This window comes from Empedobacter sp. UBA3475, assembly GCF_002378465.1.
GTDB classification, from domain to species: domain Bacteria; phylum Bacteroidota; class Bacteroidia; order Flavobacteriales; family Weeksellaceae; genus Empedobacter; species Empedobacter falsenii_B.
Genome location: NZ_DFRA01000030.1, coordinates 57672 through 115342 on the forward strand (window position 1 = coordinate 57672; position 57671 = coordinate 115342).

51 protein-coding genes and 1 tRNA gene (2 of these 52 cut by a window edge) are annotated in these 57671 nt (G+C 32.3%); 30 read left to right on the forward strand and 22 right to left on the reverse strand.

What is annotated here, in order from left to right; all coding sequences use genetic code 11:
• A protein-coding gene (locus tag B3I31_RS06515) for a mevalonate kinase family protein (protein WP_038334712.1) crosses the window boundary here: on the reverse strand, positions 1 to 23 show its beginning. The gene continues 895 nt to the left of window position 1, outside the view; 23 of the gene's 918 nt are visible here — the first part of the coding sequence; it begins with the start codon at positions 21 to 23; its stop codon lies off the left edge, out of view.
• Positions 24 to 266: 243 nt separating this feature from the next.
• Here B3I31_RS06515 and B3I31_RS06520 point away from each other — a divergent pair, with 243 nt between their 5' ends.
• From B3I31_RS06520 to rfbD, 8 genes are all read left to right on the forward strand, one after another.
• Positions 267 to 923 (forward strand): HPP family protein, encoded by a 657-nt coding sequence (locus tag B3I31_RS06520; protein ID WP_291059433.1) that lies wholly within the window; start codon positions 267 to 269, stop codon positions 921 to 923.
• Positions 923 to 1807, forward strand: a complete 885-nt coding sequence (locus B3I31_RS06525) for an NAD kinase (RefSeq protein ID WP_291059431.1) — start codon at positions 923 to 925, stop codon at positions 1805 to 1807. The genes B3I31_RS06520 and B3I31_RS06525 overlap by 1 nt, the downstream gene beginning before the upstream one ends.
• A 118-nt stretch (positions 1808 to 1925) precedes the next feature.
• Positions 1926 to 2699, forward strand: coding sequence for a DUF6089 family protein (locus B3I31_RS06530; protein WP_180905649.1), 774 nt, complete (start codon positions 1926 to 1928; stop codon positions 2697 to 2699).
• An 11-nt stretch (positions 2700 to 2710) separates the two neighbouring features.
• Complete coding sequence (locus tag B3I31_RS06535) at positions 2711 to 3454, forward strand: isoprenyl transferase (protein WP_221854130.1); 744 nt, start codon at positions 2711 to 2713, stop codon at positions 3452 to 3454.
• A 20-nt stretch (positions 3455 to 3474) separates the two neighbouring features.
• Positions 3475 to 5997, forward strand: a complete 2523-nt coding sequence (gene bamA / locus B3I31_RS06540; protein WP_286495464.1) for an outer membrane protein assembly factor BamA — start codon at positions 3475 to 3477, stop codon at positions 5995 to 5997.
• 61 nt (positions 5998 to 6058) lie between these two features.
• A complete protein-coding gene (locus tag B3I31_RS06545; RefSeq protein ID WP_286495463.1) occupies positions 6059 to 6646 on the forward strand; it encodes an OmpH family outer membrane protein in 588 nt (195 codons plus the stop codon).
• A 26-nt stretch (positions 6647 to 6672) separates the two neighbouring features.
• Entirely contained in the window at positions 6673 to 7188 is a 516-nt protein-coding gene (locus B3I31_RS06550; protein WP_114998374.1) for an OmpH family outer membrane protein, read from the forward strand.
• Positions 7189 to 7242: 54 nt separating this feature from the next.
• The gene (rfbD, locus tag B3I31_RS06555) at positions 7243 to 8097 is read left to right on the forward strand and encodes a dTDP-4-dehydrorhamnose reductase (RefSeq protein WP_038334743.1); all 855 of its coding nucleotides are present in this window, start codon (positions 7243 to 7245) and stop codon (positions 8095 to 8097) included.
• Between the two features lie 68 nt (positions 8098 to 8165).
• Here rfbD and serS read toward each other — a convergent pair whose 3' ends face one another.
• Complete coding sequence (serS, locus tag B3I31_RS06560) at positions 8166 to 9434, reverse strand: serine--tRNA ligase (RefSeq protein WP_038334750.1); 1269 nt, start codon at positions 9432 to 9434, stop codon at positions 8166 to 8168.
• Between the two features lie 331 nt (positions 9435 to 9765).
• Here serS and B3I31_RS06565 point away from each other — a divergent pair, with 331 nt between their 5' ends.
• Positions 9766 to 10020 (forward strand): hypothetical protein, encoded by a 255-nt coding sequence (locus tag B3I31_RS06565; RefSeq protein WP_038334756.1) that lies wholly within the window; start codon positions 9766 to 9768, stop codon positions 10018 to 10020.
• Between the two features lie 55 nt (positions 10021 to 10075).
• On the opposite strand, the gene B3I31_RS06570 is transcribed toward B3I31_RS06565, so the two are convergent.
• The 3 genes from B3I31_RS06570 to B3I31_RS06580 are packed head-to-tail and all read right to left on the reverse strand — an operon-like array spanning position 10076 to position 12894.
• On the reverse strand, positions 10076 to 11200 hold the full coding sequence (locus B3I31_RS06570) for an ATP-binding protein (RefSeq protein WP_221854121.1): 1125 nt from the start codon (positions 11198 to 11200) through the stop codon (positions 10076 to 10078).
• A gap of 18 nt (positions 11201 to 11218) precedes the next feature.
• Positions 11219 to 11896 carry a copper homeostasis protein CutC gene (locus B3I31_RS06575; RefSeq protein WP_221854122.1) on the reverse strand — a complete coding sequence of 226 codons (678 nt, stop codon included), beginning with the start codon at positions 11894 to 11896 and terminating at the stop codon, positions 11219 to 11221.
• Positions 11893 to 12894, reverse strand: a complete 1002-nt coding sequence (locus tag B3I31_RS06580; protein ID WP_114998363.1) for an isoaspartyl peptidase/L-asparaginase family protein — start codon at positions 12892 to 12894, stop codon at positions 11893 to 11895. Before B3I31_RS06580 ends, B3I31_RS06575 begins: the two co-directional genes overlap by 4 nt.
• Before the next feature lie 89 nt (positions 12895 to 12983).
• Between B3I31_RS06580 and B3I31_RS06585 the strand changes: the two genes are divergently transcribed.
• From B3I31_RS06585 to B3I31_RS06595, 3 genes are all read left to right on the forward strand, one after another.
• Positions 12984 to 15716 carry a GH92 family glycosyl hydrolase gene (locus B3I31_RS06585; RefSeq protein WP_286495456.1) on the forward strand — a complete coding sequence of 911 codons (2733 nt, stop codon included), beginning with the start codon at positions 12984 to 12986 and terminating at the stop codon, positions 15714 to 15716.
• Positions 15717 to 15798: 82 nt separating this feature from the next.
• Positions 15799 to 16215: a Fur family transcriptional regulator gene (locus tag B3I31_RS06590; RefSeq protein WP_286495454.1), complete on the forward strand. Its 417-nt coding sequence runs from the start codon at positions 15799 to 15801 to the stop codon at positions 16213 to 16215.
• Positions 16216 to 16273: 58 nt separating this feature from the next.
• Positions 16274 to 18208, forward strand: a complete 1935-nt coding sequence (locus B3I31_RS06595) for a heavy metal translocating P-type ATPase (RefSeq protein WP_286495453.1) — start codon at positions 16274 to 16276, stop codon at positions 18206 to 18208.
• A gap of 28 nt (positions 18209 to 18236) precedes the next feature.
• Here B3I31_RS06595 and B3I31_RS06600 read toward each other — a convergent pair whose 3' ends face one another.
• Positions 18237 to 18992: a tyrosine-protein phosphatase gene (locus B3I31_RS06600; RefSeq protein WP_280050893.1), complete on the reverse strand. Its 756-nt coding sequence runs from the start codon at positions 18990 to 18992 to the stop codon at positions 18237 to 18239.
• 176 nt (positions 18993 to 19168) lie between these two features.
• Here B3I31_RS06600 and B3I31_RS06605 point away from each other — a divergent pair, with 176 nt between their 5' ends.
• Together B3I31_RS06605 and B3I31_RS06610 are read left to right on the forward strand one after the other, a co-directional pair.
• Positions 19169 to 20011, forward strand: a complete 843-nt coding sequence (locus B3I31_RS06605) for a siderophore-interacting protein (RefSeq protein WP_125349936.1) — start codon at positions 19169 to 19171, stop codon at positions 20009 to 20011.
• Positions 20012 to 20095: 84 nt separating this feature from the next.
• The gene (locus B3I31_RS06610) at positions 20096 to 20818 is read left to right on the forward strand and encodes a GLPGLI family protein (protein ID WP_125349935.1); all 723 of its coding nucleotides are present in this window, start codon (positions 20096 to 20098) and stop codon (positions 20816 to 20818) included.
• 59 nt (positions 20819 to 20877) lie between these two features.
• Here the strand turns inward: B3I31_RS06610 and meaB are convergent, their stop codons facing one another.
• The 5 genes from meaB to B3I31_RS06635 all read right to left on the reverse strand — a co-directional run bounded on the left by meaB (position 20878) and on the right by B3I31_RS06635 (position 25281).
• The gene (gene meaB / locus B3I31_RS06615) at positions 20878 to 21855 is read right to left on the reverse strand and encodes a methylmalonyl Co-A mutase-associated GTPase MeaB (RefSeq protein ID WP_125349934.1); all 978 of its coding nucleotides are present in this window, start codon (positions 21853 to 21855) and stop codon (positions 20878 to 20880) included.
• Between the two features lie 169 nt (positions 21856 to 22024).
• Positions 22025 to 22639, reverse strand: coding sequence for a helix-turn-helix domain-containing protein (locus B3I31_RS06620; RefSeq protein ID WP_114998328.1), 615 nt, complete (start codon positions 22637 to 22639; stop codon positions 22025 to 22027).
• Between the two features lie 134 nt (positions 22640 to 22773).
• Entirely contained in the window at positions 22774 to 22938 is a 165-nt protein-coding gene (locus B3I31_RS06625; protein ID WP_114998326.1) for a FeoB-associated Cys-rich membrane protein, read from the reverse strand.
• Positions 22939 to 22942: 4 nt separating this feature from the next.
• Complete coding sequence (gene feoB / locus B3I31_RS06630; protein ID WP_286495452.1) at positions 22943 to 25042, reverse strand: ferrous iron transport protein B; 2100 nt, start codon at positions 25040 to 25042, stop codon at positions 22943 to 22945.
• Complete coding sequence (locus B3I31_RS06635; protein ID WP_114998322.1) at positions 25042 to 25281, reverse strand: FeoA family protein; 240 nt, start codon at positions 25279 to 25281, stop codon at positions 25042 to 25044. Before B3I31_RS06635 ends, feoB begins: the two co-directional genes overlap by 1 nt.
• Before the next feature lie 177 nt (positions 25282 to 25458).
• Here B3I31_RS06635 and rplU point away from each other — a divergent pair, with 177 nt between their 5' ends.
• Together rplU and rpmA are read left to right on the forward strand one after the other, a co-directional pair.
• Positions 25459 to 25764: a 50S ribosomal protein L21 gene (rplU, locus tag B3I31_RS06640; RefSeq protein ID WP_019975660.1), complete on the forward strand. Its 306-nt coding sequence runs from the start codon at positions 25459 to 25461 to the stop codon at positions 25762 to 25764.
• Between the two features lie 43 nt (positions 25765 to 25807).
• Positions 25808 to 26065: a 50S ribosomal protein L27 gene (gene rpmA, locus B3I31_RS06645; RefSeq protein WP_038334883.1), complete on the forward strand. Its 258-nt coding sequence runs from the start codon at positions 25808 to 25810 to the stop codon at positions 26063 to 26065.
• A 193-nt stretch (positions 26066 to 26258) separates the two neighbouring features.
• On the opposite strand, the gene B3I31_RS06650 is transcribed toward rpmA, so the two are convergent.
• The 3 genes from B3I31_RS06650 to B3I31_RS06660 all read right to left on the reverse strand — a co-directional run bounded on the left by B3I31_RS06650 (position 26259) and on the right by B3I31_RS06660 (position 28494).
• Positions 26259 to 26729 carry a hypothetical protein gene (locus B3I31_RS06650; RefSeq protein ID WP_291059422.1) on the reverse strand — a complete coding sequence of 157 codons (471 nt, stop codon included), beginning with the start codon at positions 26727 to 26729 and terminating at the stop codon, positions 26259 to 26261.
• Between the two features lie 198 nt (positions 26730 to 26927).
• Positions 26928 to 27983 (reverse strand): thiamine-phosphate kinase, encoded by a 1056-nt coding sequence (gene thiL / locus B3I31_RS06655; RefSeq protein WP_125349928.1) that lies wholly within the window; start codon positions 27981 to 27983, stop codon positions 26928 to 26930.
• A 4-nt stretch (positions 27984 to 27987) separates the two neighbouring features.
• Entirely contained in the window at positions 27988 to 28494 is a 507-nt protein-coding gene (locus tag B3I31_RS06660) for an acyl-CoA thioesterase (RefSeq protein ID WP_114998316.1), read from the reverse strand.
• A 165-nt stretch (positions 28495 to 28659) separates the two neighbouring features.
• On the opposite strand from B3I31_RS06660, the gene B3I31_RS06665 reads away from it, so the two are divergent.
• The 5 genes from B3I31_RS06665 to B3I31_RS06685 all read left to right on the forward strand — a co-directional run bounded on the left by B3I31_RS06665 (position 28660) and on the right by B3I31_RS06685 (position 34662).
• The gene (locus B3I31_RS06665; protein ID WP_114998314.1) at positions 28660 to 29487 is read left to right on the forward strand and encodes a universal stress protein; all 828 of its coding nucleotides are present in this window, start codon (positions 28660 to 28662) and stop codon (positions 29485 to 29487) included.
• 107 nt (positions 29488 to 29594) lie between these two features.
• Complete coding sequence (locus B3I31_RS06670; RefSeq protein WP_291046264.1) at positions 29595 to 30431, forward strand: universal stress protein; 837 nt, start codon at positions 29595 to 29597, stop codon at positions 30429 to 30431.
• A gap of 69 nt (positions 30432 to 30500) precedes the next feature.
• Positions 30501 to 31712 carry an NAD(P)/FAD-dependent oxidoreductase gene (locus tag B3I31_RS06675; protein WP_286495449.1) on the forward strand — a complete coding sequence of 404 codons (1212 nt, stop codon included), beginning with the start codon at positions 30501 to 30503 and terminating at the stop codon, positions 31710 to 31712.
• A 138-nt stretch (positions 31713 to 31850) separates the two neighbouring features.
• Entirely contained in the window at positions 31851 to 33083 is a 1233-nt protein-coding gene (locus B3I31_RS06680) for an OmpP1/FadL family transporter (protein ID WP_221854422.1), read from the forward strand.
• 7 nt (positions 33084 to 33090) lie between these two features.
• Complete coding sequence (locus B3I31_RS06685) at positions 33091 to 34662, forward strand: G-D-S-L family lipolytic protein (RefSeq protein WP_286495448.1); 1572 nt, start codon at positions 33091 to 33093, stop codon at positions 34660 to 34662.
• 70 nt (positions 34663 to 34732) lie between these two features.
• Here B3I31_RS06685 and fbp read toward each other — a convergent pair whose 3' ends face one another.
• A complete protein-coding gene (fbp, locus tag B3I31_RS06690; protein ID WP_114998305.1) occupies positions 34733 to 35749 on the reverse strand; it encodes a class 1 fructose-bisphosphatase in 1017 nt (338 codons plus the stop codon).
• A gap of 193 nt (positions 35750 to 35942) precedes the next feature.
• Between fbp and B3I31_RS06695 the strand changes: the two genes are divergently transcribed.
• Both B3I31_RS06695 and B3I31_RS06700 read left to right on the forward strand, forming a co-directional pair.
• On the forward strand, positions 35943 to 37184 hold the full coding sequence (locus B3I31_RS06695; protein WP_219034269.1) for an aspartate kinase: 1242 nt from the start codon (positions 35943 to 35945) through the stop codon (positions 37182 to 37184).
• A complete protein-coding gene (locus B3I31_RS06700) occupies positions 37185 to 39050 on the forward strand; it encodes a GNAT family N-acyltransferase (protein ID WP_219034268.1) in 1866 nt (621 codons plus the stop codon). It begins immediately after the preceding gene.
• A 76-nt stretch (positions 39051 to 39126) separates the two neighbouring features.
• Here B3I31_RS06700 and B3I31_RS06705 read toward each other — a convergent pair whose 3' ends face one another.
• Entirely contained in the window at positions 39127 to 39345 is a 219-nt protein-coding gene (locus tag B3I31_RS06705) for a hypothetical protein (protein ID WP_219034267.1), read from the reverse strand.
• A gap of 225 nt (positions 39346 to 39570) precedes the next feature.
• The gene (argH, locus tag B3I31_RS06710; protein ID WP_219034266.1) at positions 39571 to 40872 is read right to left on the reverse strand and encodes an argininosuccinate lyase; all 1302 of its coding nucleotides are present in this window, start codon (positions 40870 to 40872) and stop codon (positions 39571 to 39573) included.
• Between the two features lie 718 nt (positions 40873 to 41590).
• Between argH and B3I31_RS06715 the strand changes: the two genes are divergently transcribed.
• Positions 41591 to 44353: a bifunctional aconitate hydratase 2/2-methylisocitrate dehydratase gene (locus B3I31_RS06715; protein WP_286495447.1), complete on the forward strand. Its 2763-nt coding sequence runs from the start codon at positions 41591 to 41593 to the stop codon at positions 44351 to 44353.
• 204 nt (positions 44354 to 44557) lie between these two features.
• Positions 44558 to 46822 carry an aconitate hydratase gene (locus B3I31_RS06720; protein WP_125349916.1) on the forward strand — a complete coding sequence of 755 codons (2265 nt, stop codon included), beginning with the start codon at positions 44558 to 44560 and terminating at the stop codon, positions 46820 to 46822.
• A 140-nt stretch (positions 46823 to 46962) separates the two neighbouring features.
• Here the strand turns inward: B3I31_RS06720 and B3I31_RS06725 are convergent.
• Positions 46963 to 47035: transfer RNA gene (locus tag B3I31_RS06725), tRNA-Phe, on the reverse strand.
• 247 nt (positions 47036 to 47282) lie between these two features.
• Here B3I31_RS06725 and B3I31_RS06730 point away from each other — a divergent pair.
• From B3I31_RS06730 to B3I31_RS06740, 3 genes are all read left to right on the forward strand, one after another.
• Complete coding sequence (locus tag B3I31_RS06730; RefSeq protein WP_286495446.1) at positions 47283 to 48566, forward strand: OmpP1/FadL family transporter; 1284 nt, start codon at positions 47283 to 47285, stop codon at positions 48564 to 48566.
• A gap of 2 nt (positions 48567 to 48568) precedes the next feature.
• A complete protein-coding gene (gene lptC / locus B3I31_RS06735; protein ID WP_291059417.1) occupies positions 48569 to 49168 on the forward strand; it encodes an LPS export ABC transporter periplasmic protein LptC in 600 nt (199 codons plus the stop codon).
• Between the two features lie 114 nt (positions 49169 to 49282).
• Positions 49283 to 51442 carry a SurA N-terminal domain-containing protein gene (locus tag B3I31_RS06740; RefSeq protein WP_286495444.1) on the forward strand — a complete coding sequence of 720 codons (2160 nt, stop codon included), beginning with the start codon at positions 49283 to 49285 and terminating at the stop codon, positions 51440 to 51442.
• 77 nt (positions 51443 to 51519) lie between these two features.
• On the opposite strand, the gene B3I31_RS06745 is transcribed toward B3I31_RS06740, so the two are convergent.
• Genes B3I31_RS06745 through B3I31_RS06755 form a run of 3 tightly spaced genes read right to left on the reverse strand, consistent with a single transcriptional unit; the run spans position 51520 to position 53465 of the window.
• Complete coding sequence (locus B3I31_RS06745; RefSeq protein ID WP_286495443.1) at positions 51520 to 51807, reverse strand: hypothetical protein; 288 nt, start codon at positions 51805 to 51807, stop codon at positions 51520 to 51522.
• Positions 51808 to 51825: 18 nt separating this feature from the next.
• A complete protein-coding gene (purE, locus tag B3I31_RS06750) occupies positions 51826 to 52329 on the reverse strand; it encodes a 5-(carboxyamino)imidazole ribonucleotide mutase (RefSeq protein ID WP_286495442.1) in 504 nt (167 codons plus the stop codon).
• 5 nt (positions 52330 to 52334) lie between these two features.
• Complete coding sequence (locus tag B3I31_RS06755; protein ID WP_286495441.1) at positions 52335 to 53465, reverse strand: 5-(carboxyamino)imidazole ribonucleotide synthase; 1131 nt, start codon at positions 53463 to 53465, stop codon at positions 52335 to 52337.
• 152 nt (positions 53466 to 53617) lie between these two features.
• On the opposite strand from B3I31_RS06755, the gene B3I31_RS06760 reads away from it, so the two are divergent.
• Both B3I31_RS06760 and B3I31_RS06765 read left to right on the forward strand, forming a co-directional pair.
• Positions 53618 to 54469, forward strand: a complete 852-nt coding sequence (locus tag B3I31_RS06760; RefSeq protein WP_291071110.1) for an endonuclease/exonuclease/phosphatase family protein — start codon at positions 53618 to 53620, stop codon at positions 54467 to 54469.
• A gap of 206 nt (positions 54470 to 54675) precedes the next feature.
• On the forward strand, positions 54676 to 56814 hold the full coding sequence (locus B3I31_RS06765; RefSeq protein ID WP_291060412.1) for a TonB-dependent receptor: 2139 nt from the start codon (positions 54676 to 54678) through the stop codon (positions 56812 to 56814).
• A gap of 34 nt (positions 56815 to 56848) precedes the next feature.
• On the opposite strand, the gene B3I31_RS06770 is transcribed toward B3I31_RS06765, so the two are convergent.
• On the reverse strand, positions 56849 to 57671 hold the 3' portion of the coding sequence (locus tag B3I31_RS06770; RefSeq protein ID WP_291060410.1) for an alpha/beta fold hydrolase. It continues 23 nt past the right edge of the window; the window shows 823 of its 846 coding nt (coding positions 24-846); its start codon lies beyond the right edge, outside the window — the gene reads right to left on this strand; its stop codon occupies positions 56849 to 56851.

A 57671-nucleotide genomic window follows, 5' to 3' on the forward strand; every position in this document is an offset into this window, starting at 1 on the left:
GCATAAAATAATGGGTTCTTCATTCAATGCTAAAATTGGTACTGCAAACCTACAAAATTTAAGCCATTCTTTTTTGAATTTGAGGAAGAGTTTTGCTTTAAAAAATTGTAAATCACATTATTTTTTGATTATTAGTAGATTTTGGAATATATTTTGACTAAATAATTTAGAATAAATTGGTTAAATTTCAATTAATAATCAATGATTTTAACCGAATTAGCATTAAAAATAGAGAATTAATGTATTAAAATATATAAATTTGTGCCATGTATATCACCGAATATCTATCGAATGAGATAAAACCAGGGAAAGTTAATTCTTCTCCAAGTCAGCTTTTGGAAGTTGTGCAAGAGAATAAATTGACGCATTTACCTTTGTTTAAAGGGTTAGATTTTGTTGGAAATATCTCGGAAGAAGATTTGATTGAATTATCAATTGATGATGAAAAAGTAGATTATACTTTGTATTTGGAGAGTTTTTATCTTTCTGAATCGAGTACGCTTTTAGATGCAATTCAGATGATGTACACGAATCAGGCGAATATCTTACCGATTATTAACGAACAATCTCGCTATGTGGGTTTTATTACGGAAATGGATATTATTAACACATTTGCAAATTTCCCTTTTGTTGCTGCGCAAGGCGTTTCGATGCTAGTTTCGATTGCGGAAAAAGATTTATCGATGACGGCGATTTCTAATATTATCGAAGTGAATAACGGAAAAATATTGGGAATGATGATTGTTGGAAATAAGGAGGATAGCGTTTATGTTTTGCTGAAATTTAGTTCATCGAACTTATTGGCAATTGGCGAAACATTTGAGCGTTATGGATATCAAGTGATTCAAAAATTTTATAACGACGAAAAACAAGAACTTCTGCAAAGTCGTTATGCACAATTGTTAAAATACATGAATACCTAATGATAAAAGTTGCACTTTTTGGACAAAAAACAAGTACGTCTTTAACGGATATTATTCCACCATTTATTAATTATTTAGTTCAGAACGAAATTGCTTTTTGTGTTGAGCAAAATTTTCTTCAAATCTTAAAAGAAACAACTGATTTTGAACCTGAGAATATAGAAACCTATACTTCACATGATGATTTAGATAAATCGGTCAAATTCTTATTCAGTTTTGGTGGAGATGGAACAATCTTATCGGCAACTACAATTGTTAAGGATTCTAATATTCCAATTATTGGCGTAAACACTGGACGTTTAGGCTTTTTAGCAACAATTAATAAAAGTGTATTGTTGGAGCAAATGGATAGTTTTTTCAATGATGATTATAACATTATTCCACGAACTTTATTAACAGTGAAAAGAAGTGATGGTGTAGAAATTGAAAATAATTTTGCGATAAACGAAGTAACTGTAGTTCGCCGCGAAACGACGAGTATGATTACGGTTGATGCCTATTTGAACAATGAATTTCTAAATTCTTTTTGGTCTGATGGATTGATTATTTCTACGCCAACAGGTTCTACAGGATATTCGTTGAGTTGTGGAGGACCAATTGTTCATCCGTCCAATCAAAATTTTGTGATTACACCTGTTGCGCCACATAATCTAAATGTACGTCCATTAATTGTGTCAGAAAACGAAAAAATTGACTTAAAAATACGTAGTAGAGCTAATGAATACTTCCTTTCGTTGGATTCTCGTAACTTTCCTTTAACAACTGACGTCGAATTGACGATACAAAAAGCTGACTTCAAAATCTTAATCGTTGAAGCTATTGACGCGACTTATTTCACAACTTTGAGAGAAAAAATGCTTTGGGGTTCAGATAAAAGGAATTAAAATTTACAATAAATCTTCTTAATTTTTGTTAAATCAGTTACGTTGAATTGACTTTTGTTTATATTTGTTCGAATTTAAAAGAAGATAAAAAGCAAAAGCCGAAAAAATAACACAACTTATGAGGAGAGTATTTTTGTTTGTTTTTATACTATGTTTTTCGCAATTAACTTTTGCGCAAAGACATGAACTCGGAATTTTTGCTGGTGGAGCAAATGTGATTGGAGATATTGGTAAAGCCAATTACATCAATCCGTTTCCTACGAAAACAGAGCCAGGTGGGAAAATTTATTTACCAATTTCCATAGGAGGATTGTATCGTTTTAATATAAATCCGCAAATGGGTTTTAGAGCAAATATCTCTTATTCAAAAGTTGGAGCAAGTGACCACCGCTCGAAAGAGTATTACAAATTAGAAAGAAATAAAAATTTTCGAAATAATATTGTAGAAGGATCATTGATGTTTGAGTATAATTTCTTTAATATCAATGATGATCAAGAAAAAGCGCAATCGCCTTATATTTTTGTAGGAGTTGGAGCTTTTTCGGCAAAAGGAAAAGAATATGATTACGATGGGACAAACAACGTAATTATCGAAAAAACAAAATATAATACCGATTTAACGATTCCTTTTGGGGTTGGATATAAAGTAAGATTCAATTACAATTGGATTTTATCTTTTGAGACAGGTGTTCGTTATACAAGTGTTGATTATATAGATTACAACAAAGGAAAATTTACTCAAAATTTTACTGATGCTGTAGCTGATGGAGTTATACCTTCGGATGAATATAGTAAAAGAGTATACGGAAACACATCAAACAAAGATTGGTACGTATTATCAGGAATTACCTTAACGTACAGTTTTGGTCGACCTGCTTGTTATTGTGATTAAAAAGAATGGAAATTAGTTTAGTAGAACAAATAGATAAAAATAATATACCTAATCACGTTGCAATCATTATGGATGGTAACGGAAGATGGGCTAAGAAGAACGGTAAAGAAAGAACTTTTGGACACAAAAGTGCTTTGGGAGCTGTACGATCTTCAATCGAAACTTGTCGAAAATTAGGTATAAAACATCTTACACTTTACGCATTTTCTACTGAAAATTGGAACCGTCCAAAATTAGAAGTCAATGTTTTAATGACTTTATTAAGTTCTGCAATTAAGGACGAAATAAATGAATTACACAAAAATGGAGTTCGCTTGAATGTGATTGGAGATTTATCAAAATTACCAAAAAAAGCATTCAAAGATTTGACTCAAGCAATAGAAAAAACGAAAGACAACACAGCTTGTGTTTTGACATTAGCATTAAGTTATGGTTCGAAAGAAGAACTATTACACGCGATGAAATCTATTGCGCAAAAATATAAAGACGGAGAAATATCCGACAATGATTTTAATGAAGAATTAGTTCATCAAAACTTATATACACACGATTTACCTATGGTAGATCTTATGATTAGAACAAGTGGCGAAACCAGAATTAGTAATTTCTTGTTGTGGCAAATTGCTTACGCAGAATTATATTTTACAGAGGTTTTGTGGCCTGATTTTAACGAGGAAGAATTTTATAAAGCAATTTTAAATTACCAAAATCGAGAACGTAGATTTGGTAAGATAAGCGAGCAACTAACGAACTAATCGAACTGAAATAGAGGATTATGAAGAAAATTTTTTGGACAATGTGTATGCTTGGAGCTTACATGGCACAAGCGCAAGTCGTAGATTCTACGAAAACCATTGATTCAACACAACAAGATAATTTTGTCTTAGATTATAACAATGCACGAACTTTCAAATTGAAAGATATCGTTGTAACAGGTGACTCTAAATATTCTAAGAATCAAATTATCCGTTATGCAGGTTTTGCTATCGGTGAAGAGATAGAATTACCAGGTACGAAGGTAAATAATGCTGTAAAAAAATTATGGAGATCTAATATTTTCTCTGACATCGACTTGTATGTAGATAAAATAGAAGGTAACGAAGTTACATTAGAACTTGCCTTGGTTTCAGTTCCTAGTTTAGGAGAAATTAAGATTAATGGTGTGAAAAAATCGCAACGCGAAGATTTAATCAAACAAAATAAATTAAATCCAGGTGTTAAGATTACACAAAGTTTAATCAATACGACAAATAATAAAATCAAAGATTATTATACTGGAAAAGGTTATCCTAACACAACAATTAATGTAGAACGTCAGCCAATTGTTGGTAAAGAAGACGAAGAAAACATTACATTAAATGTAAATCGTGGAGAGCGTGTAAAGATTAAGAAAATCATTTTCGAAGGAAATGAAAACTTAACTGCTGCTCGTTTACGTAAAAAAGGGATGAAAAATACCAAACAGAAATCTATCAATATCTTCAAGTCATCTAAAATGATTCCTGAAAAATTCCAGGAAGATTTAAAAACATTGGTTGAAGAATACAAATCTGTTGGTTTTAGAGATGCTAAAGTTGAGTCATACAATATCGAAAAAGTTGATGATAAAAACTTATTGGTTAAGATTAAAGTTAACGAAGGAAAACCATATTTCTTAGGAGATGTAACGTTTTCTGGAAACTCAATTTATACTTCTGAACAGTTACAGCGAATTTTTGGTTACAAAACAGGAGATCGTTATGACGCAGTAGGTATCAACAAAAAGATTTCTGGATCAGAAAAAGACGATGATATTTCTACGTTATATATGGATAGAGGGTATTTGTTTGCTCGTGCTATTCCTGTAGAAAAAAGTGTAAAAAATGATACAATCGATCTTGAAATTAAAGTTTTCGAAGGTACACAAGCTACACTTAATAAAGTAACGATTAACGGTAATACAGAAGCACACGATCATATTTTATACCGTGAGTTAAGAACTAAACCAGGAGATTTATTCTCTAAATCGGACATTAAGCGTACGATGATGGAGTTAGCTTCTTTGGGATACTTAGAACCAACGCAAATAGTTCCAGATATTCAACCAAATCAAGATAATAATACAGTTGATGTGGAGTGGAAAGTTGCGCCAAAATCATCTTCTCAAGTAGAATTACAAGGAGGATATGGTGCAGGGACTTTCATTGGTACATTAGGATTAACTTTCGGGAATTTCTCATTAAAGAATTTTTTCAATAAAAAAGCTTGGAAACCAATTCCAATGGGAGATGGACAACAATTATCATTAAGAGCACAAGCTGGTAACGGATATAAAAATTATAGTTTATCATTTGTTGAACCTTGGATTGGAGGAAAACGCCCTACAGCTTTATCAACGTCTTTTTATTATTCGCAATATGATTACCGTGATAATTATGGAGAAAAAGCGAAATTGGATATCTTAGGAGCTTCAGTTGGGTTAACTAAGTTATTAACTTGGCCAGATGATTATTTCCGTTTATCAAACTCAATTTCTTATCAGTTATATAACTTCGATAATTATGCGATGTCTGTTGGTAATATGCAATATGAAAATGGTTCGTCAAACAACTTAAACTACACATTAGGTTTAACACGTAATTCTGCTGGACCAGACCCTATTTTCCCACAATCAGGATCAGAAATTAGTTTATCGTTTACGACAACATTTCCTTATTCAGCTTTTAATAACAAAGACTATACAAACATGTCTGATGTAGAAAAATTCAAATGGTTAGAATATTATAAATTCAAAGCTAAAGCATATTTCTACAAAGAATTAACTGGTAAATTAGTTTTAAAAGCCGGTGGAGAGTTTGGAGTTTTAGGAACATATAACCGTAAAATTGGAACAATTCCTTTCGAACGTTTTTACTTAGGAGGAACAGGTCTTACACAAAATCGTTTCGATGGACGTGAGATTATTTCATTAAGAGGTTACGAAGATGCAACAAATTCTGGTGGACAAACAGGAGATATTACGCCAGAAGGAGGTGGTACGATTTATAATAAATATTCATTAGAATTGCGTTATCCAATCACAATGAGCCAAACAGCTAAAATTTATGCATTAACTTTTGCGGAAGGAGGTAACGTTTGGAACAATACAAGTGAATTTAAACCGTTTGAATTAAAACGTTCTGCAGGGGCAGGTGTTCGTATTTACATGCCAGCATTTGGTTTATTAGGATTCGATTTCGGATATGGATTTGATAAAGGATTTGGACAAACAGAACGCTCAGGATGGCAAACTCACTTTATTATTGGACAACAATTCTAATAAATTGAATAAATTTGCTTAGAACATTTTGGCATAATTTTAGAATTAACACACCACAAATATGAAAAAATGGATTAGTTTTATAGCGTTGTTCTTTGGATTAGCAAGTTTCTCTTTTGCGCAAAGATTTTGTTATGTAGACAGTCAGTATATTTTAGAAAATTTACCAGAATATACATCGTCTCAAAACAAATTAAAATCTCAAACAGAGTCTTGGCAAAAAGAAATTGAGCAAAAACAAGAAAATTTAGCTAAATTACAAGCCGAATTCGAAGCCGAAAAGATTTTATTAACGGCAGAACAGGTGAAAGAGCAAGAGAAAAAGCTAGCTGATGAAGTAGCGGCTGTAAGAATTTTGCAAGATAAACGTTATGGACCAAATGGTGATTTAGTTAATCTGAGAAGATCAATGGTAAAGCCTTTACAAGATCAAATTTATAATGCGACAAAAGAAGTTGCAGATAAAAGAGGATATGGTTTTGTATTTGATAAAGGAAGTGATTTAATCATGATTTATACAGATCCAAAGTTTGACATAAGTAGAGAAGTATTAATGACTTTAAGACCAGAGTTGAAACCAAATAATTCAAAAACATCAACTTCTGGAAATAATAAAACTAGTAATAGTAGCAATAAAACAAGAAAATAAATTTTAAAAAACAAATTAGACTAGAAATGAAACAAATTAGATTGATAGCAGTATTTACAATGATGGTTTTCGGAAGCGTTTTATCTTTCGCTCAAGAAATTGCACATATTGATACGCAAGCAGTAATTGAATCAATGCCAGCTTACAAAAAAGCAGAGGCTGATTTACAAGCATTAGGTAAAAAACACGAAGATGCTATCGCAAAATTACAAGCAGACTATAAAACTTTTATGGAAACTGCTCAAAAAGATTTAGCTGGTAAATCTCAAGAAGAGGCTCAAAAATTAATTGCAGCGAACAAATACCAAGAGAAAGAGCAAGAAATGCAAAAGAAATACGAAACGTATGCAAAAGCTGCTCAAGATGAAATGCAAGCAAAAGAGAAAGCTTTAATGGATCCAATCGAGAAAAGAGTAATGGATGCAATTAATGCTGCTGCTGCAAAAAAAGGAGTTAAATATGTTTTACCTGCAGGTGTTTTAGTTTACAAAGCTGGAGGATACGACTTATTAAATGACGTTAAAAAAGAATTAGGATTATAATTTTAAGATATTAATAATACCTTCAAGCCACTATTTTAGTGGCTTTTTTTATATATGAAAAGAATTTTAGTTACCGGAGCGAATGGTCAGTTAGGTCAATCGATTTTAGAGCAATCAAAAAACTACAAGGAAATTGAATGTTTTTTTGTCACTCGAAATGAATTAGATATTACGAATGAAGAATTAATTAATCATTATTTCGAAGATAAATCATTCGATTTTGTTGTCAATTGTGCAGCTTATACAGCGGTTGATAAAGCTGAAGATGATCAAGAGAATGCTTATTTAGTAAACGCAAAAGCAACAGAATTTTTAGCAAAAATCACGAATCAAAAAGGAATTCCTTTTATTCACGTTTCGACAGATTATGTATTTGATGGAACTGAAGCTCAACCTCGTCTAGAAACAGATCAAACAAATCCTATAGGGGTGTATGGTCAAACAAAATTAGATGGCGAAAATTTAGCATTAGAAAACAATTCTAAAACGATTATTTTACGCACAGCTTGGGTTTATTCTCGATTTGGAAATAATTTCGTTAAAACGATGCTTAGGTTGTTTAATGACAAAGATTCGATCTCTGTTGTAGCAGATCAAATTGGTTCGCCAACAAATGCAATTGATTTGGCTGATGTAATCTTAACGATTATTTTGAAAGATGATTTAACCTATGGAATTTTTAATTATTCGAATGAAGGAAAATGTTCTTGGTTTGAATTTGCGCAAAAAATTAAAGAATTGTCTAATTCAACAATCGAAATTAATCCTGTTCCAACTTCAGCTTATCCGACAAAAGCGAAACGTCCTGCGTATAGTTTATTGGATAAATCGAAAATAAAAGAAGTTTATCAATTTGATATTCCGACTTGGGAAGATAGTTTGAAAAAAGAATTGAAACACCTGATTTAGTTTCAATTTTAATAACATAAAAAAGCTCGAGAAATTCTCGAGCTTTTATTTATCTGACAGATTATTGATTAATCTAAAATCTCAAAACGAGTATAAGGTTGCAACGCTTTCGGAATTTTTACTGTTCCATCAGCTTGTTGGTGATTCTCTAAAATTGAGGCTAAAATACGTGGTAAAGCCAAAGCAGAACCATTTAAACTATGTGCTAATTGAGTTCCGTTTTCATCTTTGTAACGTAATTTCAAACGATTCGCTTGGAAAGTCTCAAAATTAGATACAGATGAAACTTCTAACCATTTTTCTTGCGCTTCAGAGAAAACTTCAAAATCGTATGTAATTGCAGATGTAAATCCTGTATCACCACCACAAAGTCTTAAAATACGGTATGGTAATTCTAAATCTTCTAAAATTCCTTTTACGTGCTCAATCATTCCGTCTAAAGCAGCGTAAGAATTTTCTGGTTTTTCGATACGTACAATCTCAACTTTCTCAAATTGGTGTAAACGATTTAATCCTCTAACATCTTTTCCATAAGAACCCGCTTCACGACGGAAACATGGTGAATATGCAGTCAACGTAATTGGTAAATCTTCTGCTTTTACAATTGTATCACGGTAAATATTCGTCACAGGAACTTCCGCAGTAGGAATCAAGTACAAATCATCTTCTCCAATATAATACATTTGTCCTTCTTTGTCTGGTAACTGTCCAGTTCCATAACCAGAAGCCTCATTCACAACGAAGGGAGGAACAATTTCTGTATAGCCAGCATCAGAATTTTTATCTAAGAAAAATTGTGTTAAAGCACGTTGCAAACGAGCACCTTTTCCTTTGTAAACAGGGAAACCAGCTCCGGTAATTTTAACACCTAATTCAAAATCAATGATGTTAAATTTCTTAGCAACTTCCCAGTGTGGCAAATTGTTTGGTTTTGCAGTTGCATCTCCGTGTTCAAAAACGATTTCATTATCATCAGCATCTTTTCCTGCTTTTACGATTTCGTTCGGAATATTCGGGATTTGATACAAAATATCTTTAACGGATGTTTCGTAAGACGATAATAAATCTTGTAACTCTTTTGATTGAGTTTTTAAATCAACCGTTTTGTTTTTTAATTCATTAGCCTCTTCCGATCTTCCATCTTTAAACAAATTACCAATTTCTTTTGCTAATTTGTTGGATTCAGCTAATACATTATCTAATTCAAATTGTGTTTTACGACGAAGTTCATCCACATTTAAAACTTCATCAACAAGATCTAATTGTTTGAAGTTACGTTTTTTAAGTCCTTCAATTACACGATCTTTGTTTTCTTGAATGTAAGAAACTACTAGCATACTTTTATTAAATTTATACAAATGTATAAATAATTAATTTTTTAGAATAAAGATTAAATGATTTAGGATCAAAAATTAATCAAAATCAATTAATTTTTAAATTTAACTGTCTTCATTAGATAAATAATTGACACAATGTTTTTTACAAAAAATATTCAAAAATTGTAAAACTATTTATAATTGATTAAAAATCAATAGTTTAAATTTTATTTATTGAGAATTGATTAATACAATTATATTACATTGATTTTACATGCTGTTGTTTACGTTTCGAAATACATTTGTCAAAGAAAATTAATCGAAAATTATTAATAATTAAAACAATAAAACAATGAAAAAATTTTTCGCAGTAGTTGCAGTAGCAGCTTTATCTTTAGGAGCAGTATCTTGTGGTGAGAAAAAAGCAGAAGAAGCAGTAGAAAATACAACTGACTCTTTAGCAACTCAAACTGACTCTTTAGCAGCTCAAACTGATTCTTTAGCAGCTAAAACTGATTCTTTAGTAGAAAAAACTGATTCTTTAGCAACTAAAGTTGAAGGTGCAGCTAAGGAAGTAGCTCCAGCTACTGAAGCTCCAGCAAAATAATTTGAAATAACATTCAGATCATATAAAGAAACCACTTATTAGATAAGTGGTTTTTTTATGCTGTTTTTCGATGTAAATAGCGAGTTAACTTGATAGATAAATCTAAAAGTATAATTTTAGAATTACCATTTCGCTCGATATGATACGACGCTTCATTAATTTCATTTAAAATATCTTCGATATTAGCTCCATGTATAAAAGGCGCAAAACCTTGCCATTTAAAACCTTCTGCATTAATTTGTAAAAAAACTAAATCATCAGATTGATACGTTTTTAACAAAGCTTGACGAAAAATCTCTGAACAATAATTCAAAAAATCTTTTTGTTCACTTCTCGACCAACTTGCAATTTGATTCGACCAATCAATCAAATCTTTTAAAACGGTTGGCGTTTTGGCTGCCATAAAGGCTTTTCGAACCCAAGTCACAAAATACTTATCGAATAAATGTTCGTCATCATTCAATTGATGCAACGCTTCTCGTACATTTCCTTGCGATAAAAAAGCGATATGTTGCGCTTTTTCTGGATTAATATTTTTCTTCTCAATTAGATAATTCTTTATATCCGATTGCGATAAACGAGGAATTTTAACCAATTGACAACGAGAAGTAATAGTTTGTAGAATCAAATCTTCACGTTCTGTTACCAATAAAAAAAGTGTTTTTTGAGGCGGTTCTTCAATTATTTTCAACAATTTATTTGCAGCTGCAGTAGTCATTTCCTCAGCTTGCCAAATAATCATGATTTTATAGCCTCCTTCGTAACTATTTAGCGCTAATGTTTTGACGATTTCATCCGCTTCATCAACAGGAATAACGCCTTGTTTTTTCTCAATACCAAGATGAGACATCCAATCCGTTAAATTTCCATAGACATTTTCGTCTACAAAAGTTCGCCAATCGTTTAATAAATACTTAGCAAGTGGCTTTTTTACACTTTCTGTTGCTGAATAAGGAAAAGAAAAATGTAAATCGGGATGTTGTAATTTATCAACTTTCAGATTGCATTGTTCGTTATTCAAACCACACAAAACTTCACGTGCATAAGCAATTGCCAAAGCCAAAGTTCCCGAACCTTCTGGACCAGAAAAAAGCTGAGCATGACTTATACGACCATCTTTTATAGATTGTTGAAGCTTGTTTTTAATCTCCTGTTGTCCAATTATATTTTCCCAAAGCATAGTCCAAAGTTACTATTTTTATTTTTCAGAATTTATCATACTTTTTAATCGATTGATTTCTTCTAAATTAGCAATTCCAGAATCATCAATCATCGCTGATGAATGAAAGTAAGTAGCGTTTGTATATGAATCAATTTCTTCAATATTTGTTGAGCGCAAACCACCTCCAGGCATAATTGTGATTTGATTTTCTGCTTTTTTAACAAGGTTTTTTAATTCACGTTTTCCATCATAAACATTACTATCTAAACCAGAAGTTAAAATAGTTTTGAATCCTAAATCAATCACGATTTGAAGTGAATTTTCGGCATCAGAAGTTCTGTCAAAAGCGCGATGAAAAGTACAAGGAAAAGGTTTTGCAAGTTCAATTAATTCATGATTTCGTTCAAAATCGATTTCGTTATCTTCATTCAAAATTCCAAAAACAAAACCATCAATTCTAAAATTTTTAATCATGATGATTTCAGATTTCATTTGTTCAAATTCTTCATCAGAATAACAAAAGTCTCCATCACGAGGGCGAATCATCACCATAATTTCTTTATCTGTTTCTTTTCTTAATGTTTTGATATCTTCAAAACTAGGTGTAATTCCGCCTGTTGAAACATCAGCACATAACTCGATTCTATCTGCATTTGATTTTGCTGCAACTAAAGCTGATTCTAAATTAAAGCAAGCAATTTCTATTTTTTTCATTTTGTAATAGATTTTCCGTCAATTAAACGATTTCCAGTTTCATCATAAACCGCAAAGTTAAAGCCAGGATGAATACAATATGAACCATATTCGCCTTGTTTGTTAATTGCAATAAAACCAACTTGAATCGCCGATAAATCTTTTTTACGCGATTTTGTTAATTTAATGATTCGATGAACAGCCTCCTTACATGCATTTTCTGGCGAATAACCTTGACGCATCAACTCCACAACCAAATGACTTCCCGCAATACGAATCACTTCTTCACCATGACCAGTAGCGGTTGCTGCACCAATTTCGTTATCAACATATAAACCTGCGCCGATAATTGGTGAATCACCAACACGTCCGTGCATTTTGTACGCCATTCCGCTCGTAGTACAAGCTCCAGAAAGATTTCCATAGGAATCTAAGGCAATCATTCCAATTGTATCATGATTTTCGATATTGATAGGCATCTGATAATTAGTATCTTTCAACCATTCTTTCCACTCTTTTTCGGAAACATCAGTTAATAAATTCTCTTTTTTGAAGCCTTTTTCCAACGCAAATTGAAGTGCACCATTTCCAACTAACATCACGTGTGGTGTATCTTCCATTACCTTTCGCGCAACAGAAATTGGATGTTTGATATACTCTAAACTAGCAACAGAACCAATATTTGCTTGATCGTCCATAATACATGCATCTAAAGTTACTTTTCCATCGCGATCAGGACGTCCACCATAACCAACACTTCGTTCATTTGGATCAGCTTCGACCAATTTTACGCCTTGCTCTACAGCATCTAAAGCTGTTCCATTATTACCTAAAACTTTCCAAGCTTCGGCATTAGCTTCAATTCCAAAACGCCAAGTAGAAAGAACAATTGGTTTATTGATTTTTGTTGAAGTAGTTGATCTTTTAGATGTAGTTTGCGCATTAAGATCAAGTTTTGTTGTACCTAAAAGTAAGCCTAAAGCTCCAAGATTTTTTATGAAATTTCTTCTATTACTCATGTGTTAATCGATTTCTAAATTGTGTTAAAACAAATATAATCCATATTATTGTATAACAGAATTTCTGTCAATCAAAACACTAAAAACTAATGAGATCAACTTTACTATCATTTATTCTGATGATGTTTTCATCATTAATTTTTGCTCAGAAAAATAATTATGCACAATATGTTAATCCGTTTATTGGAACAGGTGGACATGGACATACATTTCCTGGAGCGACTTTACCATTCGGAATGGTTCAACTTTCTCCAGATACTCGAATTGATGGAAGTTGGGATGGTTGTGGTGGTTATCATTATTCTGATGATTTTATTTATGGTTTTTCACATACACATCTAAATGGAACAGGAGTTTCTGATTATGGTGACATTATGTTGATGCCAACGCTTAATCAGAAAGGATTTAATCAGACTGATTATGGTTCTAAATTTTCGCATAAAAATGAAAAAGCAACAGCAGGATATTATCAAGTTTTGTTAGATAAATATAATGTCAATGTTCGATTAACGGCAACAACTCACGTTGGTTTGCATGAATATACTTTTAATAAAGCTGGTGACGCAAATATCATTTTAGATCTTAATCATCGTGATAAATTAGTTGACGGAGAAGTGAAAATTGTAGACGCTAAAACACTTTATGTTTACAGAAATTCGGAAGAATGGGCGAAGAATCAAAAGATTTTTGCCAAGATAGAATTTAATGTTCCATTGAAATTAACTGCTTCAAAAGACGGAAATATAATATCTAAAACATTTAAAGGAAATGAAATTGCCTTGGCTTTTGGTAAAAAAGTAAAGAAAGGTGAGAAGATTATGGTAAAAGTGACCTTATCTACAACTGGATATAATGGAACGGATGTTAATAGCAAAGAATTAACAACTTTTGATTTTTCTAAAACGAAAGCCGCTGCTGAAAAGGCTTGGGACAAAGAATTATCGAAGATTGAAGTGAAATCTTCAGATAAGAATAAACTAACTATTTTTTATACAGCGATGTATCACACGATGATGCAACCAAATATTTCGCAAGATTTGAATGGAAATTATCGTGGAATGGACGATCAAATTCATTTGGCAAATAATTTCGATTATTATTCGGTTTTTTCACTTTGGGATACTTTTCGTGCTGCGCATCCTTTGTATACCTTGATTGAGAAGAGAAGAACGATTGATTTTATTAACACATTTATCAAGCATTACGAACAAGGTGGACGTTTACCTGTTTGGGAATTAGCGAGTAACGAAACCGATTGTATGATTGGTTATCACTCGGTTTCTGTGATTGCTGATGCAATGGTAAAAGGTTTCAAAGGCTTTGATTATGAGAAAGCTTATGAAGCAGCAAAACATTCGGCAATGTTAGATCATTTGGGATTGAAAGCTTACAAACAAAACGGATTTATTTCGATTGACGATGAACACGAATCAGTTTCTAAAACATTAGAATATGCGTACGATGATTGGTGTATTGCGCAAATGGCATTGATTTTAAATAAACACGACGATTATAATTACTTTATCGAACGTTCTCAATATTGGAAAAATTTATTCAATCATGAGACAAAATTTATTCAGCCAAAGAAAAATGGAGGTTGGCTAAAACCTTTTGATCCGCGTGAAGTAAACAATAATTACACAGAGGCGAATGGTTGTCAATACACGTTTTTTGCACCGCAAGATATTAATGGAATGATTGATTTTTATGGTGGAAAAGATGGTTTTGATGCAAAATTAGATGAATTATTTAATGCACCATCAGAAACAACAGGTCGGGAGCAAGTGGATGTTACGGGACTTATCGGGCAATATGCGCAAGGAAATGAGCCGAGTCATCACGTGGCTTTTTTGTACAATTACATTGATAAGCCAAAAAAAACAAAAGAATTGGTTCATAAAATTTTGAATGAACATTACAAAAACTCGCCAGATGGATTGATTGGAAATGAAGATTGTGGGCAGATGAGCGCGTGGTACGTTTTGGCTTCGATGGGAATTTATAGCGTTACGCCAGGTTCGGGAATGTGGACGACTGTTGAGCCGTATTTTGATGAAATCACGATTAATCTAGAAGATGGAACGAAGCGTATAATCACGAAAAATAATTACAAAGAAAATCAATTTTTAGGATTTGAATTTTTGAAAGATAGAGAGATTAAACCTATTTCTGAAAGTGAAAAAATTGTAACAATTCCAGTTTTGGTTGCTGAAGACAGATCATTTCAAAATAAAATGAATGTTGAAGTAAAATCTTCTGAACCAAATGCGAAAATCTATGTTTCTGTGAATGGTAAAAAAGCAGAAATCTATAAAAAACCAATTTCAATCAAAGAAACAACTACAATTTCTTCTTTTGTGGAAGTGAATGGAAAGAAAAGTAAAACAATTTCTGGAACATTTACTAAGAAACCAAATGATTATACAATTCAGTTGAATTCTACCTACACACCGCAATATCATGCAGGTGGATATGATCAAAATTTTGATGCAATTGTTGACATGAAAAAAACGAAATCCGTTTCTTCGGTTGTCATGAATTTCTTGCAAGATTCTCGTTCTTGGATTGTCTTACCTACAAAATTAGAAGTCTATACATCGAAAGATAATCAGAATTTTAAATTGGTTGGAATGTTAGAAAAACAAGTTGATGCATTTGATAATAATGTGTTTTCTGATTCATGGAAAGTTCAGTTCAAAGCAGAAAAAGCACGTTATATCAATGTAAAAGCGACAAATTATGGTGCTTTCCCGAAAGGTCATTTAGCAGAACCTTTTCAAGGAAAATCCTATATTTTTGTTGATGAGATTATGATTAAATAAGATAATTTTTAAACTTATATAAAGAGGTAAATCAATACGATTTGCCTCTTTTTTCGTAACTTTATATTCGAAATTAAAGAAAATGCAAACAGAAATTTTAAACAAAACATTACAAAATCGTTCTATTAATCCGACTGCGATGAGATTGTTGGTCTTGGATAAATTGATGAATGCAGAAGTTGCGCTGAGCTTGGCTGATTTAGAAATTGAAATGGATCAGGCAGATCGAGTAACAATTTATAGAACCTTAAAAACTTTCGAAGAAAATAAATTAATTCATTCAATCGAGGACGGAACGGGCTCTATAAAATATGCGCTTTGCGAGTCGAGTTGCAAATGTACGCCCGAATTTACACATGCTCATTTTCATTGTAATAATTGTAATCAAACGTTTTGTTTGCGAAATATTCATGTGCCAGAAATCAATCTACCCAAAAATTTCAAGGCGGAACAATCTTCATTTATTCTGAAAGGAATTTGCGATCAATGTAAATCCTAAACTTTGCAACCAGATTGCAGCAATAACTTTATAATTTTGAAATATAAATTTTTGAATTATGTCTAAAGCTTGTTGTAGTACGTCAAATGACAAACATAAAGATACTCATGATCATAATCACGAAGGTCATGACCACGAACACAATAATAGTAAAATTTTATTAGGTGCCAGTTTAGCTATTTTCTTTGCCGGAATTTTTGTTCAATATGTTTTAAAACCAACTTGGTTTGTTGATAATCAAACTATTCGTTTGATATGGTTTGGCATTTCTTATATTTTAGTAGCATTTCCTGTTTGGGGAGAAGCGTTTAAATTAGCAAAAAAAATAGATTTCTTCAATGAATTTTCGTTGATGGGAATTGCGACTTTAGGTGCTTTCATTATTGGCGAATATCCAGAAGGTGTAGCGGTAATGTTGTTTTATACAATTGGCGAAATGTTTCAGGAAGCGGCGGTTAATAAGGCAAAAGGAAATATTAAAGCCTTATTAGATGTTCGTCCAGATACAGCGCATGTTTTACGAAATGGTAATTTCGAAACAATAAAACCACAAGATGTGGCAATTGGAGAAACAATTCAGGTAAAAGTTGGGGAAAAAGTTCCGTTAGATGGAATTATGATTTCAGATAAAGGAAGTTTTAATACTGCGGCTTTGACAGGAGAAAGTAAACCTTCAACGTATAAAACTGGAGAAACTGCTTTGGCAGGAATGTTAAATCTTGAAAATGTAATCGAAATTCAAACGACTAAAAAATTTGAAGATAGTTCGATTGCAAAAATTTTACAAATGGTTCAAGATGCAGCTTCTCGCAAAGCTCCAACTGAATTATTTATCCGAAAATTTGCAAAAATATATACGCCAATTGTTTTCTTTTTAGCGGCTGCTTTGGTGATTATTCCTTATTTCTTTGTTGATAATTACGATTTTAATGATTGGTTATACAGAGGTTTAGTTTTCTTGGTTGTTTCTTGTCCTTGTGCATTAGTAATTTCGGTTCCATTGGGTTATTTCGGAGGAATTGGGGCAGCTTCACGCAACGGAATTTTAGTAAAAGGTTCTAACTTTTTAGATTTAATGGCGAAAGTAAACACAGTTGTGATGGATAAAACAGGAACAATGACGGAAGGGGTTTTCGAAGTTCAAAAAATTGAAACTAATCTTCCTGAAAACGATTTTTTAAATCTTGTTTCGGCTTTAGAAAAGCAATCTACGCATCCAATTGCGAAAGCGATTGTGGCAAGTCATCCTTCAGAATTGAAAGCGATAGAAGTGGAAGAAATTTCTGGAAAAGGTTTGAAAGGAAAAGTTGATGGAAAAATAGTTTTAGCTGGAAATACTAAATTATTAGATCATTTCTCGATTCAATATCCACAAGAAATTCATGATATTGTAGAAAGTATTGTGGTGGTTGCAGTTGATGAAAAATATGCAGGATATATTACAATTGCTGATAAAATCAAGGAAGATGCGCAACAAGCAATTCAGAAAATGAAAGCTTTAGGTGTTTCGAAAACGATTATGTTGAGTGGAGATAAAAATACCATTACGCAAAAAGTTGCAAAAGAAGTTGGTGTTGATGAAGCTTTTGGTGGATTGTTACCAGAAGGAAAAGTAGAGAAAGTTGAAGCATTGAAAAAAGATCAAAATCAAGTGGTGGCTTTCGTAGGTGATGGAATCAATGATGCGCCTGTTCTAGCGCTTTCTGATGTCGGAATTGCGATGGGTGGACTTGGAAGCGATGCTGCGATAGAAACTGCAGATGTTGTAATCCAAACCGATCAACCTTCTAAAATTGCAACGGCGATAAAAATTGGTCGTGAAACAAAAAAGATTGTGATTCAGAATATCATTTTAGCAATGGGCGTTAAAATTATCGTGCTTTTCCTTGGAGCAGAAGGAATTGCCAATATGTGGGAAGCTGTTTTTGCAGATGTAGGTGTTGCTTTATTAGCAATTTTGAATGCTGTTCGAATTCAACGAATGAAATTTTAGATAAAAAATAAAGCGATCAATTGATCGCTTATTTTTTTATGTATAAATCTTTCATCAAATCTAAATCAACCTTTAAAATATCAGTTAAATAATTTTCGACTGAACCAAAATTCTTATTAATCGCTTCATAAGAGCTTTCCAAATATTCAGGTAAAACATCAATTAGATATTTATAATTCGGATCGATCTTTAAGATGTGTGCATATTTTTGTTCCAAAAAGATATTAGAAGCCAAGTAATCATCCATAATTGTATCTAAATCGACTTTCAAAGCAGATAAAATCATTGCTGTTGCAAATCCAGTTCGATCTTTTCCTGCAGTACAATGAAATAAAATTGGCGTTCTATTTTTATGTTGAATAATATCAAAAAAGCTTTTGTATTGCGTTTGACATGTTTTATCTAAAACAAAATCCTCGTAGATTTTACACATAAATTCTTTCGGATTTGAAATTCCAGCTTTGAATTGTTTCACTAAATTTTCGAAATGTCCAGAAGAAATATCCAAATGAACTTCGTGATTACAACTATTTGGAATGCGATCTTGATTTTTTAAACGTTCGTAAGTCGTGCGTAAATCAATAATTGTTCGAATTGGAAAATCGTTTAAAATCTCCAAATCATCATCTGTCAAATTTGCTAAATCATCAGATCGAATTAACAATCCTTTTCTAATGACTTCATTTTTTGTGTTAATTATTCCACCTAAATCTCTGCAATTAAATCCGCCTTCAAGTGGAAGAGTTCTTTGTCCGAGCGAGATTTCGCATAAAGTATTTTCCATTTTCTGTTCGTTTTTTAGGTTATTTTTAATATGTAAAAGTTAAGGTTAATTATTTAGTTATCATATTAAAATCGTATTAAAAAAAGTATAACTTTTTACTTTAACATTTTATTATTCTTATTCAATCTAAATTTACTTTATATTCGTATAGAATTAGAATAAATCTAAATAATCTGATGGGAGATAAAGTGAAAATTGCGAAGGAGAAGTTCATCTTAAAAAAGAAAGAATTTGTGACACCACATCTTATTCGCGTTCATTTGGAAAATGATGATGTATCTTTTTTTAAGGATACAACGTTGGGCGGAACATGTAAATTACTTTTTCCACCGCTTGGGATCCGTGATATTCACTATGCTGAGTATGATGAAGAGAATCAAAAATGGATTTCGCCATCAGAAAAATTTAAACCAGTTTCTCGTACCTATACGTTGCGCGATATTGATGCAAAAAACAATGTGATTGTGATTGATATTGCAAATCATGGATTGAATGGTCCAGGATCGCGTTGGGCAAATGAGGCGAAAGTTGGAGATATGATTGGAGTTTCGATGAAGTCGAAAAAAAAAGATTTGGCTCCAAAAACAGATTTCATTTTCTTGGCTGCAGATTTAACAGGCTTGCCTGTAATTTCAGCAATTATAGAGTCGCTTCCTGCTAAAACAAACGGAATTGTTTGTGTGGAAGTCCCAACAGAAGATGATATTCACCAAATTGAAACGAAAGCAAATTTAGAATTTAAATGGATTGTGAATCAAAATGTAGGAAGCGGAATAGCTTTATATAGTTTGACAAAAAATCAGAAATTTCCGAAACGCAAAGACGGAAAACGATTTGCTTATGTTGCGGGGGAATCTAAATCTGTAAAGGAAATAAAATCATTTTTTAAAGATGATTTAGAATGGAAAAAAGACGAATTTTATTGTACATCGCATTGGAAAGCAGGAAAAGCAGAGAAAAATGCATTAGAAAATTGTCACGATAAAATAGAACAAGAATTGTTGGTAAGAGTTTTCTAAAAACAAGAGGGATATTTAATCAAAAAGCTTTATCAGAAATGGTGAAGCTTTTTTTGTTATCTTTAAATTTCTAATTGCATTAAAATGAAGTATATCTTATTGTTGTTGTTTTCAGTTTCAGTTTTTGGTCAAGAAAAATTTAAAGTAGAATATGAAAGACGGAATTTTATTAATTTGAATGATCCGAATCCAGAATCGAAAAGATTAAGAGAGGAAATGTTTTCGAAACCAAAATATATTGCTCTTTCTGTCGATGCAAATCAATGTCTTTCACAAGAAATAGAACGAATTGATAATTCGCAAGGACCAAAATATTCGATGAAAGTTTTAGGTGGTTTTAAAGATTTGGAAAGCTTTTATGATTTCGATACGAATTCAAAAATAATCATGAGAGAAATGGATTCCAAATTGTATAATATCTCTGATTCCATTGCAACTTATAAATGGAGTATTACGCGAGAATCCAAAAAAATAAAAGGTTATGATGTACGAAAAGCAGTAGCTGTTGACGCTAATTTCAACATAGAAGCGTGGTATGTTCCTTCGATAAAATCAAAATGTGGACCAGATGAATACAATGGTTTGCCAGGATTATTATTAGAACTGAAGAAAACTTCTTTGAAAGATGAAAATCAGTATACAACTTATAAGTTAGAATCAATTTCGATTGACGATAAGCTGAAACTACAAAAACCAACGAAAGGAAAAGTAATTTCGACACCAGAATTTGATAAAATTGAGAAAGAATATTATCAAAAAATACAAGAAAATATCAACAAAAAAACAGGAGTTGATAAAGATGATTAACAAAAAAACGGCTCAATTTTGAGCCGTTTTTTTGTTATTTTGATTCAATAATCGTAAACTTACTTATTAAGAAATTCATCAATTTCAGTGTGGTTATTCAACCAATCTTTTGCCATTTCGAATGCAGATAAATTTTTGCTTAATTCTAGTGGGTGTTCCTTAAGTAATTTTAAAAATTGTTGATTAATCAAATCAATTGTGTAGCGTTCCGCTTGATTAAGCTGTTGTTTTTCTCGGTTTGATGCGTAATAATTATTTTCATTAATAAAATTGAAATAATCATTGACCAATTCCCAAAGTTCAGGAATTCCTTTTCCGATTAATCCAGAACCGATAATTGATTTTCTTTTCCATTGAGAAGATTTGGTTGGTAAAAATTGCAATGAACGAACAATATCCAATTTTGCATCTTTCACTAATTTTTCTTGAAACGAATCTGATTTATTGACAAAAATTAAATCAGCCATTTCCATAATTCCTCGTTTTATTCCTTGTAAATCATCTCCAGAACCCGGAAGTTGAAGAAATAAGAAGAGATCTGAAATTTCATTTACTAAGGTTTCAGATTGTCCAACACCGACAGTTTCAATCAAAATATTTTCAAACCCTGCTGCTTCGCATAATAAAATTGCTTCATATGTACGTGAGGTAACACCACCTAAAGAACCGTTAGAAGCGCTTGGACGTATATAAGCATTCTCTTCTCGCGATAAGTCCTCCATGCGTGTTTTGTCGCCTAAAATACTTCCTTTTGAAAGGGAACTACTTGGATCAATTGCTAAAATCGCTACTTTTTCACCTTTACTTAGAATATATTTCCCCAAAGATTCGATAAAAGTACTTTTACCAACACCGGGAATTCCTGTAATGGCAATTCTTTTTGAAGTTTTGGAAACAGGTAATAAACTAATGATATGTTGCGCTAATTTCAAATCGTCTAAACGATTGCTTTCGGCTAGTGTAATAGCTCTTGATAAGGCAAAACGATCGCCTTCTTTTATTTTTTGAGCAAGTATTTCGGGGTCAATTTTTCGCATAAGACACAATCTTAGATTAAAGATAAAGTCTTAATTAAGAATAAAAAAATACAATCGAAATTTGTGAATGTATTTTATATAGCTCTTGCATAGATTGGTATAAAAAATAAAACAAATATAATTGTTTATATATTTTAAATTCAATTATATAAACTTCATTAATTCGTAATTATGAATTTTTTTGTTCCTCTTTAATTCTTTTTATAAAAGCAGAAGGAGATTCATTCATGATTTGAGTAAAAGTTGTTGTAAAAGTACTATGAGAAGCAAATCCGCAATCACTTGCTAAATAGCTTACTTTCGTGTTAATGTATTTCGGCTCATTTTGAAGTCGATTGACGATATAATTTACTCTCAATTCATTCAAATAAGAATTAAATTGCTTTTGACGATGAGTTTTAATGATTTCAGAAAGATATTTTGTATTCGTTTCAAATTGTTTTGATAATGAAGCAAGGTTAATATCTTTCTTAGTAAAGCCTTTATTCTTCTCAAATAACTCTAATTTTCGAAGTAAGTCATTCTCGGTTTTAGATGAAATGCTAAGGTTATTCGTTGGTTTTTCTTCAATCATAACCTCTGTTGGTGGAGTTGGAGAAATGATTTTATTTGTAACCTCTTCTTTGATTGGTTCAGAAGGAATTTCTTTAATCTCTTTTACAGAACTTATTTCTTCGACAGAAATCTCAGTTGATTGTTTAGTTTTTTTGGAAACAAAGTAAATAATTAATCCTAAGATAATTATCGCTGAAATTAATAATAAAATGATTAACCAAGTTTCCATTTTTTGTAAAATTTATATTCCGAATTAATAAAATAAAACCAATTGATAATCATTAAAATAATTGATTTTCAATGATTATACTATTTGTAAAAATACTCCGAAATTTTGAAATAAAAAAGGCTAACTTTTAAGAGTTAGCCTTTTTTTTGAAATTCATCTTTGCTTGGAGAACAACCACAGCCTTTTGAGCATCCGCCTCCTTTTGAACTAAATGAGTTTCTAATTAATTTTACAACATACCAAACTGCAAATCCGAAAAGGAAAGCGATAAAAATATATTGTATCCAAATATTGTCCATACTATTATTTTAAAAAATGATATGCAATAAATGCAACTACATATGCCAAACCTGTCATAAACCCTGTCTGAATCAATGTCCATTTCCAAGAATTTGTTTCGCGTTTTACGATCGCAATTGTACTCATACATTGCATTGCGAATGCATAAAATAACAACAATGAAACTCCTGTAGCGAGGTTATATGCTGGTTCTCCTGTGTTTTGGTTGATCTCATTTTTCATACGATGAAGTAAACGATCTTTTTGACCATTGTCCTCTACATCAACTTCTCCTAAACTGTAAACCGTTGACATTGTTCCGACAAAAACTTCACGCGCAGCGAATGACGAAATCAAACCAATTCCCATCTTCCAATCGTATCCTAATGGCTCTACAACTGGCTCTATAACTGAACCTAATCTACCCAAATAAGAATGTTCTAATTTATAAGAAGCAATTTCATTTGCTAAATCTTCTTCATTCATTTTTGGATGATGAGCAGTTACAATTTCTTCTGCATTTCTGAATTGTTCTCCAGGTCCGAAAGTTCCTAAAACCCAAAGAATAATCGAAATTGCAAATATGATTTTACCCGCATCAACTAAAAATCCTAACGTTTTTTCCCAAACATTAATTCCAACATTTTTCCAATCAGGAAGTTTGTACGTTGGCATTTCTAAAATTAGGTAACTTTTATGTTTTGCTTTAATGATTAAATCCAATAAAATAGCACTTCCTAATGCGCCTAAAACACCTAAAATGTACATCACAAATAACGCCAAAGCTTGGTAACTTAATCCAAAAATATGTTCGTCGGGAATTACTAAAGCAATTAAAACGATGTAAATTGGTAAACGAGCCGAACACGTCATAAAAGGCGTTACAAGTATCGTTAATAGACGCTCTTTGTCATTTTCGATATTACGTGCAGACATGATTGCAGGAACGGCACAGGCAACTCCAGAAATTAACGGAACAACACTTTTTCCGCTTAATCCAAATGGTTTTAACCATCTGTCCATTAAATAAACCACGCGGCTCATGTAGCCCGTTTCTTCCATTATTGAAATGAATAAAAACAAAATGGCAATTTGCGGAACGAAAACGGCAATCCCTTCTATACCTGGGATTATTGCACCTCCAATGATTTCGTTGATAGGTCCTTCAGGTATTAAACTAATTGCTTTTTCGTCGATCCAACCAAATAAATCTTCGACCATTGTCATTAATGGTGCAGACCACGCATAAACAGCTTGAAAGATTAATAATAAAATTCCTAAAAAGATGATGTATCCAAAAACTGGATGAATCAATGTTTTATCAATTTTATCGGTTAAGGTTTCATTTCCGTCAAAATTATATGAAATAATATCGTTTAATTTTTCCTCTAAAATTTTATTTCGATCTAAGGCTTCTTTGACTTGTAATCGTTTCGAAACAATAGAATTTTCTTTTTTAATTGTATCTAATTTACTTAGATTTTCTTTCGATTCGAACGGAACTTCTTTCTGTGAAAGATATTGCCAAGCTAAATAATCAGATTTAAGATTAAATTCATTCTTGATTTTTTCTACAATAGAAAGATACTCTTTCGGAATTTCGTAATGACGATTATATGGAGTTGCGTCTTTTGTAAAAGCTTCTACTAATTCATCAATTCCTTCGCTTGTACGCGCGTTTGTTAAGTATATTTTTGTTTGAAGAAAATCTTCTAACTTTTTCAAATCAATATTAAGTCCCTTGCTTTTGATTTCATCTTTCATATTGATGACAAAAATTGCAGGAACGTCTAAATCTCGAACTTGTTGATACAACAAAATCGATCGTTTTAGATTAGATGGCTCACCAATAACAACTGCTAAATTTGGGTAATGACTATTGGTTTTGTCTCCTAAAGTTTTGAATACAATTTCTTCATCCAAAGAACTTGGATAAATTGTATACGTTCCGGGAAAATCTGTAATTTGGAATTTATTTCCATTTCGTTCTATTTTACCTTCGCGCTTTTCTACCGTCACACCAGGATAATTCCCAACTTTTTGACGAAGATTTGTTAATTTATTAAATAACGAAGTTTTACCAACATTTGGGTTACCAATTAAGGCAATTTTATAATGATTCATTATTTTTTTGTTATCAAAATTTTATCGGCTTCGTTTCTTCTTAAAGCTAAAACAGACTTATTAGAGATGATACTGATGCAAATAGGACCACCAAATGGAGCCTTATTTTTTACCAATAAACTTGTTCCAGGAATAAAGCCCATTTCATAAAACTTTGCAGGAATATCTTCGGTACTAAACCCTGTTACAACTGCTTGTTCGCCAATTTTTAAATCTTTTAAAGAATAATTTTCAATCATTTCTACCAATCTATCTATGAATTATCTCAAAGGCAAAGATACTTATTTTTAATTAATCCAAATAGAAGATATGTCATAGTTTTTTTATCTTTCTAATTAAATTTCAATGAATTCAAGTATCTAAATTCAAAATTTTGATTATCTTTGCACTCAATTTTCATTTATAAACATTAATTTATGTACGCAATTGTAGAGATAGCAGGGCTTCAATACAAAGTTGAAAAAGACCAACAATTGTTTGTAAACCGTTTAGCTGGTGAAGCAGGTGACGAAGTAAAATTCGACCGTGTTTTATTAACAGATAACGGAGCAATCACTGTCGGCGCCCCAGTTATAGACGGAGTTACCGTAGTAGCTAAAATCGTTGAACACGTGAAAGGAGACAAAGTAATCGTTTTCAAAAAGAAAAGAAGAAAAGGTTACCAAAAGTCTAACGGTCATCGTCAACAATTCACTAAAATTGAAGTAGCTTCAATCGGTTAAGATTGAGCTGAGATTAATTATTAACTCTTAAAAACAAAACGAAATGGCACATAAGAAAGGGGTCGGAAGTTCGAAAAATGGTCGTGAATCACATTCGAAACGTTTAGGTGTTAAAATTTTTGGTGGACAAGCAGCAATCGCTGGTAACATTATTGTTCGTCAAAGAGGTACTCAACATCATCCTGGTGATAATGTAGGAATCGGTAAAGATCACACATTATTCGCTTTAATTGACGGAAAAGTAGTTTTCACTAAAAAACGTAACGATAGATCTTACGTTTCAGTTGAACCATTATCTTAATTGATAATTCGACAGCGAAAATGCTAACAATATAAAAGCTCGAACTTATTACTTCGAGCTTTTTTTATGATTTTTATTCTTCTAAGTCTACAGCTCCTTTAGAGTATACTTCATCAGAATTTAAGTTTATGTTGAATCCTTTTTCAATTAACTTATCTCGAATTAATTTCCTTTTTCCCCAAGGATCAATAGATTAGATAATTCCTTTTTTATCAAAATAAAATGAATAATACAATGGATTACTCGTACCATGTTTACATTGGAAGGTATTTTCGTTTAAATTTAATTTCTTAGAATTTATTGGTTTTAAAAATTTATACCTTTTAAAATTAATGTCAGCAGAATCTATAATAGCAATTGTATAGTTTTTATACTCATATTGTTGAGTTTTCTCATTTGTGTTACAAGATCCTAAGTATGCCATAAAAGTAATTCCAACTCCAAATTCAGCATTATTAAAAAAAACTTTTCTATCAGGACTTTTTAATTTATCAAAACCTAGAATTAAATAAGAATTATTAGGATTAATACGTTCATTATGTTTTTCTCCTAATTCAATAAAAGTATCAACTGTTTTTTTTAGTTGTTTGCTCTTATAAGTAGAATTGAATGTTGATGAACATGAACAAAAAAATAGAATAAATGAAAGTAAAAAGTATTTCATAAGTGGTTAATTAATAGAACTAAATTACAACTTATTTCAACTAAAAAAGCATCCAATTTCTTGAATGCTTTTTGATTTTATTATTTTGAAGAGAAGCTGAAATGAAATCAGCTTGACACGTTTTGTTTTGATAATTCGTTAAGTCATCTGAACTCGTTTAAGGATCACATTTTTTAATTAGCGAATTATCTCATTAACCTATTCTTCTTCCGTTTCAACTCCCCAACCTTGTGCAGTTAATGGAACCATTTGCTCACTTCCACGAGTAATCAAATAGTTTTCTTCGTTTTTACCAGTTACATGACCAATTACCGTTAAATGTGGATTTCCTTTGATTTTTTCAAAATCTTTTTGATCAATTGTAAACAATAATTCGTAATCTTCTCCACCGCTTAAAGCACATGTGATTGGATTGATTTTGAATTCTTCGGCTGTGCGAATAACAACAGAATCTAACGGGATTTTTTCTTCGTATATATTAATTCCAACACCACTTTCTTTTGAGATATGAATAATTTCAGAAGATAATCCGTCCGAAATATCAATCATAGAAGTTGGTTTAACTTTCAACTCTTTCAAAAGATTGATAATATCCAAACGCGCTTCAGGTTTTAATTGACGTTCAATTAAATATGAATAATTTTCGAAATCTGGTTGATTATTAGGATTCACTTTTGAAACTTGCGCTTCGCGTTCCAAAACTTGCAAACCAAGAAAAGAAGCACCTAAATCTCCAGAAAGAACAACCAAATCATTTTCCTTCGCACCATTTCTATAAGTCAAATCTTTTTCTGGAGCCGAGCCAATTGCAGTCATACTCAAAACAAGTCCGCTAACAGAAGAAGTTGTATCGCCTCCCACAATATCGATATTGTATTTATCGCAAGCGTATTTCATTCCGTTGTAAATTTCGTCCACAGCTTCTATCGTAAAACGATTCGAAATTGCCATCGAAATCAACAATTGTTTTGGAATAGCATTCATCGCCAAAATATCACTAATTGCCGTCACAACCGCTTTGTACCCCAAGTGACGTAAAGGCATATACGACCAGCTAAAATTTACGCCTTCTACTAACATATCAGTAGAAACCACAATTTTCTCTTTTTTATAATCAAGAACAGCCGCATCGTCACCAATTCCTTTGATAGAACTTTCTAATTTGATTGGAAAACCTTCTTTGATTTGGTTAATTAAACCAAATTCTCCAATTTCGGCTAAACTTGTTTTTGAAACGTTTTTATCTTCTAACATGATTTTATTTTTGAGTAAAGATTGAAGGATCTATATTTTCTGAACGAAAAGGTAAATTGATAATGTCCTGTTTCGACATTGTTTTGACGGTTTGTCCTTCAAATGATTTTTTAATATTTTCTAACATTTCTGTTGGTGGTGCTTGCATTTTTCTTTTCGACATCGAAAACCAAACACCTGTCAATTCAGAATGGCAAAGATGTACACCATCTTGGTTATATAAATTATGAATAAATTGATAAATCATTCCATCTTCCGACATTCCACCAATTTCTACCGAAATATAAATTTCTTCACCTTCCATAGCTTCCTTAAAAAAAGAAAATTGTTCGTGCAAAATAGCTGGTCCAATTCCATATTCCTCCAAATTTTTCATCGAAATGCCATAATCTCTCAAAAAAGCAATACGTGCAAAACTTGTAAAATTCATATACGAAGCGTTCGCTAAATGGCGATTAGCATCCAAATCTGACCATCGAATAATGGTTTTTTGAAAATATTTATTATTCATGAATTGAAAAATTATTTAAGGTACAAAGTTACGGATTACTATTTATACGAAAATGATAATATTTTTAATCATCGTAAATAATAAAAAACAATAAGATTTAACATCAAATTAAAATATAGATATTTAATAATTTGTATCTTTAAAAAGCTATTAAACAGACAGATTATGAAAAAAATATTATTTCCAACAGATTTTTCAGAAACAGCAAATAATGCGTTTTTGTATGCGTTAAATTTAGCCGAAAATCAAAATGCAGAATTATATGTTTTGCATGCTTTTCAGTATCCAATGGTAAGTGGAGGAATCGATGCTGGTATTTTGCAAGATGTTTATAATACAATTGAATTAAATAATTTCGAGAATTTAAAAGATCATATTCCGTTCTTGAGAAAAATGGCTGAGGATAATGGTTTTGCAAATGTTGATTTGAAATTTTTCGTAAAAGAAGGAATGCTTTCGTTTGTATTGCCAACATTTATCGAAGATGAAAAAGTGGATTTTGTAGTAATGGGAACGACTGGAAATACAGGATTTGATAAAGTCCTTTTTGGTTCGAATACGATGAATGCAATAAAACATCTTAAAATTCCGGTATTGAGCGTGCCAAATGGTTACGAATTCAAAGGAATAAATAATATTGGATTTACGACAATTTTCCAAGATAAAGACCGCAAAGCCTTAGATTATTTAACCGAAATTGCTTATCGCTATAAAGCAAAAGTGCATTGCTTACACGTTTCGAAAGATGGAAATTACGATATTCCGACGCTTAATCATTGGAAAGAATATTATAAAGATGAACCTGTAGATTTTTTTATTTATACTGCGGATGAATCTGTAGATGCAGTTTTGGAATTTATTAAAGAAGAAAAAATTGATTTGTTGACAGTAGTTAGCCGTAACAAAGGCTTCTTCGAGAAATTATTTTCACCAAGTTTTACAAAGAAAATTTTGACACAACACAACGTGCCTTTGTTTGTTTTCCACGAATAAGATAATTTATACTGAATATACAAAAAGCTTAATCTGTAGAAATAGATTGAGCTTTTTTCGTGTTGAAATAAAATTATTCGTAACTTTTGAGTACAAAACACGAAAAGATGAAAAAAATATTGTTCCCGACAGATTTCTCAGAAACAGCTAATAACGCCTTTTTATATGCACTAAATCTTGCAAAAAGTATCGATGCACAAGTTTATGTGTTGCATGTTTACGAATTGCCAATGATTACAGGAAGTTTGAGTGCTGGATTGATTCAGAATGTATATGAAACGGTAGAATTAGGAAGTTTTGACAACTTCAAAGATAATATTCCGCAATTAAGACAAATAGCTGTTGAAAATGATTTGAATGAAATTCCAATCAAATTTATCTTAGAAGAAGGAAATTTCTTATATATTTTACGTGAAATTATTGGAGAAGAAAGCGTTGATTTTGTAGTGATGGGAACAGACGGAAATTCAGGAATAGAAAAAATGCTTTTCGGTTCGAATACGATAAATGCGATTACGTCGATGAAAGTTCCAATTCTTAGTATTCCGCATGGAATGTCTTTCAAAGGATTTAAGAATATTGGTTTTACTACTGTTTTTGATCAAAAAGATAAAGATGCATTGAAGTATTTGATCGAAATTGCAAATCGTCATCATGCAAAAATTCATTGCATGCACGTTTCGAAAGACGGAAAATTTAATCAACAAGCGATGAAAGATTGGCAAGATCAGTTTGCTGGAGATCCAATTGTATTTGAAGTTTATCATGATGCAGATCCTGTAAATGCGGTGTTGGATTTTATCAAGGAAAAACAAATAGATTTGTTGACGGTTGTAAGCCGCAATAAAGGGTTTTTTGATAAGATTTTTTCACCAGGATTTACAAAGAAAATTGCAAATAAAAATATTACACCTTTGTTCGTTTTTCATGAACAAAAAGTTTAGAAGGAGATGTGAAAACATTTCCTTTTTTTATCAAAAATTCTGTTAAAAATAAAACTTTACCTTTGTCTCGTGAAAAGAATAGCCATAGTAGGAGGTGGTGCCGCAGGATATTTTGTTGCTGCAAACCTTGGAAAAACTGTAGGACAACAAACTATATTGTTTGAACAAGCAAATTTACCGCTTCAAAAAGTACGCATTTCGGGCGGAGGAAGATGTAATGTTACGCATGCATGTTTTGATCCGCTTGATTTGGTCGAGTTTTATCCGCGTGGAAGAAAGGAATTATTAAGTGTTTTTTACACGTTTCAACCGGGTGATACAATGGCTTGGTTTGATGAGCGCGGAGTAGAATTGAAAATAGAAGACGATAACCGTATTTTTCCAGTTAGCGATTCTTCACTTTCGATTATAGAGGCTTTGACAAAAGCGGTTGATAAAAATAAAGTTCAGCTTAATTTCTCAGACGGTGTGCAAGAAATTAATAAAGTTGATGGTGGTTATGAATTGATAACAAAATCAGGAAAACATTTTTTCGAAACGGTGATTGTGACAACAGGAAGTACGCCTAAATTTTGGAAAAGTTTGAAAAATATAGGTTTGAAAATCGTTCAACCAGTTCCTTCTTTATTCACGTTTAATTGCAAAGATCCTCGAATTGAAGGATTGATGGGAATTTCTTTCGATAATGCTGAAGTCAAAATCAATCAACAAAAATTAGAAGAAGAAGGTCCGTTACTAATTACGCATTGGGGATTTAGTGGACCAGCGATTTTGAGATTATCGGCTTGGGGTGCTTTAAAATTGAATGAAAGCAATTATAAATTCGAAACTGAAATCAATTTTGTAAATCAATCTAAAGACGAAATCATTTCATTTTTGAATGATAAAAAACAAGTTGATGCTAAGAAAAATGTGCATAAAAATAATCCATTCGATTTTCCGAAGCGTTTTTGGTTTAGTATTCTGAGCTATTGTAATATAGATGAAAACAAGGTTTATGCAGATTTATCGAAAAAACACATCGAAGCAATTGCAATAGAATTGACGCAAGGAAAATACCAAATTAATGGAAAAAGTACGTTCAAAGATGAGTTTGTAACGGCAGGCGGTGTCGATTTGAAAGAAATTGATTTTCATTCGATGCAAGCAAAAAAAATCCCACAATTGTTTATGGCTGGAGAGGTTTTAAATATTGATGCTATAACAGGTGGATTCAATTTTCAGGCATGTTGGTCTGAAGGTTATATTATATCTGAAAAAATCAAAGAAATTTATCAATAGTGTATATTTTACACGAATGTTATTCTGGCTGAAAGCCTTAATAGTAAAGATTTTTTCAAAATTTATTATGTTAACATAACGTTATTATAAAATTATGTTATTTTTGTTTAAAGGAATTATTAAAAACGAACAAAAAATATGAAGAAAATTTTCTTAACCTTAGCATTAATCGGCTTATCTTCTTCTGCATTTGCAGGTGGATACCGAGTTGCTTTACAAGGAGTTCGCCAAGCAGCATTGGGGGGAACTTCTGCAACACAAACTCACGATGCGAGTGTTGCGTTTTATAATCCTGCAGGTTTAGCTTTTGTTGATAGTAAATTGAGTATTGCTGTCGGAGGTTTTGGTGTAAAAACTGACGTAAAATGGCAAGATCCAATGACGTTACAAAAAGCAGAAACAGATAGTAAATTAGGAACACCAATGTATTTGGCAGTTAGTTACAAGCCTGTAGATGATTTAGCAATTGGATTGAGTGTTACGACGCCTTTTGGTAGTTCGGTTACGTGGCCAGAAGATTGGCAAAACAAAGCAAATATTACACATATTGACTTGAAAGCATTCAATATTCAGCCAACGGTTGCATATCGTTTTTCTGACTGGTTTAGTTTGGGTGTAGGTTTCATTTATACACACGGAACAGCTAAATTAGAGAAAGTACAAACAGTTGCTGGAAATGATATTAAACTTAAATTAGAGGATAAAGATGCCCATGGTTTAGGATTTAATGTTGGAGCAATGTTCAAGCCAACAGATAAATTTGGAGTTGGAATTGCGTACCGTTCTAATGTAGATGTTTCTGCAAACAAAGGTGATGTTACATGGTCGAATGTTCCTTCTGGAATTGCATCTAATGTACCTTTTAATACAGATAAATGGAATACAACTTTACCATTACCATCAGAGTTTACATTTGGGATGTCATACAAAGTTTTACCACAATTAGAACTTTTTGGAGATGTAGTTTGGCAAAACTGGACACGTTACAAAAGTTTAGATATCAATTTATATAATGATGCTTCTAATACTTTCTACACATCATCTTCTACGAAAAACTGGAAAGACAATACATTATTCCGTTTTGGAGCTGAGTATACTTTCAGCGAGATGATTGTTGGACGTGTTGGTTATTATCACGATAAATCACCAGTGCCATCAGCTTATTGGTCATCAGAAACACCAAGTTCTAACTTAAATTCAGTTTCAGCTGGATTAGGATTTAGATTCGAGTCAGGATTTAATGTTGATTTATTTGGATCATATGTAAAAGGAGACGAAAGACATATTGATAATATTCAACAAAACTTCTCTGGAGATGTTAAAATGCGTGCTATAAACTTTGGTTTAGGCGTATCGTACAACTTAAAATAAGACAAAAATGAAACACTTAAATAAAATAGTATTAGTTGCATTAGCTGCTACGATGTTTAACTGTAGCGAAGATTTCGAACATCCAATTGAAGATATTCAAGTTTCTGCTGGTGAAGCAAACTTTTCTACATATATCGCATTAGGAAACTCGTTAACTTCTGGTTATAGAGATAATGCATTGTACAAATCTGGACAAGAAAATTCTTACCCAAACATGTTAGCTGGATTGATGAAAGCTGCAGGAGGAGGAGAATTTAAAATTCCATATATGTCAAATGATACAGGTGGATTTACTGATTTACCAGGTTTTCCAGGTAAATTGAATTTACAAATTGTAAATGGAGCTTTAACACCAGTTCCAAGTGCTGCGGGTGGAGCTTTAGATATCTTAGCAGATAAAGGAAAGTTTCAAAATATGGGAGTTCCAGGTGCTAAGTCTTATCATTTAGTTGCGCCAGGTTATGGAAATCCAGCAGGCTTAAAAACTGATCCAGCAACAGCGAATCCTTATTTTGTACGTTTTGCAAGTGGTGCGACAACTTCTGTAGTTGCAGATGCAGTTGCTCAAAAGCCAACATTTTTCTCTTATTGGATTGGGAACAATGATGTATTAGGTTATGCAACATCTGGAGGAGTTGGAGTAGATCATAATGAAACAAATAATGTTGATCCAAGAACTTATGGAAGTAATGATATTTCTAATGTAAATGTGGTAAAATCTACAATTAATGATGGATTAAAAGCATTAACATCGGTAGGAGCAAAAGGAGTTATTGCAAATATTCCTTCTGTAACATCTATTCCATATTTTACAACGGTTCCATACGCACCTTTATCACCAGCAAATCCAAGTTTTGCACCAATGATTGATGAATTGAATGCAACTTATGCAGGATTAAATCAAGTATTTGATGCAGTTGGTGCTTCAGAAAGAAAAATTTCTTTTTCTAAGACTGCTGCAAGTGCTGTAGTAATTAAAGATAAAGATTTAGCGGATTTATCAACAACGATTACTGCTGCATTAATTAAAGCAGGATATGATACTGGTACTGCAACTTTGTTTGGAATTACTTATGGACAAGCTCGTCAAGCAACAGCAAAAGATTTATTGGTTTTGACTTCTTCATCTGTAATTGGAAAAGTTGACACAAATAGAGTTGCAGAATTAATGAAGTTAGGGTTAACTCAAGAGAAAGCTGGTAAATTATCAGTAGTAGGTGTTAGTTATCCAATGACAGATAATTATGTATTAACAGCAAAAGAAACTGCGAAAGCAGAAGCAGCTGTAGTTAAATACAATGCAGCAATTGCGGAGTTAGCAACTGCTTATAATTTAGCTTTAGTTGATGCATATTCTGAAATGAAAAAATTAAGTTCTCAATCAGGGATTAAATATTACGGACAAACATATACAACAACTTTCGTTTCTGGTGGAGCGTTCTCATTAGATGGAGTTCACTTAACTGGAACTGGATATGCAATTGTCGCAAATATGTTTGCTGATGCAATCAACCAAAAATATCATTCAACTTTAAGACACGTTTACCCAGGAAATTATCCAGGTATTGCAATTCCTTAATTGAATGTTTAGATAACAAAAAAATCCGCTCATCGAGCGGATTTTTTATTATTTATGTTTTTTGAAATGATTATTTCAATTCTTCATTTCGCATAAATTCTTCTGCTTTTTCGACCATATTTTTCGATCCGCAAAAGAAAGGAATACGTTGGTGTAATTCTGTAGGTTCAATATCCATAATGCGTTGGAAACCGTCAGAAGCTTTTCCTCCTGCTTGTTCCGCGATAAAAGCCATCGGGTTGCATTCGTACAATAAACGTAATTTTCCGTTCGGATTATTTGTTCCAGAAGGATAAATATAAATTCCTCCTTTCAGCATGTTTCGGTGAAAATCTGAGCATAAAGAACCAATGTAACGAGAAGTGTACGGACGATCTTCCTCATCTGCCTGACAGTATTTGATGTAATTTTTAACCCCTTGAGGGAATTTTACATAATTACCTTCGTTAACTGAATAAATGTGTCCATCTTCTGGAATACACATATTTGGATGAGATAAATAGAACGTTCCGATTCCTGGGTTCAATGTAAATCCATTTACACCATTTCCTGTTGTATAAACTAACATTGTCGATGTTCCATAAATTACATATCCCGCAGCAACTTGCTTATTTCCTGGTTGTAAGAAATCTGCTTTTGTAACAGGTGTTCCAGGTTCAGAAACACGGTGGTAGATTGAGAAAATTGTTCCAACAGAAACATTTACGTCGATGTTTGATGAGCCATCAAGTGGATCAATCAACACAACATATTTACTGTTTTTTGAATTTTTTGAAGGTTGAATCGCGATAAAATCTTCGTTTTCTTCCGAAGCAATACCACAAACAACTTCGCGTTGCGACAACGTTTCGATAAACGTATCGTTTGCGAAAACATCTAATTTTTGTTGTTTTTCTCCTTGGACATTTTCATTTCCGAATTCGCCTAAGATATTTACAAGTCCTGCTTTGTTTACTTTATAATTAACAACTTTTGTAGCTAATTTAATAGAACTCAGTAATCTAGATAATTCTCCGGATGAGTAAATAAAATCTGCTTGATTTTCTATGATAAACTCTCCAAGAGTTTGATGAGAATTAGTATTCATAATTATGTTTTGCTGGTCAAATATCGGAATAATAACTCAATTTTATATCATTTCAAACGTTTGAAATTAATCTAAATACGTGAAAATCATCATTCAAATTTATTTTTTATTTTAATTAAAATCGGTCAACATATAAAGTGTAGTTTGGTTATATTTGCAAGTTAAATATTTACAAAAAAAAGTTTTTATAGAAATGAAAGTTTTCAAATTCGGTGGTGCTTCGGTGAAAGATGCAGCCGGCGTTAGAAATGTTGCGAGTTTATTGCAATCTGTTGGTTACGAAAATACATGTATCATTGTTTCTGCTATGGGCAAGACAACAAATGCATTGGAAGAGGTAGTCAAACGCTATTTTGAAAAACAAGATTTCGAAAAAACAATTAACGAAGTAAAAGAACAGCACATTGCTTTAGCGACAGAATTATTTGATAATCCAGCTGAGGTTTCTAACGAAATTTCGCAATTTTTTGATGATATTGTTTCGTTTTTAAGACGTAACAAATCACCAAATTATAGCTATGTGTATGATCAAGTGGTTTGTTGTGGAGAATTAATTTCGACAAAAATCATCAGTATGTATCTTAATTCGATACAAATTAATAACGAATGGTTAGATGTTCGCGATTATATCAAAACAGATAATACATATCGTGAAGGAAAAGTAAATTGGGCATTAACAGAAGAAAGTATTAAACGTTTACCAAACACAGGTTTGTTTATTACCCAAGGTTTCTTAGGTTCTGATCCTAACTTTTTCACAACAACTTTAGGGCGTGAAGGTTCAGATTATTCTGCGGCGATTTTTGCTTATTGTTTAAATGCGGATAACATGACGATTTGGAAAGATGTTCCTGGAGTTTTGAATGCTGATCCACGTTATTTTGATAATGCTGAGCTGTTAAATCATATTTCATATGAAGAAGCAATAGAGTTGGCGTATTATGGTGCATCTGTTATTCACCCGAAAACGTTACAGCCGCTTCAACAAAAAGAAATTCCTTTCTTCGTAAAATCATTTATTAATCCTACAGAAGCAGGAACAGAGGTAGCGAAAGGTCAACCATTAGATCCAAAAGTACCTTGTTTTATCCTAAAAAGAGAGCAACATTTGATTCGTTTATCAAGTAAAGATTTCTCTTTTATTACAGAAGATAAATTGAGCGGAATTTTCAATAAACTATATGATTATCAAATCAAAGTAAATTTGATGCAAAATTCAGCAATTTCATTATCTTTATGTTTGGAGGATAAATATGACAACTTAGAAAAGTTTGTTGCAGATATGAACGAAGAGTATAAAGTGCAGGAAGAAAACAATGTTTTATTGTACACAATTCGCCATTTCGATGCAGATTCTGACAAAGTTGTTTCAAAAGAAAAAGAATTATTGCGACAAACAGTGCGCGAAACATTACAAATAGTTGTTAAAGCTTAAATGAGTTTAATCACGACACAAGATATCTATTCAGCTTCGGGTCTTTCTAAAATTGGTGTTTTAGGAAAACCTGTGGCTTGGGCATTGAAAAAAATTTTCAGTATAGATCAGTTAAACGATTTGTACAATCGTGGAAAGCATTTGCAATGCGAACCTTTTTTGGATTATTTGATTGATGATTTGGGAATGGATTACGAAATCCATGAAGAAGATTTAAAACGTATTCCAAAAGAAGGACCTTTTATTATTATTTCTAATCATCCGCTTGGAGCGTTGGATGGAATTATTTTGATGCATTTTATGTCAAAAATTCGTCCTGATTTCAAGGTAATGGGTAATTTTTTATTGCAAAAAATTAAACCATTAGAACCTATGATTATTCCAGTTAATCCTTTCGAAACACGTAAAGATGCATACAGTAGCCTTTCAGGAATGCGCGATGCATTAAAATTGTTAAGAGCTGGAGGTTGTTTAGGGATTTTTCCTGCGGGAGAAGTTTCTTATCGAGATGACGAAAGTAGAATTATTGACAGAGAATGGCAAGAATCAGCGATGAAGTTGATCAAAAAAGCGAAAGTTCCTGTTGTTCCAATGTTTTTTAGAGCGCGAAATAGTAATATTTTTTACCGTGTAGCGAAGATTCATCCAGATTTTCAAACGGCAATGTTGCCAGCTGAAATGATGAAGAAAAGAACACGACCAATTCAGATTCGTATTGGAAAACCAATTTTACAAAAACAACAAGACGAGCATGTGTCTATAGAAGATTATTCTGAGTTTTTGAGAAAGAAAACATACATGCTTTCGTCTTATTACAAACAAAAAAGAAGTTTAACTCAAGTATTGAAAAACCCTTCGAATATTGAGTTGAAAATGCCGAATTTACCAAGCTTATCTTCTTCTAGTAAAAAGGTTAAGCCGATTATTTCGGAAACAGCTTTAGACTTATTAATTCAAGATATTGAAACTTTACGAAAAGATGAACAAGCATTATTGTTTACAAATAATAATTACGAATGTTTCTTTTCTACAGCTCAACAAATTCCAAATATATTAAGGGAAATTGGTCGTTTACGCGAGATAACATTCCGTGCGATAGGTGAAGGTACAAATGATGAAATTGACCTTGATCGATTTGATAATCATTATCACCATTTATTTTTGTGGGATAAGGATACGAATAAAATTGTTGGAGCATATCGTATGGCGATTGGTTCGGAAGTGTATGAAAAATATGGAATTAATGGATTTTATGTTCATGAATTATTCAATTTTGATCCAGAAATTCATCCATTTTTCAAGAAATGTATCGAAATGGGACGTGCTTTCGTTTCAGCTGAATATCAACAAAAGCCGATGCCATTGTTCTTATTATGGAGAGGAATTGTGCATGTAACGTTGAGAAATCCAAATCAGAAATTTATTATTGGAGGAGTGAGTATTAGTAATCAGTTTTCTGATTTCTCAAAATCTTTGATGATCGAATTTATGAAATCTCATTATTACGATTCTACTGTAGCGCAGTATGTGAGAGCAAAAAATGAGTTTAAGGTTAAGCTGAAAGAGGAAGATAAAGAATTTATTTTCGATGAATCTGAAGCTGATTTGAATAAATTTGATAAGTTAATTGATGAGCTTGAGCCAAATATGTTGAGATTACCTGTTTTGATTAAGAAATACATCAAACAAAACGCAAAAGTGATTGCTTTCAATGTTGATCCAAAATTTAATGATGCAATTGATGGCTTAATGTATATTAGAGTTTCTGATATTCCAGAATCTACTGTTCGCCCTGTTTTAGAGGATATTCAAGCAGAACTTGATAAAAAAATACAATCAGGAAAATTTGACGGAAATCTACTTTAAGATTCATGATGAATTTATAACATAAAAAATGCGCTCAACCTAGTTGAGCGCATTTATATTTTAGCTTCGCTATAAATTATTTAGCAACTGCTGTAGAATCAGCTACTGGAGCAACTGCTGTAGAATCAGTTGGAGCAACTGCTGTAGAATCAACTGCTGTAGAATCGTTAGCTGCTGTAGCTAAAGAATCAACTGCTGGTGCTTCTTCTACTGGTGCTTCTTCAGTTTTCTCTCCACAAGATACTGCTCCTAATGATAAAGCTGCTACTGCAACTACTGCGAAAAATTTTTTCATCTTTTTAAATTTTAATCGATTAATTTGATATGTCAAAGTTAGAATGATTTTGACCTGATATAATAAAAAATGATTGTAATTATTTTGTAAAACATTTTTTATTTTACAAAATATAGAATTACAATTATTTAAACGTTTATATTTTCCGAAATTATAAAATTTATAAGACAAAAAAATCCTCAAATTCTATAATTTTGAGGATGATTTTTGACTTATTACAAGTGTTTATTTTAAAACTTGTGCTTCTAATTTGAATTTTTCGATTTTATTTGAAATTAAATCCAATCTCAAATTATGAATACTTCCGATATGCGAAGTCTGAAATTCTTTGTGTGGTATATATGTTCCATTTTCTACAGATAAACCAACTTCTTTGTAAGCATCACGGAAAGGTGTTCCATTCTTAATCGCTTCATTAATATTTTCAACGGTATAAATCGGATCATATTTATCCTGATTCATATAGTTATCTTTAATCTGAAGTTGAGGAATCGCAAATGTTAAGATGTCAATAATATTATCAAATTGCATCATTGGTTCGAATAATATTTCTTTCAATATTTGATAATCACGGTGATATCCACTTGGAAGATTATTGATCGTCATCATAATATCATTCGGCAACGCCTGAATTCTATTGCAATGCGCACGAGTTAACTCAAACACATCTGGGTTTTTCTTGTGCGGCATAATCGATGAACCTGTTGTCATTTCGTTTGGCAACTTCACAAAAGCTAAATCTTGTGAATTGTATAAAACCAAATCGTACGACATTTTAGACAACGTTCCACAAATCATTGCCAAAGCTGTTGCGACAGATTTTTCTGTTTTTCCACGAAGCATTTGTGCACCAACAGAAGAAACTAAGATTTCTGAAAAACCTAATTCTTGTGTTGTTTGCAAACGATCAATTGGGAAACTTGTTCCGAAACCTGCACCAGAACCCAAAGGATTTTGATCAGAAATTTTATATGCAGCCTCAAAAAAGTATAAATCCGTCAACAAACTTTCTGCATATGCCGAAAACCACATTCCAAAACTACTTGGCATTGCCGCCTGAAAATGTGTGTATCCTGGTAATTGATGATTCTTGAATTCGTCTGCTTTTTGTAAGAAAATCTCAATTAAATTGACAATTTTTTCAGTTGTATGTTTTAAATACTCTTTCTTAAAAAGTTGAATTGCAACCAAAACTTGATCATTTCGAGAACGTGCAACGTGAATTTTTTTTCCAGCATCGCCAGTTTTTTCAATTAAATAAGCTTCAATTTTTGAATGTATATCTTCGAAATTTTCGTCGACTTCGAAATTATTTTCCGCAATCAGAACCAAAACTTCATCCAAAGCAATTTGCAACGCATCATTTTCTTCATTGGTAATCAAACCTGTTTTTGCCAGCATATTTGCCTGCGCTTTCGACGCTAATGCATCGTATTTCGCAAGATGAGCATCTAATTCTCTGTCTTTTCCAACAGTAAATTTTTCGATTTTATCATTAATGGTAAAACCTTTATCCCAAAGTTTCATATCTATAATAATGAATTAAGGGCGCAAAGTTAGTAAAAAGTTGCATAATATCTCATTAAACTTGTATAATTATTAATAATCATAAATATTTATTCATATTGAATATTTTTGATTGTTTTTTGAGAATGTTTAGACGATTGATAGCATTTTGAAAGATTGATTATTGAATGTTTATTAATATTTCGAAATAATTCAATTTCGTAAAAAAATGACCCAAAAATTATGGAGTTGATATTTTAAGAACCTTTTAATTTTTAACTTCTATTTATTTACGTTTAAAACATTGTTAAAGTGAAATTTAGACCTTTTTTATAATAATTCTAAATTATTGAAATATAACTAAAATATATCATTCTTTGATGAAAAATCTTTACTATAAACGTAATTTTGTGTACCAATTTATAGCTAAACGCGTATTTGTTTAGATGATTGTTAATGTAAGTTTTAGAATAAAACTCTGACTCAAATGCTTATGAGTGTTGAGTTTGTGTGAGTTAAATTATTAAAAATTACCCTTCGAAAAAATTACATACTTAGTTTGTATTCTGATAACAGTGGTTACCTATGCCAAAAATGATTTTTGTTGAAAATAATTTTTGCATAAGATGTGACGATACAGCGAAGTGTTATTATATAATTCATTTTGATTGGATGAAATCAGGTGTAAGTAGCTTGGTTTTAAACAATCTTTAATATTAAAAAGAAAAGATAGATAATTATGAGTCTTTACCAAGAGTATCTTAACGAGATTGAAGAAAGAAAAGGTCAAGGTTTACATCCAAAACCAATTGATGGTGCAGAATTACTAAGTGAAATCATTAATCAAATTAAAGATGTTAACAACGAATACCGCGAGGATTCTGTTAAATTCTTTATCTATAACACGTTGCCAGGAACAACTTCTGCTGCAGGTGTAAAAGCAAAATTTTTAAAAGAGATTATTTTAGGAGAAGCAACAGTTGCTGAAATTACACCAACATTTGCATTCGAATTGTTATCTCACATGAAAGGAGGACCATCTATTGAGGTTCTTTTAGACTTAGCTTTAGGAAATGATGAAGCAATTGCAAAACAAGCTGCTGAAGTTTTAAAAACACAAGTTTTCTTATACGATGCAGATACAGCTCGTTTAGCTGATGCTTACAAAGCAGGAAATGCAATTGCAAAAGATATTTTAGAAAGTTATGCAAAAGCAGAGTTCTTTACAGAATTGCCAGCTGTTGCTGAAGAAATAAAAGTTGTGACTTACATTGCTGCTGAGGGTGATATTTCTACAGATTTATTATCTCCAGGTAACCAAGCACACTCTCGTTCTGATAGAGAATTACACGGGAAATGTATGATTACTCCTGAAGCTCAAGCTGAAATTAAAGCTTTACAAGCGAAACATCCAGACGCTTCAGTAATGTTAATCGCTGAAAAAGGTACAATGGGAGTTGGGTCTTCTCGTATGTCGGGTGTAAATAACGTGGCTTTATGGACAGGTAAACAAGCATCTCCATATATTCCATTCGTAAATATTGCTCCAATTGTAGCGGGTACAAATGGTATTTCTCCTATCTTCTTAACTACTGTTGATGTAACTGGTGGTATCGGTATCGATTTAAAAAACTGGACTAAAAAAGTTGACGCTAACGGAGAAGTTGTTCGTAACGAAAACGGTGACCCAATTTTAGAAGAAGTTTATTCAGTAGCAACAGGTACTGTATTAACTATCAATACAAGAGAGAAAAAGTTATACAACGGAGATCAAGAATTAATTGATATCTCTAAAGCTTTAACTCCACAAAAAATGGAATTTATCAAGGCTGGTGGTTCTTACGCTATCGTATTTGGTAAAAAAATCCAAACTTTCGCAGCTAAAACTTTAGGAATTGAAGCTCCTGTAGTTTTCGCTCCTTCAAAAGAAGTTTCTATCGAAGGACAAGGATTAACTGCTGTTGAAAAAATCTTCAACAAAAATGCAGTTGGTGTTGCAGATGGAAAAGTATTACACGCAGGTTCAGACGTTCGTGTTGAAGTTAATATCGTTGGTTCTCAAGATACAACTGGTTTAATGACTGTGCAAGAATTAGAGTCTATGGCTGCTACAGTTATTTCTCCAATTCTTGATGGTGCTTACCAATCTGGTTGTCATACTGCTTCTGTATGGGATAAAAAAGCGCAAGCTAACATCCCTAAATTAATGAAATTCATGAACGAATTTGGGGTAATCACAGCACGTGACCCTAAAGGTGAATATCATGCAATGACTGACGTTATTCACAAAGTTTTAAATGATATCACGATTGACGAATGGGCTATCATTATTGGTGGTGACTCACACACACGTATGTCAAAAGGTGTTGCTTTCGGTGCCGATTCAGGTACGGTAGCTTTAGCTTTAGCAACTGGTGAAGCGTCTATGCCAATTCCAGAATCTGTTAAAGTAACATTCAAAGGTGAAATGAAACCATTTATGGATTTCCGTGATGTGGTTCACGCTACTCAAGCTCAAATGTTAAAACAATTTGACGGTGAAAACGTATTCCAAGGACGTGTAATCGAGGTTCATATCGGAACTTTATTAGCTGACCAAGCCTTCACATTTACTGACTGGACTGCAGAAATGAAAGCGAAAGCTTCTATCTGTATTTCTCAAGATGATACCTTAATTGAATCTTTAGAAATTGCTAAATCTCGTATCCAAATCATGATTGATAAAGGTATGGATAACAAAAATGCAGTTTTACAAGGTTTAATCAACAAAGCAAACAAACGTATCGAGGAAATTAAATCTTGTGAAAAACCAGCTTTACAACCAGATGCTAACGCTAAATATTACGCTGAAGTAGTAATTGACTTAGATATTATCGAAGAGCCAATGATTGCCGATCCAGACGTGAATAATGCTGATGTTTCTAAACGTTATACACACGATACAATCCGCGATTTAACTTACTATGGTGGTGATAAACACGTAGATTTAGGTTTCGTAGGGTCTTGTATGGTACACAAAGACGATTTAAAAATCGTTTCTCAAATGTTACGTAATGTAGAAAAAGCAAATGGTAAAGTTGAGTTTAAAGCTCCTTTAGTTGTTGCGGCACCTACTTACAACATCATCGACGAATTAAAAGCAGAAGGTGATTGGGAAATGTTACAAAAATACTCAGGATTTGAGTTTAGCGACTTATTGCCAAAATCTACTGCACGTACAGAATACGAAAACATTATGTACTTAGAGCGTCCTGGTTGTAACCTTTGTATGGGGAACCAAGAAAAAGCAGAAAAAGGAGATACAGTAATGGCTACATCTACACGTTTATTCCAAGGTCGTGTGGTTGAGGACCGTGATGGTAAAAAAGGAGAATCTTTATTAGCATCAACTCCAGTAGTTGTTTTATCAGCGATTTTAGGACGTATTCCTTCTATCGAAGAGTACAAAACTGCAGTTGAAGGTATTAACTTAACAAAGTTTAAACCAATTTCAATGAACTAATTGTTTGTAGAAAATGATATAATAAAGGCTAACATTTCGGTGTTAGCCTTTTTTTGTGATAAATATATAATATTGCAAATAAATAAGTTAGAATTGTTTTAAATAAGATTATTAGCACGGTAAAGAGTTAGTAGTTTACAAATAATTCAGTATATTGGGGTATGTTTTTTGATAAATTAAAACCAATTAAATAAATCAATTATTATGGCATTTGATATAAATATGATTAAAGGCGTTTATGCAAAAATGCAAGAACGTGTAGATGCTGCGAAAGCCATCGTAGGTCGCCCTTTGACTTATTCAGAGAAAATTTTATATGCTCACTTGTTTGACGGAAAACCTACACAAGCGTATACAAGAGGAGAATCTTATGTAGATTTTGCGCCAGATCGTGTAGCAATGCAAGATGCAACTGCTCAAATGGCTTTGTTGCAATTTATGCAAGCTGGAAAAACCAAAACGGCTGTTCCTTCTACGGTTCACTGTGATCACTTGATTCAAGCTAAAGTTGGTGCAAAAACCGATCTACAAGAGGCAATCAATAAATCTTCAGAAGTATTTAATTTCTTAGAATCAGTTTCTAATAAATATGGAATTGGATTCTGGAAACCAGGAGCAGGAATTATTCACCAAGTAGTTTTAGAAAACTATGCATTTCCAGGAGGAATGATGATTGGTACCGATTCTCACACGCCAAATGCAGGTGGATTAGGAATGGTAGCAATTGGTGTTGGTGGTGCTGATGCTGTTGATGTAATGTCTGGAATGGCTTGGGAATTAAAAATGCCAAAATTAATCGGAGTTAAATTAACGGGTAAATTATCTGGTTGGGCTGCTCCAAAAGACGTTATTTTAGAAGTTGCTGGACGTTTAACTGTAAAAGGTGGAACAGGAGCAATTGTAGAGTATTTTGGAGAAGGAGCAGAGTCTTTATCTGCAACAGGTAAAGGAACAATTTGTAATATGGGTGCAGAAATTGGAGCAACAACTTCAATCTTCGCTTATGATGATGCTTCAGAAAGATATTTAAGAGCGACTGATCGTAATGATGTTGCTGATGCTGCAAATGCTCACAAATCTTATTTACGTTCTGATGATGAAGTTTATGCAAATCCAGAAAACTTCTATGATCAATTAATTGAAATTAACTTATCTGAATTAGAGCCTCGTTTGAATGGTCCTTTTACGCCAGATTTAATGACACCAGTTTCTAAAATGAAAGAAACTGCTGCAGCTAATGGTTGGCCTTTAGATGTAGAATGGGGATTAATAGGGTCTTGTACAAACTCTTCTTACGAAGATTTAACACGTGCAGCTTCGATTGCGCAACAAGCTTTAGATAAAGGTTTAGAAGTGAAATCATCTTTTGGAATTAATCCTGGTTCTGAGGTAGTTCGTTATACTGCGGATCGTGATGGTTTATTAAAAACTTTCGAGGATTTAGATGCGGTTATCTTTACAAATGCTTGTGGACCTTGTATTGGTCAATGGGATCGTGAAGGTGCGGATAAAGAAGAAAAAAATACAATCGTTCATTCATTCAACCGTAATTTCAAAAAACGTGCGGACGGAAATCCAAATACATATGCTTTCGTAACATCGCCTGAAATGGTTGCGGCGATTGCAATTTCTGGACGTTTAGATTTTAATCCATTAACAGATAAATTAATCAATAAATTTGGTGAAGAAGTAATGTTAGATGCTCCAAAAGGAGAGGAATTACCAACAAAAGGTTATGCTTATGAAGATAATGGATATCAAGCACCTGTAGAAGATGGTTCTCGTGTAGAAGTGATCGTAAATCCAAATTCTGAGCGTTTACAATTATTAGAAGGTTTCAAACCTTGGAATGGTGAAAATATTACTGGAGCTAAATTATTAATCAAAGCATTTGGTAAATGTACAACTGACCATATTTCTATGGCTGGACCTTGGTTACGTTTCCGTGGACACTTAGATAATATTTCGAATAATACATTGATTGGTGCCGTAAATGCATTCAACCAAGAAACAAATTCAGTTAAAAATCAATTAACAGGAGAATACGGACCAGTTCCAGATACTGCACGTGCATATAAAGCGGCAGGTGTACCTTCTGTAATTGTTGGTGACGAAAACTATGGAGAAGGTTCTTCTCGTGAGCATGCGGCGATGCAACCACGTCATTTAGGAGCTGTTGCAGTTTTAGTACGTTCTTTTGCACGTATCCACGAAACAAATCTTAAAAAGCAAGGAATGTTAGCGTTGACATTTGCTGACAAAGCAGATTATGATAAAGTACAAGAAGATGATACAATCAACTTTATTGATTTAACGGAATTTGCGCCAGAAAAACCTTTAACAATCGAGTTTGTTCATGCAGATGGATCTAAAGATTTAGTTGTAGCAAATCATACATACAATACACAACAAATTGAATGGTTCAAAGCTGGTTCAGCATTAAATTTAATTAAAGCGCAACAAGCGTAATAATTATTTCAACATAAAAAGTAAAAGCCGATGTATTTCTACATCGGCTTTTTTTAATTGAAAATATTTTTTAATATATTATTAACATTTAAAAATTAAAACTAAAAAAACCTCAATCAAATGATTGAGGTTTTAAGCAGTGGTGCCTCCAGGAATCGAACCAGGGACACAAGGATTTTCAGTCCTTTGCTCTACCAACTGAGCTAAGGCACCGCCTTAATTGTGATGCAAATATAGAGCGAAAATCTGTTCTACCAAACATTATTTAAAATATTTTTTAGACGAAAAAGCTATCTTGTTCATTTACCGAGAAATAAATTTTAAAATATTTTTATCTTTGCAAAAAAAGAGCGGTTTTAATATTTTAATAGAGATTTAACAACTCATTTTTGCAATCTAATTTTTACAATTCGCAACAAATCATCATATTTGCGTCTTAGAATTCTATTATACATTCATAATGAAGTGGATTATTTGTAGTTTATCACTATTTAGCGTGGTAACAATAAAAGCTCAGTCAATATCAGTTTCACCTTATTCGGCATACGGAGTAGGGGAGCAATTGTTTGATAATAATACTGAACAAGCTGGTATGGGCGGTATCTCAACGGTTCCTACGAATCCTTTTGGACAAAGTGCGAATTTTTCGAATCCGGCGGCAAACCAAAACTTGCGTATGACAACTTTCAATGCAAGTGGAAGTGGAACTAATTATAATTTCAAATCTGGAACAGATAAAGAAAATGCAGGTCGTTTCAATGTTTCTAATATTTCATTGGCTTTTCCAGTTGGTGAAAAAGGAAGTTTCGGAGTTGGTTTTCAACCTTACACAGCGTTGGGATATGATATTATGAATACTTCTGAGATAAATAATATCAAACAAACTGTACAGATGAAAGGTGATGGAGGGTTAAATAGTCTTCATGCTTTTTATTCAAGAAATCTTTCAAAAGGATTTTCTTTAGGTTTGCGTGTTAATTATCTTTTCGGAGAGTTGCAACGTAACGAGATTTTAGCTGTAGATGGAGCAAGTTTAGCTGTAGATTATAGCGATAAATCGAACTATCGTGGTGCTCAATTTACGTTAGGATCTATGTATACGAAGAAAATTGGAAAAAATAACAATTTAAACATTGGTGCTACTTATACATTAGGAACTGAGTTAAGAACAGATGTTACAGATCTTACAACTTCTTACACATATATCGGAACAACACAATCTTCTGTAGATACAATTTCTATTATTAGAATTGATAAAGGAAAAACTAAGATTCCACAACAATTTACTTTAGGAGCATCATATTCTAAAGATAATACGTGGTCGTTAGCTGTAGAAGCGAAATATAATAATTGGAACGATTTCTCTCAACCATTAGAAGGTCAAAATACTACAATGTCTTCTGCAGTAGATTACAAAAATAATGTACGTTTGGCAGTTGGAGGATATTGGATTCCAGATTATAACAGTTACAAAAGTTATTTTAATCGTGTAACGTATCGCGCTGGTATGTATTATCAATCAGCTCAGTATTCTATTCACGGAACAGATATTAATGCTTATGGAGCAACTTTAGGTTTTGGATTTCCAATTGGAAAACAAAATGATGGTTCTATGATGAATATTTCGTTAGAGTACGGACAAAAAGGAAAAACAACAAACAACTTAATCAAAGAAAATTATTTCGGAGTTAAAGTTGGATTTGATATTAACGATATTTGGTTTAGAAAAAGAGTTATTGACTAATTTTGGACAAACAAAAATTGTATAAAAAAGCAAACGAAAAATTTTTAATTAAACCGAGTATTGTATTTGGTCTGATTAGCGTTTTCGTTTTGCTTTTTTCTTGTAAAAAAGAACTTCCACCTATCAGTAAAAAGAAGGTAGAATTCCCAACACGAACACTTATCAATGCAAATATTATCAACAAAGATTCTGGAAGAATTTCGGGTAATTTGCGTTCTCCTTTGATTGAAATATACGAAACGGTAGATTCTCCTTACACGATTTTTAGAAAAGGTTTAAACCTTGATTTTTATCAAAAAGGAAGCGTAAAACCAGGTTATTTTCAAGCAGATTGGGGAAGATTAAGTGATGTAACAGGAATCTACGAAGGTAGAGGAAATGTAATTATCGTAAATGAGAAAGGTGATTCGTTGAAAAGCGAGCAATTATTTTGGAATAAGAAAAATAAAACAGTTTATACATCGAAAGAAGTTTACTTAATTAGCAAGGAAGGCGATTCGTTAACAGCGAAAAACGGTTTGCAAGCTACTGACGATTTAGAAACCTATACTTTATTCAATAATCAAGGATTTAAGTATGTTGATGATAATCAAAAATTCTAAAGAGCGTTAAAAAAATTAACAAAAAAGCGCATACTTGTCGCTTCTTCTATTTTATTATTCAATGTATTGTCGTATTTTCGCCACCTATTATAGAAATAACATTAAAATAAAACAATGGCAGTTTTAGGAGAAATTCGTAAAAAAACTTGGCTGATCTTCGTGGTAATCGGAGTTGCAATGTTAGCTTTCGTTGCAGGAGATTTATTCGGAGAGAATTCAAAAATAAAACAATTATTTACTGGAGATCCGTCTGTAGTTGGTACAGTGAACGGAGAACCTATTGGTATTGCAGAATATCAGAGTGCGTACGATCAAACACAAAAGATGTACGAAAATCAAGGTCAAACTGCAACTCCAAATCAAATTGCTCAACAAACTTGGAACAGCTTAGTTAGTCAGAAAGTGTTGAAACAACATGCTGAAAAATTAGGTTTAAAAGTTTCTGATGATGAATTTTGGAGCTATACAGCTCAAAACTTCGGAATGGCATCTGGTGCAGAAGCACAACAACAGATTGCTCAATTAGAAGCGAATGCGGCATCAAGCCCAGAAGCGCAACAACAATATAGAGGTTGGTTGCAAACTGCTGAACAAATAAAATTACAGATTTTATCTCAAAAATATTTTGGTTATGTAATGGCTGGTACAGCGGTTACAAGTAAAGAAGCGGATATTCAACAAGGATACAATATTTCGAATGCAAATATTCAGTATGCATTTGTAGATTACGCAACTTTGGCTAAAAAATTAAATGTAAAAGTAACAGACGAAGAAATTTCTGCTTACGAAGCGAAATATCCAAAATTGTTCAAAGCAGAAGGTTTAGTAAAATTAAGCTACACTTATTTCCCTGCTGGAGCTTCGACTGCTGATGACGCTGTTGCTTTAGCAAACATCAAAAAGTATTTGTCAACTCAAATTGTTCATGACGAAGTAAACAATGTTACAGATACAATTGCAGCATTTGGTTCTGCAAAAAGTGATTCGGTTTATGTGACTCAAAATTCTGAGAAACCATTTATTCCAAATTATTTTACAAAAGCAGAATTGGAACAAGCTCAATTAGGACCAGAAGCAACAAACTTCTTGAAAACTGCTACAGTTGGACAAATTGGTGGACCTTTCAAAATTGGAAATACATACCAATTATACAAACTTTCGAAATCGAAAGAAGTAAAAGATTCTGTAAAATCTAGTCACATCTTAGTTTCTTATACAGGAAGCGCTGCTGGAAACGGAGTAAAACGTACAAAAGACGAAGCAAAAAAATTAGCTGAACAAATTTTAGCTGAGGTAAAAGCTAATCCAGCTTCTTTTGGAGAAGTTGCTTCAACAAAATCGGATGATAAATCATCTGCTGTACAAAAAGGAAGCATTGGTTGGGTTGGAAAAAACAATCAATTAGATCAAACTTACAACGGATTTATTTTTACAAAACCAGTTGGTACAGTTGATTTGGTAGAATCTCAATTTGGGTTTCATATCATCAAAGTTGATGACGCGAAAAACAAAACAGCTTATCAAGTTGCAAATATTGTAAAAACAATTGAGCCTTCTAAAGCGACAACAGAAAAAGCATTTACAAATGCAAGAACGTATGTTCAGAATGTTGAAGGAAAATCATTGAATGATTTCAAAAATACTGCGAAAAAAGGTGGTTATTTAAATAATACAACAGAAGGAATTGAGCGTTATGCTGCGATTGGTCAAGATATTCCAAACGATCAGGACGGAGATATCTTAAAATGGGCTTTTGACAAGAAAACAGATAAAGGAGCAACAAACTTGTTTACATCTTCTACAGGAGATTACATTGTTGTTCATTTAGTTGAAAAATTTGACAAAGGTTTAGCACATCCAAGTGTTGTTCGTCAATATGTAGAGCCAGTTTTGATGCACGAAAAAGTTGCTAAATTGGTTGATGAGCAAGTTGCAAACGGTGGATTGAATGCTTTTGCATCTAAATTCGGAGCGAAAAAAGGAAATGCTACGGTTAACTTCTCTAATTCTAATTTAACTGGAATTGGTTTAGAACCTAAAGTTGTAGGAGCTGCGTTTGGTGTAAAACCAAATCAATCTTCTAAGGCGATTGCAGGAAATGCTGGAGTTTTCTACATTATTCCTTCAAACCAACAAATTCAAAAGAATCAAAAAGGTTCAATGATTTTGGATAATTTAAACCGTCAATTACAAGGTAAATTTCAACAAACATTGTTACAATCATTGATTCAAGCTGCTGATGTGGTTGATAACCGCGATAGAGCTTTACGTTAAGATTTAAAAAATTTCTTTTTATAAAAAAAACTCCCAAGTTGTATAGTTTGGGAGTTTTTGTTTATGGAAATAATTATTTATTCTTTTTCAATTTCTGATAAAAAAGATTGAACGAAATCCATTTTATCTTTAGTTGTTATGATTTTGAAGAAAATAATATCGCGATCATCATTGTCTTTAGAAATTTCAATTTTATGATAAGATTCGGGTTCCGATAATTCAAACCATATATCTTTATCAAAATTAGTTTGAAAAAGATTATATTTTATTAAATCTAAATCCTTTTGAAAATAAAATTCTTGTATAAGGAGTTTGATAAATTCACTAAAATAAGTTGAATATATCCAAAAATTATTTTCTTCCATATTTTTTAATAAATTAACTTACCTATCAAACTCATTCGGATATTCGCCTTTCACGATTTCAATTTTCGCTTCTACAGCTTTTTGTAAATCTTCTTGATATTTGATTAATCTTTCTTGTAAAGTAGGATTAGTCGCACCTAAAATACGCGCTGCCAAAATCCCTGCATTCTTCGCCGCATTCACTGCAACTGTAGCAACTGGAATACCATTTGGCATTTGTAAAATAGATAAAATAGAATCCCAACCGTCAATAGAATTTGACGATTTAATAGGAACACCAACAACAGGAAGAGGCGTAATAGATGCAACCATTCCTGGTAAATGCGCAGCACCTCCTGCACCAGCAATAATAACATTTATTCCACGTTCGTGCGCTGTTTTTGCATAATCAAACATACGTTTTGGCGTACGATGCGCCGAAACAATTGTCAATTCGAAAGGGATATTTAATTCTGTTAATAGATCAGCAGCTTGTTTCATGATAGGCAAATCGCTATCACTTCCCATTATAATTCCTACCATAGTTGTTACTTTTTTGCCACGACTTTAACCGTTGCATTAACTTGTTTTATGTTTTGTTTTAATTGTTCTAAATCATCATTCACCAATGTAACGTGTCCCATTTTTCGACCTGGTTTTGTGATAGTTTTTGCGTACCAATGCAAAAATGTTCCTGGAATCGTCAATAATTCTTCAATATTTTCGATTTCTGCTTGTCCAGTTTGTCCTTCAGCACCAATTAAGTTAACCATAGCAGAAGTAGTAAACAATTTTGTAGAACCAAGTGGTAATTGCATTAACGTTCTTAACATTTGATCGAATTGTGATGAATAAGCAGCTTCAATTGTTGAATGTCCAGAATTGTGAACACGAGAAGCGGTTTCGTTTACCCAAATCGATTGATCTTTGTTCAAGAATAATTCAACTGCGAAAACTCCTGGAGATTTCAATGCTTTTACAACATCACGCGCAATTTGTTCCGCTCGATCAGTGATTTCTTTCGAAAGTGTAGAAGGCATCAATAAATAATCTAATAAATTATATTCTTCGTTGATGACAAATTCTACGGTTGGATAGGTGACAATATTTCCTAAATGATCGGCAACCGTAACAACCGCAATTTCACGATCTAAATCGGCGGGCGTTTCGAAAATTGAAGGAGATTGAAGCATTTTATCCAAATCAGCTTCAGATTTTAAGAATTGTACACCTTTTCCATCATAACCATCTTTTCGAGATTTTTGAAAAATCGGATAATTGATATCTTGTTTTGATTTTAAATCTTCCCAATTATCTAATCCAAAATAAGGCGCAGTCGGAATATTATTATTGACATAAAATTCTTTTTGAATTCCTTTGTCTTGAATAATAGCTAAAGCTTCAGGATCTGGAACAATGCGTTTTCCGATTGATTTTAGATAACGTAATGCTTCAACATTTACGTGTTCAATTTCAATCCCGATTGCATCTAAATCTTTTCCAAATGCAACAACCGTTTCATAATCTTTGAAATCGCCTTGTACAAAATGATGCGCATGTGGCCCGCAAGGTGCATCAGCAGCTGGATCTAAAATACTAATCTCGCAAGGATATTGCAATGCATTTTGCAAAAACATATACCCCAATTGTCCTCCTCCTAAAATTCCGATTTTTATCATATTGCGAAGTTAATGAATAATATAATTTCTATTTTTACGAGAACAAAAAAAGTATTGACGAGATGTTAACAAAATGGAGCAGAGTTTTATTCTTTGTATTTTTAGGAATTTATTTAACAAGTAAAAGTTTTTATCAATATTTCGTCTTCGATATGTTGGCACAATATTCTATTTATGCGTTGATTATTGCCTTTTTCTTGTGTATGATTTACAATTATTCGATTCGTAAAGAAGAAAAGAAAAATATTTTATGGTTGATTCCTTTGGTTGCGATTCCAATTATTACGTACAAAAACATAGGGAATTTCTATTTTGGAGAAAATGCAAAAGGAGAAAAATCGAATTTTAAAATTACGTCAATCAATATTTTTTCTCAAAATGAAGAGTTTCAACACTTGAAAAAATATTTAAGTAAAGATAAAAGTGATGTAATTGTTTTACAAGAATTAACGCCTGCTTGGCAAAAACATGTAGAGTTTATCCGAAAAGAATATCCATATTATAAAGAAGAGGTGAGAAGTAACAATTTTGGAATTGCGATTTATTCTAAAATTCCATTCTCTAAAGTATCAACAAAAAATTATATTGATGAAATGCATCCTTCTATTTTAGCGGAAATTATTGTAGACGCTAAACCATTAAGCATTTTGGTAACGCATCCTGTTCCGCCTTTACCAAATCAGGCGCGTTTTGAAAGACGAAATAAACAATACGAATTGATGAAGCAGGAAATTGATGCTTTACCGAATGAAAATATCATTTTAGTTGGAGATTTGAATTCAACAGTTTATTCACCGAATTTCAAATTGGTGCAATCAGATAAAATGAAAGATGCGCGCTCTGGTTTTGGATTGAATAATTCTTGGAATGCTTTTATTCCAATTTTCCGTACAAATATTGACCAATGTTGGGTTTCAAAGAAAATAAAAGTGACCAATTTTTATCGTGGAGATGACATAAAATCAGATCATTTTCCGATTGTTGCAGAACTGAAAATAGATTAAGAATTTGGGTTAATTTTTAAATTTCAAAAAAAAGATTACCTTTGAAGTTCAATCGAAAGGGGTGCTTCTTTAAGAGGCTGAGATTATACCCAAAGAACCTGGGCAGGTAATGCTGCTAAGGGAACTGGTACTTCACCAAATTACATTCGCGCGTAAATTATAAAAGTGTAAGATGGCTCCTTTCATAATATTTTTTAAAATTAATTATGAAAAGGTCGATTTTTTTATTGTCATTTTTTGGTGCATCTATTCTTTATGCACAAGAAAAAGATTCTATTCAAAAAGAAGAAATTCAATTAGGAGAAGTTTCAATTGTCGAAAAACTTCCGATTACAGTTGAAAAGGTAACTGATAAAATGTTACAAAAGAAGAATTTGGGACAAGATGTTCCAACTTTGTTAAATTCTGCTACGTCTGTTTCTATAACTTCCGATACAGGAACAGGAATTGGTTATTCGTCTATCAAAATTCGTGGACTTAATGAACAATCAATCAACGTTACATTAAATGGAATTCCGCTTAATAATCCTGAGTCTCAAGGTGTTTTTTGGGTGAATATGCCAGACTTGGCTTCATCTACAAGCTCTATGATAATTCAGAGAGGAGTTGGAACTTCATCAAACGGAATGGCTTCTTTTGGAGCAAGTGTTAATATCGAATCTCAAAATCCGTCTACCGTTCCTTTTGCAGAAGCAAATGTTTCTTTCGGAAATTATAAAACGCAAAAATATACAGTTCAGGCTGGTACGGGAAAAATACTAAATAATAAGTTGAGTATTGATGGACGTTTTTCTAAGATAAATTCAGATGGATATGTAGACAGATCTTGGTCAGATTTAATCTCTTATGATTTTACTGCCTTATATGAATTGAATGAAAAAACAAAGTTTAGATTTCAGAATATGTTTGGAAAAGAACAAACGTATCAAGCATGGAGTGGTGTAGATGCTGAAACTTTAAAAAAAGATAGAACATATAATTTTGAAGGAGAAATTTTAGACGAAAATGGAAAGGTTGAAAGTTTTTATAAAAATCACACCGATAATTACCGTCAAAATCATTATTTTCTTTCGTGGTTACAAGATTTTGGGAATAATTGGAAATCAAATTTAACACTTCATTACACAAAAGGTAAAGGTTATTACGAGAGCTATAAAAATAATCGCAGTTTGAAACGTTATAAATTGGATTATTTAACTTCAGAAAAAAGAAATTTAATTAATCGTGAATATCTTGATAATGATTTTTATGGTTTTAATCTTGAAGTTGAAAATCAACGTCTAAATGATTTTAAAGTATTTTTCGGATTATCTGCAAACGAGTATGATGGCGATCATTATGGAAATGTTTTATGGGTAAAAGGCACGGATTTTAAGGATAAAGATTTCAAATATTACAACAATCGTTCTGTGAAAAAGCAATTGGCAGCTTATGCGAAAGTGTTGTATCAATTGAATAAGTTTGAATTATTTGGTGATTTGCAATATCGTTATGTTGATTATGATGCGAAATATTTACCAAATGGGAAAAATGATGATGAAAAGTTTAGACCATTTTCGGATACATTCAATTTTGTGAATCCGAAAGCTGGGATAAATTTTAAAATCAATTCTTCGAATGTATTGTATGCTTCTTATGGTATTTCACATCGTGAGCCTTTGAGAAATGATTATGTAGATTCTAAATCTAAACCAAAAGAAGAATTTCTACAAGATTATGAATTTGGTTATAGAAAAGTAGGACAACTTTCTTTGAGTGCAAATTTGTATTATATGGATTACCAGAATCAGTTGGTTGCAACAGGAGAGTTAAATGAAGTAGGTGCAAGAAAGCGTGTTAACTCAGGAAATAGCTATAGAAGAGGAATAGAGTTGGATGCGAATTATAAGGTTATTCCGAATCACTTGAATATTTTTGGAAATTTAACTTTAAGTCAAAATAGAAATATAAATTACGAAGAGGAGGTTTGGGATGAAAAAGGAATTTCTTCTATAAAAAATTATGGAAAAACAAAAATTTCGATGTCACCTGATGTGATTTCTGCTTTTGGTTTTGAAGTTATTCCTTTCAAAAATGTGTTGATTAATTTGACGAATAAATATATTGGTGAACAATATTTATCAAATACAGAACCAGTAGATGGAAAATTAGATAGTTATTTGGTTTCGGATCTTTTGATTCGATATTCGCCAAAAGTAAAAGGAATTAAAAACCTTGAATTTTCGTTCTTGATTAATAACTTATTTGATGTAGAATATGAATCAAACGGTTATTATTATGGAGGAGGATATTATTTTCCACAAGCCGGAATTAATGTTTTGGGCGGAGTTGGAATTCGTTTATAAAAAGCTAAAAGCTCGAGAATTTCTCGAGCTTTTTTTATTCTTCAATATAATCAAGAGGAATATGCCAAATTTCGGTTTTATTTTTTTCTCGAAAGAAATCCAAATGTCCAATTTCATCCAACCCATATTCTTTTGGAACGATATTCAAACGTTTTTTCTTCGCATTTTTCAAAACTAATTTCCCAAATAAATCTACAGATTTTGGTGTTGCCATAAAATCATCATCCAAACTAATGATTAAAACAGGTTTTGTAATTTCATCATACAAATTTTGCGTTTCATCAGCGTAACCTAGAATTGAAGTTTCATTCAGAATTAGTTTTCGCCAATCTTTCGCAATTCCGATTGGAATTGGTTCACCCATTCCAACCTTTTGAGAAGGAAAAAATCCATAAAAAGCAGATAAAATAGGAATCGCAATACGAAAAAAGAAATTCACTTTTGGTTTATCCTTTTGATGAAAATTTTTGATATAGCCATATTGAGAACCAATCGTTACAATTTTATCATAAACTTTGTAAGCGCGTGTCAAACCAATCATAATTCCACCGATACTATGACCAATTAAAAATTTTTCGTGATTGGGATAAAATTCTTCGATATATTGTGTCAAACCTAAAAAATCTTTATCGGCCCAATCTGTAAAATGCGCTTTAAAATCTTTTAACTTTTTGGGTTTAGAATCGCCGATTCCGCGATAATCATACGTAAAAACCAAATATCCCTTATTAGCTAAATACGTTGCATATTTGGCATAAAAACTTTGTTTAACACCAATTGCAGACGAAATGACAATGATTTTTTTGGTTGCGTTGTTTTCGCCAAAAGAGGTTACGGCAATTGGATATTTGTCGGAA

Coding starts and splice junctions, on each gene's coding strand:
- B3I31_RS06520 (WP_291059433.1), top strand. CDS start 267: ATGTATATCACCGAATATCTATCGAATGAGATAAAACCAGGGAAAGTT.
- B3I31_RS06525 (WP_291059431.1), top strand. CDS start 923: ATGATAAAAGTTGCACTTTTTGGACAAAAAACAAGTACGTCTTTAACG.
- B3I31_RS06530 (WP_180905649.1), top strand. CDS start 1,926: ATGAGGAGAGTATTTTTGTTTGTTTTTATACTATGTTTTTCGCAATTA.
- bamA (WP_286495464.1), top strand. CDS start 3,475: ATGAAGAAAATTTTTTGGACAATGTGTATGCTTGGAGCTTACATGGCA.
- B3I31_RS06545 (WP_286495463.1), top strand. CDS start 6,059: ATGAAAAAATGGATTAGTTTTATAGCGTTGTTCTTTGGATTAGCAAGT.
- B3I31_RS06550 (WP_114998374.1), top strand. CDS start 6,673: ATGAAACAAATTAGATTGATAGCAGTATTTACAATGATGGTTTTCGGA.
- rfbD (WP_038334743.1), top strand. CDS start 7,243: ATGAAAAGAATTTTAGTTACCGGAGCGAATGGTCAGTTAGGTCAATCG.
- serS (WP_038334750.1), bottom strand. CDS start 9,434: ATGCTAGTAGTTTCTTACATTCAAGAAAACAAAGATCGTGTAATTGAA.
- B3I31_RS06565 (WP_038334756.1), top strand. CDS start 9,766: ATGAAAAAATTTTTCGCAGTAGTTGCAGTAGCAGCTTTATCTTTAGGA.
- B3I31_RS06570 (WP_221854121.1), bottom strand. CDS start 11,200: ATGCTTTGGGAAAATATAATTGGACAACAGGAGATTAAAAACAAGCTT.
- B3I31_RS06575 (WP_221854122.1), bottom strand. CDS start 11,896: ATGAAAAAAATAGAAATTGCTTGCTTTAATTTAGAATCAGCTTTAGTT.
- B3I31_RS06580 (WP_114998363.1), bottom strand. CDS start 12,894: ATGAGTAATAGAAGAAATTTCATAAAAAATCTTGGAGCTTTAGGCTTA.
- B3I31_RS06585 (WP_286495456.1), top strand. CDS start 12,984: ATGAGATCAACTTTACTATCATTTATTCTGATGATGTTTTCATCATTA.
- B3I31_RS06590 (WP_286495454.1), top strand. CDS start 15,799: ATGCAAACAGAAATTTTAAACAAAACATTACAAAATCGTTCTATTAAT.
- B3I31_RS06595 (WP_286495453.1), top strand. CDS start 16,274: ATGTCTAAAGCTTGTTGTAGTACGTCAAATGACAAACATAAAGATACT.
- B3I31_RS06600 (WP_280050893.1), bottom strand. CDS start 18,992: ATGGAAAATACTTTATGCGAAATCTCGCTCGGACAAAGAACTCTTCCA.
- B3I31_RS06605 (WP_125349936.1), top strand. CDS start 19,169: ATGGGAGATAAAGTGAAAATTGCGAAGGAGAAGTTCATCTTAAAAAAG.
- B3I31_RS06610 (WP_125349935.1), top strand. CDS start 20,096: ATGAAGTATATCTTATTGTTGTTGTTTTCAGTTTCAGTTTTTGGTCAA.
- meaB (WP_125349934.1), bottom strand. CDS start 21,855: ATGCGAAAAATTGACCCCGAAATACTTGCTCAAAAAATAAAAGAAGGC.
- B3I31_RS06620 (WP_114998328.1), bottom strand. CDS start 22,639: ATGGAAACTTGGTTAATCATTTTATTATTAATTTCAGCGATAATTATC.
- B3I31_RS06625 (WP_114998326.1), bottom strand. CDS start 22,938: ATGGACAATATTTGGATACAATATATTTTTATCGCTTTCCTTTTCGGA.
- feoB (WP_286495452.1), bottom strand. CDS start 25,042: ATGAATCATTATAAAATTGCCTTAATTGGTAACCCAAATGTTGGTAAA.
- B3I31_RS06635 (WP_114998322.1), bottom strand. CDS start 25,281: ATGATTGAAAATTATTCTTTAAAAGATTTAAAAATTGGCGAACAAGCA.
- rplU (WP_019975660.1), top strand. CDS start 25,459: ATGTACGCAATTGTAGAGATAGCAGGGCTTCAATACAAAGTTGAAAAA.
- rpmA (WP_038334883.1), top strand. CDS start 25,808: ATGGCACATAAGAAAGGGGTCGGAAGTTCGAAAAATGGTCGTGAATCA.
- B3I31_RS06650 (WP_291059422.1), bottom strand. CDS start 26,729: ATGAAATACTTTTTACTTTCATTTATTCTATTTTTTTGTTCATGTTCA.
- thiL (WP_125349928.1), bottom strand. CDS start 27,983: ATGTTAGAAGATAAAAACGTTTCAAAAACAAGTTTAGCCGAAATTGGA.
- B3I31_RS06660 (WP_114998316.1), bottom strand. CDS start 28,494: ATGAATAATAAATATTTTCAAAAAACCATTATTCGATGGTCAGATTTG.
- B3I31_RS06665 (WP_114998314.1), top strand. CDS start 28,660: ATGAAAAAAATATTATTTCCAACAGATTTTTCAGAAACAGCAAATAAT.
- B3I31_RS06670 (WP_291046264.1), top strand. CDS start 29,595: ATGAAAAAAATATTGTTCCCGACAGATTTCTCAGAAACAGCTAATAAC.
- B3I31_RS06680 (WP_221854422.1), top strand. CDS start 31,851: ATGAAGAAAATTTTCTTAACCTTAGCATTAATCGGCTTATCTTCTTCT.
- B3I31_RS06685 (WP_286495448.1), top strand. CDS start 33,091: ATGAAACACTTAAATAAAATAGTATTAGTTGCATTAGCTGCTACGATG.
- fbp (WP_114998305.1), bottom strand. CDS start 35,749: ATGAATACTAATTCTCATCAAACTCTTGGAGAGTTTATCATAGAAAAT.
- B3I31_RS06695 (WP_219034269.1), top strand. CDS start 35,943: ATGAAAGTTTTCAAATTCGGTGGTGCTTCGGTGAAAGATGCAGCCGGC.
- B3I31_RS06700 (WP_219034268.1), top strand. CDS start 37,185: ATGAGTTTAATCACGACACAAGATATCTATTCAGCTTCGGGTCTTTCT.
- B3I31_RS06705 (WP_219034267.1), bottom strand. CDS start 39,345: ATGAAAAAATTTTTCGCAGTAGTTGCAGTAGCAGCTTTATCATTAGGA.
- argH (WP_219034266.1), bottom strand. CDS start 40,872: ATGAAACTTTGGGATAAAGGTTTTACCATTAATGATAAAATCGAAAAA.
- B3I31_RS06715 (WP_286495447.1), top strand. CDS start 41,591: ATGAGTCTTTACCAAGAGTATCTTAACGAGATTGAAGAAAGAAAAGGT.
- B3I31_RS06720 (WP_125349916.1), top strand. CDS start 44,558: ATGGCATTTGATATAAATATGATTAAAGGCGTTTATGCAAAAATGCAA.
- B3I31_RS06730 (WP_286495446.1), top strand. CDS start 47,283: ATGAAGTGGATTATTTGTAGTTTATCACTATTTAGCGTGGTAACAATA.
- B3I31_RS06740 (WP_286495444.1), top strand. CDS start 49,283: ATGGCAGTTTTAGGAGAAATTCGTAAAAAAACTTGGCTGATCTTCGTG.
- B3I31_RS06745 (WP_286495443.1), bottom strand. CDS start 51,807: ATGGAAGAAAATAATTTTTGGATATATTCAACTTATTTTAGTGAATTT.
- purE (WP_286495442.1), bottom strand. CDS start 52,329: ATGGTAGGAATTATAATGGGAAGTGATAGCGATTTGCCTATCATGAAA.
- B3I31_RS06755 (WP_286495441.1), bottom strand. CDS start 53,465: ATGATAAAAATCGGAATTTTAGGAGGAGGACAATTGGGGTATATGTTT.
- B3I31_RS06760 (WP_291071110.1), top strand. CDS start 53,618: ATGTTGGCACAATATTCTATTTATGCGTTGATTATTGCCTTTTTCTTG.
- B3I31_RS06765 (WP_291060412.1), top strand. CDS start 54,676: ATGAAAAGGTCGATTTTTTTATTGTCATTTTTTGGTGCATCTATTCTT.